55 protein-coding genes (1 of these 55 cut by a window edge) are annotated in these 57,193 nt (G+C 65.6%); 24 read left to right on the top strand and 31 right to left on the bottom strand.

Features of this window, described 5'->3' with window-relative positions; all coding sequences use genetic code 11:
* Positions 1–366 carry the start of a competence/damage-inducible protein A gene (locus tag U1707_RS16150; protein ID WP_332801089.1) on the bottom strand. It extends 393 nt beyond the left edge of the window, so 366 of the gene's 759 nt are visible here — the first part of the coding sequence; it begins with the start codon at positions 364–366; its stop codon lies beyond the left edge, outside the window.
* 51 nt (positions 367–417) lie between these two features.
* Here U1707_RS16150 and map point away from each other — a divergent pair, with 51 nt between their 5' ends.
* The 6 genes from map (at position 418) to bfr (ending at position 6,692) form a co-directional block, all read left to right on the top strand.
* A complete protein-coding gene (gene map / locus U1707_RS16145) occupies positions 418–1,245 on the top strand; it encodes a type I methionyl aminopeptidase (protein ID WP_332801088.1) in 828 nt (275 codons plus the stop codon).
* Positions 1,246–1,397: 152 nt separating this feature from the next.
* Positions 1,398–1,769 carry a BrnA antitoxin family protein gene (locus U1707_RS16140; protein ID WP_332801087.1) on the top strand — a complete coding sequence of 124 codons (372 nt, stop codon included), beginning with the start codon at positions 1,398–1,400 and terminating at the stop codon, positions 1,767–1,769.
* A 79-nt stretch (positions 1,770–1,848) separates the two neighbouring features.
* Positions 1,849–4,077: a phosphoribosylformylglycinamidine synthase subunit PurL gene (purL, locus tag U1707_RS16135; RefSeq protein WP_332801086.1), complete on the top strand. Its 2,229-nt coding sequence runs from the start codon at positions 1,849–1,851 to the stop codon at positions 4,075–4,077.
* Between the two features lie 493 nt (positions 4,078–4,570).
* On the top strand, positions 4,571–5,821 hold the full coding sequence (locus tag U1707_RS16130; RefSeq protein ID WP_332801085.1) for a DUF418 domain-containing protein: 1,251 nt from the start codon (positions 4,571–4,573) through the stop codon (positions 5,819–5,821).
* 81 nt (positions 5,822–5,902) lie between these two features.
* Positions 5,903–6,073: a (2Fe-2S)-binding protein gene (locus U1707_RS16125; protein ID WP_332801084.1), complete on the top strand. Its 171-nt coding sequence runs from the start codon at positions 5,903–5,905 to the stop codon at positions 6,071–6,073.
* Between the two features lie 103 nt (positions 6,074–6,176).
* Entirely contained in the window at positions 6,177–6,692 is a 516-nt protein-coding gene (gene bfr, locus U1707_RS16120) for a bacterioferritin (protein WP_056486959.1), read from the top strand.
* A gap of 112 nt (positions 6,693–6,804) precedes the next feature.
* On the opposite strand, the gene U1707_RS16115 is transcribed toward bfr, so the two are convergent.
* The 8 genes from U1707_RS16115 to secG form a co-directional block, all read right to left on the bottom strand.
* Positions 6,805–7,242, bottom strand: coding sequence for an Hpt domain-containing protein (locus U1707_RS16115; RefSeq protein ID WP_332801083.1), 438 nt, complete (start codon positions 7,240–7,242; stop codon positions 6,805–6,807).
* 83 nt (positions 7,243–7,325) lie between these two features.
* Positions 7,326–7,535 (bottom strand): sulfurtransferase TusA family protein, encoded by a 210-nt coding sequence (locus tag U1707_RS16110; protein WP_332801082.1) that lies wholly within the window; start codon positions 7,533–7,535, stop codon positions 7,326–7,328.
* 11 nt (positions 7,536–7,546) lie between these two features.
* Entirely contained in the window at positions 7,547–8,920 is a 1,374-nt protein-coding gene (gene der / locus U1707_RS16105; RefSeq protein WP_332801081.1) for a ribosome biogenesis GTPase Der, read from the bottom strand.
* 166 nt (positions 8,921–9,086) lie between these two features.
* On the bottom strand, positions 9,087–10,409 hold the full coding sequence (locus U1707_RS16100; RefSeq protein WP_332801080.1) for an outer membrane protein assembly factor BamB family protein: 1,323 nt from the start codon (positions 10,407–10,409) through the stop codon (positions 9,087–9,089).
* On the bottom strand, positions 10,406–11,146 hold the full coding sequence (locus U1707_RS16095; RefSeq protein ID WP_332801079.1) for a tetratricopeptide repeat protein: 741 nt from the start codon (positions 11,144–11,146) through the stop codon (positions 10,406–10,408). The genes U1707_RS16100 and U1707_RS16095 overlap by 4 nt, the downstream gene beginning before the upstream one ends.
* A gap of 72 nt (positions 11,147–11,218) precedes the next feature.
* Positions 11,219–12,079, bottom strand: coding sequence for a 3-methyl-2-oxobutanoate hydroxymethyltransferase (gene panB / locus U1707_RS16090; RefSeq protein WP_332801078.1), 861 nt, complete (start codon positions 12,077–12,079; stop codon positions 11,219–11,221).
* A 267-nt stretch (positions 12,080–12,346) separates the two neighbouring features.
* Complete coding sequence (gene pyrG, locus U1707_RS16085) at positions 12,347–13,981, bottom strand: CTP synthase (protein WP_332801077.1); 1,635 nt, start codon at positions 13,979–13,981, stop codon at positions 12,347–12,349.
* Positions 13,982–14,065: 84 nt separating this feature from the next.
* Positions 14,066–14,461, bottom strand: coding sequence for a preprotein translocase subunit SecG (gene secG, locus U1707_RS16080; protein ID WP_332801076.1), 396 nt, complete (start codon positions 14,459–14,461; stop codon positions 14,066–14,068).
* 234 nt (positions 14,462–14,695) lie between these two features.
* Between secG and U1707_RS16075 the strand changes: the two genes are divergently transcribed.
* The 8 genes from U1707_RS16075 (at position 14,696) to eda (ending at position 22,103) form a co-directional block, all read left to right on the top strand.
* On the top strand, positions 14,696–15,028 hold the full coding sequence (locus tag U1707_RS16075; protein ID WP_332801241.1) for a MarR family transcriptional regulator: 333 nt from the start codon (positions 14,696–14,698) through the stop codon (positions 15,026–15,028).
* Between the two features lie 142 nt (positions 15,029–15,170).
* Complete coding sequence (locus U1707_RS16070; protein WP_332801075.1) at positions 15,171–15,374, top strand: hypothetical protein; 204 nt, start codon at positions 15,171–15,173, stop codon at positions 15,372–15,374.
* A complete protein-coding gene (argC, locus tag U1707_RS16065; protein ID WP_332801074.1) occupies positions 15,371–16,294 on the top strand; it encodes an N-acetyl-gamma-glutamyl-phosphate reductase in 924 nt (307 codons plus the stop codon). Before U1707_RS16070 ends, argC begins: the two co-directional genes overlap by 4 nt.
* A 45-nt stretch (positions 16,295–16,339) precedes the next feature.
* Positions 16,340–17,803 carry a glucose-6-phosphate dehydrogenase gene (zwf, locus tag U1707_RS16060; protein ID WP_332801073.1) on the top strand — a complete coding sequence of 488 codons (1,464 nt, stop codon included), beginning with the start codon at positions 16,340–16,342 and terminating at the stop codon, positions 17,801–17,803.
* Positions 17,804–17,850: 47 nt separating this feature from the next.
* Positions 17,851–18,555, top strand: coding sequence for a 6-phosphogluconolactonase (pgl, locus tag U1707_RS16055; RefSeq protein WP_332801072.1), 705 nt, complete (start codon positions 17,851–17,853; stop codon positions 18,553–18,555).
* Between the two features lie 2 nt (positions 18,556–18,557).
* Positions 18,558–20,372 (top strand): phosphogluconate dehydratase, encoded by a 1,815-nt coding sequence (gene edd, locus U1707_RS16050; protein WP_332801071.1) that lies wholly within the window; start codon positions 18,558–18,560, stop codon positions 20,370–20,372.
* A 157-nt stretch (positions 20,373–20,529) separates the two neighbouring features.
* Positions 20,530–21,498 (top strand): glucokinase, encoded by a 969-nt coding sequence (gene glk, locus U1707_RS16045; protein ID WP_332801070.1) that lies wholly within the window; start codon positions 20,530–20,532, stop codon positions 21,496–21,498.
* Positions 21,495–22,103: a bifunctional 4-hydroxy-2-oxoglutarate aldolase/2-dehydro-3-deoxy-phosphogluconate aldolase gene (eda, locus tag U1707_RS16040; RefSeq protein WP_060526944.1), complete on the top strand. Its 609-nt coding sequence runs from the start codon at positions 21,495–21,497 to the stop codon at positions 22,101–22,103. The genes glk and eda overlap by 4 nt, the downstream gene beginning before the upstream one ends.
* A gap of 205 nt (positions 22,104–22,308) precedes the next feature.
* Here eda and mltG read toward each other — a convergent pair whose 3' ends face one another.
* The 6 genes from mltG to fabD form a co-directional block, all read right to left on the bottom strand.
* Entirely contained in the window at positions 22,309–23,277 is a 969-nt protein-coding gene (mltG, locus tag U1707_RS16035) for an endolytic transglycosylase MltG (RefSeq protein ID WP_332801069.1), read from the bottom strand.
* A gap of 72 nt (positions 23,278–23,349) precedes the next feature.
* Positions 23,350–24,612 carry a beta-ketoacyl-ACP synthase II gene (gene fabF / locus U1707_RS16030; protein ID WP_332801068.1) on the bottom strand — a complete coding sequence of 421 codons (1,263 nt, stop codon included), beginning with the start codon at positions 24,610–24,612 and terminating at the stop codon, positions 23,350–23,352.
* 121 nt (positions 24,613–24,733) lie between these two features.
* Complete coding sequence (locus tag U1707_RS16025; protein WP_031393971.1) at positions 24,734–24,970, bottom strand: acyl carrier protein; 237 nt, start codon at positions 24,968–24,970, stop codon at positions 24,734–24,736.
* A 77-nt stretch (positions 24,971–25,047) separates the two neighbouring features.
* Positions 25,048–25,788 (bottom strand): 3-oxoacyl-[acyl-carrier-protein] reductase, encoded by a 741-nt coding sequence (fabG, locus tag U1707_RS16020; protein WP_332801067.1) that lies wholly within the window; start codon positions 25,786–25,788, stop codon positions 25,048–25,050.
* A gap of 3 nt (positions 25,789–25,791) precedes the next feature.
* Entirely contained in the window at positions 25,792–26,220 is a 429-nt protein-coding gene (locus U1707_RS16015) for a GxxExxY protein (RefSeq protein WP_093399292.1), read from the bottom strand.
* 33 nt (positions 26,221–26,253) lie between these two features.
* Positions 26,254–27,213, bottom strand: coding sequence for an ACP S-malonyltransferase (fabD, locus tag U1707_RS16010; RefSeq protein WP_332801066.1), 960 nt, complete (start codon positions 27,211–27,213; stop codon positions 26,254–26,256).
* A 195-nt stretch (positions 27,214–27,408) separates the two neighbouring features.
* Here fabD and U1707_RS16005 point away from each other — a divergent pair, with 195 nt between their 5' ends.
* From U1707_RS16005 to rplI, 4 genes are all read left to right on the top strand, one after another.
* A complete protein-coding gene (locus U1707_RS16005) occupies positions 27,409–27,771 on the top strand; it encodes an RcnB family protein (protein ID WP_332801065.1) in 363 nt (120 codons plus the stop codon).
* 307 nt (positions 27,772–28,078) lie between these two features.
* Positions 28,079–28,513, top strand: coding sequence for a 30S ribosomal protein S6 (rpsF, locus tag U1707_RS16000; RefSeq protein ID WP_132739164.1), 435 nt, complete (start codon positions 28,079–28,081; stop codon positions 28,511–28,513).
* Between the two features lie 2 nt (positions 28,514–28,515).
* Positions 28,516–28,740: a 30S ribosomal protein S18 gene (rpsR, locus tag U1707_RS15995; RefSeq protein WP_031393978.1), complete on the top strand. Its 225-nt coding sequence runs from the start codon at positions 28,516–28,518 to the stop codon at positions 28,738–28,740.
* 11 nt (positions 28,741–28,751) lie between these two features.
* Positions 28,752–29,348, top strand: a complete 597-nt coding sequence (gene rplI, locus U1707_RS15990) for a 50S ribosomal protein L9 (RefSeq protein ID WP_332801064.1) — start codon at positions 28,752–28,754, stop codon at positions 29,346–29,348.
* Between the two features lie 664 nt (positions 29,349–30,012).
* Here rplI and U1707_RS15985 read toward each other — a convergent pair.
* From U1707_RS15985 to recR, 3 genes are all read right to left on the bottom strand, one after another.
* A complete protein-coding gene (locus tag U1707_RS15985; protein ID WP_332801063.1) occupies positions 30,013–31,464 on the bottom strand; it encodes a DNA recombination protein RmuC in 1,452 nt (483 codons plus the stop codon).
* A gap of 434 nt (positions 31,465–31,898) precedes the next feature.
* Positions 31,899–32,423, bottom strand: a complete 525-nt coding sequence (gene def / locus U1707_RS15980) for a peptide deformylase (protein ID WP_332801062.1) — start codon at positions 32,421–32,423, stop codon at positions 31,899–31,901.
* A gap of 77 nt (positions 32,424–32,500) precedes the next feature.
* A complete protein-coding gene (gene recR / locus U1707_RS15975; RefSeq protein WP_056052820.1) occupies positions 32,501–33,097 on the bottom strand; it encodes a recombination mediator RecR in 597 nt (198 codons plus the stop codon).
* A 52-nt stretch (positions 33,098–33,149) separates the two neighbouring features.
* Between recR and fmt the strand changes: the two genes are divergently transcribed.
* Positions 33,150–34,076, top strand: a complete 927-nt coding sequence (gene fmt, locus U1707_RS15970) for a methionyl-tRNA formyltransferase (RefSeq protein ID WP_332801061.1) — start codon at positions 33,150–33,152, stop codon at positions 34,074–34,076.
* Positions 34,073–34,831 carry a tRNA pseudouridine(38-40) synthase TruA gene (truA, locus tag U1707_RS15965; RefSeq protein ID WP_332801060.1) on the top strand — a complete coding sequence of 253 codons (759 nt, stop codon included), beginning with the start codon at positions 34,073–34,075 and terminating at the stop codon, positions 34,829–34,831. Before fmt ends, truA begins: the two co-directional genes overlap by 4 nt.
* Positions 34,832–34,886: 55 nt before the next feature.
* Here the strand turns inward: truA and U1707_RS15960 are convergent, their stop codons facing one another.
* From U1707_RS15960 to dapA, 11 genes are all read right to left on the bottom strand, one after another.
* Positions 34,887–36,104, bottom strand: a complete 1,218-nt coding sequence (locus U1707_RS15960) for a class I SAM-dependent RNA methyltransferase (protein ID WP_332801059.1) — start codon at positions 36,102–36,104, stop codon at positions 34,887–34,889.
* Positions 36,101–37,579: an NAD(P)H-hydrate dehydratase gene (locus U1707_RS15955; protein ID WP_332801058.1), complete on the bottom strand. Its 1,479-nt coding sequence runs from the start codon at positions 37,577–37,579 to the stop codon at positions 36,101–36,103. The genes U1707_RS15960 and U1707_RS15955 overlap by 4 nt, the downstream gene beginning before the upstream one ends.
* Positions 37,576–37,944 (bottom strand): hypothetical protein, encoded by a 369-nt coding sequence (locus tag U1707_RS15950; protein WP_332801057.1) that lies wholly within the window; start codon positions 37,942–37,944, stop codon positions 37,576–37,578. The genes U1707_RS15955 and U1707_RS15950 overlap by 4 nt, the downstream gene beginning before the upstream one ends.
* A 19-nt stretch (positions 37,945–37,963) precedes the next feature.
* Entirely contained in the window at positions 37,964–39,685 is a 1,722-nt protein-coding gene (ilvD, locus tag U1707_RS15945; RefSeq protein WP_332801056.1) for a dihydroxy-acid dehydratase, read from the bottom strand.
* A 319-nt stretch (positions 39,686–40,004) separates the two neighbouring features.
* Positions 40,005–40,394, bottom strand: coding sequence for a response regulator (locus U1707_RS15940; RefSeq protein WP_443025717.1), 390 nt, complete (start codon positions 40,392–40,394; stop codon positions 40,005–40,007).
* A 26-nt stretch (positions 40,395–40,420) separates the two neighbouring features.
* The gene (locus tag U1707_RS15935) at positions 40,421–42,796 is read right to left on the bottom strand and encodes a hybrid sensor histidine kinase/response regulator (protein WP_332801055.1); all 2,376 of its coding nucleotides are present in this window, start codon (positions 42,794–42,796) and stop codon (positions 40,421–40,423) included.
* 307 nt (positions 42,797–43,103) lie between these two features.
* Positions 43,104–45,149 (bottom strand): M13 family metallopeptidase, encoded by a 2,046-nt coding sequence (locus U1707_RS15930; protein ID WP_332801054.1) that lies wholly within the window; start codon positions 45,147–45,149, stop codon positions 43,104–43,106.
* 128 nt (positions 45,150–45,277) lie between these two features.
* Positions 45,278–47,365 carry a M13 family metallopeptidase gene (locus U1707_RS15925; RefSeq protein ID WP_332801053.1) on the bottom strand — a complete coding sequence of 696 codons (2,088 nt, stop codon included), beginning with the start codon at positions 47,363–47,365 and terminating at the stop codon, positions 45,278–45,280.
* 94 nt (positions 47,366–47,459) lie between these two features.
* The gene (locus U1707_RS15920; RefSeq protein WP_332801239.1) at positions 47,460–47,945 is read right to left on the bottom strand and encodes a DUF2062 domain-containing protein; all 486 of its coding nucleotides are present in this window, start codon (positions 47,943–47,945) and stop codon (positions 47,460–47,462) included.
* 93 nt (positions 47,946–48,038) lie between these two features.
* Entirely contained in the window at positions 48,039–48,521 is a 483-nt protein-coding gene (smpB, locus tag U1707_RS15915) for an SsrA-binding protein SmpB (protein ID WP_131582699.1), read from the bottom strand.
* A gap of 169 nt (positions 48,522–48,690) precedes the next feature.
* A complete protein-coding gene (gene dapA / locus U1707_RS15910) occupies positions 48,691–49,575 on the bottom strand; it encodes a 4-hydroxy-tetrahydrodipicolinate synthase (protein WP_332801052.1) in 885 nt (294 codons plus the stop codon).
* 111 nt (positions 49,576–49,686) lie between these two features.
* On the opposite strand from dapA, the gene U1707_RS15905 reads away from it, so the two are divergent.
* The 4 genes from U1707_RS15905 (at position 49,687) to U1707_RS15890 (ending at position 53,676) form a co-directional block, all read left to right on the top strand.
* Positions 49,687–51,708, top strand: a complete 2,022-nt coding sequence (locus U1707_RS15905; RefSeq protein ID WP_332801051.1) for a lytic transglycosylase domain-containing protein — start codon at positions 49,687–49,689, stop codon at positions 51,706–51,708.
* 205 nt (positions 51,709–51,913) lie between these two features.
* Positions 51,914–52,390, top strand: coding sequence for a transcription elongation factor GreB (greB, locus tag U1707_RS15900; protein WP_332801238.1), 477 nt, complete (start codon positions 51,914–51,916; stop codon positions 52,388–52,390).
* 130 nt (positions 52,391–52,520) lie between these two features.
* A complete protein-coding gene (locus tag U1707_RS15895; RefSeq protein ID WP_332801050.1) occupies positions 52,521–52,901 on the top strand; it encodes a DoxX family protein in 381 nt (126 codons plus the stop codon).
* 10 nt (positions 52,902–52,911) lie between these two features.
* Complete coding sequence (locus U1707_RS15890) at positions 52,912–53,676, top strand: NYN domain-containing protein (protein ID WP_332801049.1); 765 nt, start codon at positions 52,912–52,914, stop codon at positions 53,674–53,676.
* Positions 53,677–53,802: 126 nt separating this feature from the next.
* On the opposite strand, the gene U1707_RS15885 is transcribed toward U1707_RS15890, so the two are convergent.
* Together U1707_RS15885 and U1707_RS15880 are read right to left on the bottom strand one after the other, a co-directional pair.
* Positions 53,803–55,200: an MATE family efflux transporter gene (locus U1707_RS15885; RefSeq protein ID WP_332801237.1), complete on the bottom strand. Its 1,398-nt coding sequence runs from the start codon at positions 55,198–55,200 to the stop codon at positions 53,803–53,805.
* A gap of 592 nt (positions 55,201–55,792) precedes the next feature.
* Positions 55,793–57,193, bottom strand: a 1,401-nt coding sequence (locus U1707_RS15880) for a class I tRNA ligase family protein (protein ID WP_443025716.1), incomplete at its 5' end; no start/stop codon positions are given.

Below are 57,193 nucleotides of genomic sequence, written 5' to 3'. Positions count from 1 at the left end.
CATCCTTGCGCGCGCTTCGGTGAGCCCGCCACGCGTCGCGTAATACGCCTCCAGCACCGCCATCGCGCGCGGATGGTGCTCGACCGCGACGCCCAGCGCCTCGGCGATCGCGTCCACCGTGATGTCGTCATGAGTCGGCCCGATCCCGCCGGTCGTGAACAGGTAATCGTTGCGGGCACGGAGGATGTTGACCGCCTCGACGATCGCCTCGGTCTTGTCGGCGACCACACGCACTTCCGCCAGGCGGATGCCCTGCACGTTGAGCCAGGCCGCGATCTGCGCGACGTTCTTGTCCTGCGTGCGGCCCGACAGGATCTCGTCGCCGATGATCGTCAGCGCGGCCGTCCAGATGCGTTCCTCTACCATGCCCCTCGCATAGCCTCGCAAAAGCGCGCCCGCCACGCTATATCGCGGGTCATGACCGAATATGTAACCGTCACATCGGACCAGCCCGACGCGCGCACCGGCGCCATCAAGCTCCACGGCCCCGCCGCGTTCGAAGGTATGATGAAGGCGGGCCGCCTCGCGGCCGAAACGCTCGACATGATCGTGCCGCACATGGTGCCCGGCGTCACCACCGCCGAGATCGACCGCCTCATTTACGACTTCATCGTCGCCGGCGGCGGCGTCCCCGCGACGCTCGGTTATCGCGGCTACACGCACAGCGTCTGCATCTCGATCAACCATGTCGTCTGCCACGGCATCCCGAGCGAGAAGACGCTGAAATCGGGTGACATCGTCAACGTCGACGTCACGCCCTTGCTCGACGGCTGGCACGGCGACACGAGCCGGATGTACCTGATCGGCGACGTGCCGATCAAGGCGCGCCGCCTCGTCGAAGTCACCTACGAATGCTTGATGATCGGCATCGAGCAGGCGAAACCCGGCAACCGCATGGGCGACGTCGCCAACGCGATCCAGCGCCACGCGGAAAAGCACCGCTACGGCGTGGTCCGCGATTTCTGCGGCCACGGCGTCGGCCGCCTGTTCCACGATGCCCCCGAAGTCGTCCATGTTGGCAAGCCCGGCACCGGTCCCGAGCTTCGCCCCGGCATGATCTTCACGATCGAGCCGATGATCAACATCGGCCGTCCCGACGTGAAGCTGCTCGACGACGGCTGGACGGCCGTGACGCGTGACCGCTCGCTGTCCGCGCAGTTCGAGCATTCGATCGGGATTACGGAGACTGGGTGCGACATCTTCACGCTGAGCCCCAAGGGGTACACGCAGCAGCCGTACGTTTGATACGGCTATCGGTAGGGTGTCGCGAACGGCGCCTCGCCTTGCCAACAGTCGGTTACTTTACACTTTTCCCTCTCGCGTCATCCTGACGAAAGTCAGGATTCAGAGCCACAAAGCGCCGCACTCGGTTACCCTGGATCCTGACTTTCGTCAGGATGACGGGATTTGAGAATGCCGACGCAGTCCGTCGCAACGGACGACGCCCTCGTTTGAATCAACCTACGCCGCGCCCATGCGAAGGAGTTGCGCCGACATGGCTGGTGATACCCGCAAGATCGCGTTCGAAGACGACAATCCCGAGTGGACCGAAGCCGACGTCGCGCAGGTACGCCCGATCGCCGACTTCCCCGAACTCGCAGCAGCCTTCCCGAACGGCAGCAGGCCGCGCGGTCGGCCGAAAGGCTCTGTCACGTCCGGCAAGTCGCCCGTTCCTGCACCTCGACAACGACGTGCTAGAGCGGTTCAGGACAAGCGGACCGGGCTGGCAGTCGCGGATCAACGTGACGTTGCGCGCCGCCAGGATATAGCGCGGTAATTCGCTCCGAGTGCGTTTTGCCGTAGTTCGCCTACGTGACGAACGCGTCCCACCCCGCTAAAGCCCGCCCCATGACCGAGATCACACCGCAGATCGTCGCCGACCACGGCCTGTCCCCCGAAGAATATGAGCGCGTCCTGCGCGCCATCGGCCGCGAGCCGAACATGGTCGAGCTCGGCATCTTCTCGGTCATGTGGTCCGAGCATTGCAGCTACAAATCCAGCAAGATCCACCTGATGAAGCTCCCCACCAAGGGCCCCCGCGTCATCTGCGGCCCGGGCGAGAACGCCGGCGTCGTCGATATCGGCGACAACCAGGCGGCGATCTTCAAGATGGAGAGCCACAACCACCCGTCCTATATCGAGCCCTATCAGGGCGCGGCGACCGGCGTTGGCGGCATCCTGCGCGACGTCTTCACGATGGGCGCGCGGCCGATCGCCAACCTCAACGCGCTCCGCTTTGGCCGCCCCGATCATCCCAAGATGCGCCACCTGATCTCGGGCGTCGTCCACGGCATCGGCGGCTACGGCAATTGCGTCGGCGTGCCGACCGTCGGCGGCGAAGTGAACTTCCACTCGGCGTATGACGGCAACATCCTGGTCAACGCGATGACCGTCGGGATCGCCGACCAGGACAAGATCTTCTACTCGGCCGCCAGCGGCATCGGCAATCCGATCGTCTATGTCGGCAGCAAGACCGGCCGCGACGGCATCCACGGCGCGACGATGGCCTCCGCCGATTTCGGCGAGGATTCGGACGCCAAGCGCCCGACCGTCCAGGTCGGCGATCCCTTCACCGAGAAGCTGCTGATCGAAGCCTGCCTCGAGTTGATGGCAACAGACGTCATCGTCGCGATCCAGGACATGGGCGCCGCGGGCCTCACGTCTTCGGCCGTGGAAATGGCGTCGAAGGGCGGCGTCGGCATCGAGCTGACGATGGACGACGTGCCGCAGCGCGAGACCGGCATGACGCCGTACGAGATGATGCTCTCGGAATCGCAGGAGCGCATGCTGATGGTCCTGAAGCCCGGCCGCGAAGCCGAGGCCGAGGCGATCTTCAAGAAGTGGGAACTCGATTTCGCGGTCATCGGCCGCGTCACCGACACCGGCCGGATGGTGCTGACGTTCAAGGGCGAGACCGTCTGCGACATCCCGCTCGGTCCCCTCGCCGACGAAGCACCGCTCTACGATCGCCCGCACGTCCCGACGCCGAAGCCCGCGCCGCTCGCCAACGCGCCGCACAGCAGCGACATCGCCGCCGACCTGCTGACGCTGATGGGCTCGCCCGACATCGCCTCGCGCCGCTGGATCTGGGAGCAGTACGACCACATGGTCGGCGCGGACACGGTGCAGCGCCCCGGTGGCGACGCCGCAGTCGTCCGCGTCCACGGCACGCAGAAGGCGCTGGCGATGACCACCGACTGCACGCCGCGTTACTGTTTCGCCGACCCGGTCGAGGGCGGCAAGCAGGCGGTCGCCGAAGCCTGGCGCAACCTGACCGCGGTCGGCGCGCTGCCGCTGGCGGTCACCAACTGCCTCAACTTCGCCAATCCGCAGCGCCCCGAGATCATGGGCCAGATCGTCGGCTGCCTCGAAGGCATGAGCGACGCGTGCATCGCGCTCGACTTCCCGATCGTGTCGGGCAACGTGTCGCTCTACAATGAATCGAAGGCAACGGGCGGCGGTTCCGCGATCCTGCCGACGCCGGCGATCGGCGCGATCGGTTTGCTGGCCGACTGGCAGAAGAATGCGACGATCGCGTTCAAAGGCTCGGGCGACATCATCCTCGCGGTCGGCACGCGCGGTGGTCATCTCGGCCAGTCGCTTTGGCTGCGCGAATGCCACGGCCGCGAACAGCTCGACGCCGGCCCGCCGCCGCCGGTCGATCTCGCTGCCGAGCGCCGCGTCGGCGACCTGATCCGCGAAGCGATCGCGCTGGGCCAGCTGACCGCGGTCCACGACGTGTCCGACGGCGGCATCGCGGTGACGCTGGCCGAGATGGCGCTGGCCGGCGGCATCGGCGCGATGATCGACCGGAAGCAGCCATTCGACTGCGCGCGCTCGTTCTTCGCGGAGGACCAGGGCGTCTACATCGTGACGGTCGACGACCATTCGCTACTCGACTTCCTTGGCGCAGCGCATGCGGCGGACGTCGAAGCCGAACCCCTGGGTCGCACCGGCGGCAAGCGCCTGATCTTCGAACGCCCCGACCGCGACGACGTCATCTCGCTCGATACGCTGCGGACGGCGCACGAGGGCTTCTTCCCGAAGCTGATGGGGGTCGACGCCGCACTGGCTTGATGCGCGGTGACGGCGGGCAATTGAGTGCCCCCCGGCCCCTACATAGAGCAACCGCCCCGGCGAAGGCCGGGGCCCAACCGGGATAGCGACGGTGACGAAGCGCTGCCCTTCGCCATAACCGTTCCCAATTTGGGCCCCGGCCTCCGCCGGGGTGGTCGGTCTTTGGGGCGAGGAAAACAGCTTAAACCAGAGCATGTTCCCCCGCGAAGGCCGGGACTCAGTCTGTCCTCCCACCTACCCGGGAGGACAAGAAGGCGAGAGCGTCGCCGCTCACATTCCAACCTACCGACGCCGCCGCCGGATGCGCCGCTGGAGGACATTGTGCGGGCGTGATCCCCCAGCCCACGCTGTCCTACACGCCCCGCTTATGCGAGCAGTCTCGAATGGTCACGGCCCTCCCGATATACGGTTCAGCACCGTCGAACACGGCGACACGCATCGACCGCGAAAACGCTTCCCAGCGTCTGCACTTTCTGTACTTCACTTTTTCCGCATGACCCCCGCGCCCTTCAGAATCGCCACCCTCGACCTGATCCGGGGCGTCGCCGTGATGGGTATCCTCGCTGCCAACATCGCCGCGTTCGGCTTCCCCGAATTCGCCTATATGACGCCAGCTTCGATGGGCGCGCCGAGTACGCCCGACCTGTTCGCCTGGACGGCGACCTTCATCGTCATCGACGGCAAGATGCGCGGGCTGTTCTCGTTCCTGTTCGGCGCCTCGATGCTTCTCGTGATCGACCGTGCCGAGGCGAGTGGCGACGACCCGGCGACCGTACACCTGCGACGCATGGCCTGGCTGTTCGTGTTCGGCGTCGCGCACCTGTACCTGCTCTGGTGGGGTGACATCCTCGCGCATTATGCATTGGTCGGTGCGATCGCGTACATGTTCGTGCGGTTGCCGGTGGGCTGGCTGATCGGCGTCGGCTTGGCTTGCATCGCGCTCCAGACCGTCGAGCTCGCCACGCTGAGCACGTACCTATTCGACCTCCATGCATCCGCCCACCTGCCAGGAGCGGCGACACGGGCGATCACAAACTGGCAGATGTTGGCGGATCAGTTCGGCCAACCCTCCCCCGCCGCTGTCGCGCGCGAATTGGCCGTCGGGCGTGGTGGATGGACCCATCTGGTCGCCTGGCGCTGGACGCACGCGGTCGGTCCGATCACGTTCCTGACGGTGGGCGGCCCGGAAACGCTCGGCTTCATGCTGTTCGGCATGGCCGGGCTGCGATCGGGGTTCCTGACCGGCGAATGGGCACGGCGCCGCTACACCGTGATTGCCGTCGCAGGGATCACCATCGGCTGGCTCGCTTATGCGGGGATCGCCATGTTCGACATCGCCCACGGGTTCGACGCACGCTATGTCGCGCTGTCGTGGTTGGCGCTCGCCACGCCGCTCCGGCCACTGACGATCATGGGCTATGCGGCTGCGATCATCCTCCTCGCCCACCCCGGCGGCTGGCTGACCACCCGCATCGCGGCAGCGGGCCAGATCGCGTTCTCCAACTATATCGGCACGACGCTGATTTGCACGACGGTCTTCTACGGATACGGCGTCGGACTGTACGGCGATCTCTCGCGCGCACAGCTCTATCTGGTCGTGGGCCCGATCTGGCTGGCGATGCTTGCCTGGTCGAAGCCGTGGCTCGATCGTTTCCGCTACGGTCCGCTCGAGTGGCTATGGCGCAGCCTGTCGCGGTTCGCGTGGCAGCCGATGCGCGGCTCGGCGTTTGCACCGGACCAATGACGCTATTTGCGAATAAGACGCAAAAGGGCTTGCGAGTGGTTCTCATTATCCGTATCCCATGCGCACAGCTAGGGAGTTCCCATGGTCGTCTGCGTTTGCAATGCCATACGAGAATCCGACGTCCGCAACTGCGCGCGCGGCGGTTGCACCACACCTTGCCAGGCTTTCCGGTCGATGGGGCGTCAGCCCAAATGCGGCCAGTGCGCATCGATAGCGCGAGCGATTATCGACGAGGAACGCGCCGCTGCATAAGCGTCGCAACAGCTGATAAACCTCGGAAAACCGCCATTTTTGGGGGTTGTGCTGATCTGCGTCAGCCCGCTACATGCTCCTCAGAGGTGACGGAGATATGGCCATGCGCGGCGACCCCCAAGTAATCGAATTCCTGAACGAGGCGCTCAAGAACGAGCTGACCGCGGTCAATCAATACTGGCTCCATTACCGGATGCTCGAGCATTGGGGCGTCTACAAGCTCGCCCAGTACGAGCGGATGGAGTCCATCGACGAGATGAAGCACGCCGACTGGCTGTCGGAGCGCATCCTGTTCCTCGATGGCCTGCCCAATTTCCAGCTGCTCGGCCGCCTCCGCATCGGCGAGACCGTCGAGGAAGTTTTGAAGTCGGATCTGGCGCTCGAAGTCGAGGCCACCGTCCAACTCAAGGGTGCGATCTCGTATTGCGAAGAGGTCAAGGACTATATCAGCCGCGACCTGTTCGCCCGTATCCTCGCCAGCGAGGAAGAGCATGTCGACACGCTCGAGCGCCAGTTCGAGATGATCGCGCGGATGGGCATCCACAACTACATCCAGCTCAACTCCATCTCCGAGCACGACTCGCCAAAGGCTGGCGCGGCACCGTATCTGAAGGGGTAAACTCCTCCCACCGCTCCTCTGAAGTTTAGGGGAGCGGCTTTGGGCCTCTTCTCCCTCCCAGTCGGGAAGGGACCGGAGCCAGCGATGTCGAGGACGGAATTAGGCGATGGCGTTAGCCTTCGCCGAACCCGGTAGGAATAGCGCGACGACCAAAGCCGCCCGCGGCGGGCTTCCGCGCCACGATCGGGTTCGCCCCGCGCTCCAGCAGGTTCAGCGTCTCGACGAACAGCGGCCGCAACCGGACGATATGCTCGAGGGCTTCGTCCGGTGTGTCCTGCATCTCCACGCACTCACGGGCGATAACCTCGATCGCTTCGGCCAGATCCGCCAACGGCTCGGCGCCGAACTGCCGCGCTTCGCCTTTCAGCGTATGTGCCGGAATGACCATCGCCGCCGCGTTCAGCGAGCGCATCGCCGCTTCGATCGCCGCGACCGACTTCACGCCGTCTTCGCGAAAATAGCCGAGGATGCGGACAAATCCCGCACCCAACTCACTGCGCGCCTGCGAAAACGTTGGCCAGTTGATCAAGGTGCTTCCTTCGAACGACACTGTCGCCTTCTCCCGTTGAGCAATAGCGCCATGAAGGTCAGGCCCGTATCTTATCGCACTCAGGTAAATACAATGTTGTCGTACTAGCGACAAGTTATGACATGCGACCGATAAGATCCGTCGGAAATGATTTCTATCGTTGCGTCGGCCGCCACGGCCACGGCCGCCAGTTCGGTCGGCGCTTGCGGATCGTCGGTGAGGATCTCGACGCTTCGTGCTCCGTCGCGGAGCGCGCGTGCCAGCCTCACCGCCGGCCAAGGACAGCGCATGCCCCGGGCGTCGATGCGAACCACGAAGGTCGGTTTTACTTACCGTTGTCGTCGTACGGATTTTTCGGTGCGCGGAACATCAGGCGCACCGGCACCGCCCCGAAACCGAGATCCTTGCGCATCGAGTTGACCAAATACCGTTCATAGCTTGCCGGCAATTGATCAACGCGCGTACCGAAGATGACGAAGCTCGGCGGCCGCGTCTTGACCTGCGTGACGTAGCGCATCTTAATACGCTTGCCGCCCGGTGCTGGGGGTGGCGTCGCCTCGATCGCCCGTTCGAACCAGCGGTTGAGCTCGCCGGTCCCGACTCGCTTCGACCAGGCATCACGGGTGTCGAAACACGCCTGGAGCAACTGGTCGATGCCCTTGCCGGTGGCGCCGGACACGGTCATCACGGTAACACCCTTGACCTGGCTCAGGCCGTCTTCGAGCGCGCGCTTGACGCCGTTGAACAGCGACGACGCGCTCTCGGCAATGTCCCATTTGTTCAGCGCGATGACGAGCGCACGGCCCTCCTGCAGCACCTTGTCGGCGATGCGGAGATCCTGCGCCTCAAGCCCGAGCGTCGCGTCGAGCAGCAGGACAACGACCTCGGCGAAGTCAACCGCGTGAAGCGCGTCCTCGACCGACATCTTCTCCAGCTTGTCCTGTACCTTGGCACGCTTGCGCATGCCGGCGGTGTCGATCAGGCGCACCTTGCGCGCTTCGCCCCCGGTCGGGTGCCAGTCGTAATCGACACTGATCGAGTCGCGTGTAATGCCGGCTTCAGGCCCGGTAATCATGCGATCTTCGCCAAGGATGCGGTTCACCAGCGTCGACTTGCCTGCATTCGGACGGCCGACGATCGCAAGCTTGAGCGGTCCCTCATATTCGTTGTCGGGTTGTTCCTCGGGGACGTCGTCCTTGCCTTCCAGCAGCGGGAGCAAGCCTTCGAACAGATCGCCCATGCCTTCGCCATGCTCGGCCGACAGCTGGACCGGATCGCCAAACCCAAGTGCGAGCGATTCGAGGATGCCGTCTTCACCAGCGCGGCCCTCGGCCTTGTTGGCGACGAGGATGACGGGGACGTCAGCGGTGCGCAGCCAGCGGGCGATCTCCTCGTCTAGCGGCACGATTCCGGCGCGGGCGTCGAACAGGAACAGGGCGACATCGGCTTGCTCGACGGCAGCTTCGGTCTGCTGACGCATCCGGCCGGGCAACGTCTGCGCGTCGTGATCTTCGTAGCCAGCGGTGTCGATGATGCGGAATTCAAGACCAATCAGCGACGCGTCGCCTTCACGGCGATCACGCGTAACGCCGGGCCGATCATCGACCAGCGCGAGCTTCTTGCCGACGAGGCGGTTGAACAGGGTCGACTTGCCGACATTTGGGCGGCCGACGATTGCGACCACGGGGAGTTTGGACATGGCGTGCCCTTAGCGCGTGTGAGGGCAAACGTCACCTAATCCCTATCCATCCAGGGAGGGGGCCAACGCGACTGCAAAAGGAAGCGGACGTCACCGAGGAAACCGCCTCACCCTCACCCTTCCCACAGCTTCGGTATGCCCCCCTCCCCGATAGAGCGGGGCAAGATTACCTATATGCGGTAATCTTGCCCTTCTGGTCGAGCGTGTAGAGCGTCGAATTCGCGACGATCGGGGGTAGCGAGAACGGCGTCTTGGTCTCGATCGTCGAACTGACGCTGCCGTCACTTGGCGAAACGAAGTTGATCTCGCCACGCGAGTTGGTCAACACGAGGCGATTGCCCGCGAGGATCGGACCGAACCACGTGATCGCATTGCTGCGCTTCTTTTCGTTCTGGAACCGCGGCAATTGAGAGATCCAGCGTGCCTTGCCGTTCGATCGCGACAGGCAGACGAGCTTGGCGTCATCGGTCACCACGAACAACCATTCGCCGGCGATCCATGGCGTCGAGATACCGGCAAAATTCTGCTCCCACAGCCGCTGGCCAGTCGCGAGTTCCAACGCGACCATTCGACCACCCTGCCCGACCGCATAGACGCGACCGCCGTCGATCACCGGCGCCGCGTCGATATCCGACAAGCTCGACACCGACGTCGTGATGGACGTACGCGATAGTGCGTCCTGCCAAAGGATACGGCCGTTCTCGTAGCGATAGGCGCTAAGTTCGCCACTGGAGAAGCCCGCCACGACCGTGCCCTGGCTGACCGCAGGAGCCGCAACGCCGAACACACCCTGCGTTTCAAGCGTCCCGGACTGGACCCACTGGACCTTGCCGTCGGTCTGGTTGAGCGAGAACACCTGGTTATCCTGCGTGAGGACATAGACCGCGCCATTGGCGACCGTCGGCGACCCCCGCAACGGTGCGCCAGGCTTGGCTCGCCACAAGATCTTGCCATCCGCCGCGCTCATCGCGACGACATCGCCCACGCCATCAGTGGCGTAGAGCTTGCCGTCGTCATAGCTGACGCCGCCGCCGAAGCGCGCTGCACGGTTGATCTTGCCCTCGGTGATCCCCGCGCTCCACAGCGCCGCCCCGGTATCCGCCTTGAACGCGTGGATAGTCGCCGTCACGTCGGACACGAACAGCATGCCGTCGGCGACGACGGGAGGAGCACCCAGCCGCTGGCGGTTCGAGCCACCGTCGATCGACCCCTGCCATGCGCGCTTGGGCTGCTCGCCAAGTGCGAGTTGGCCCATCGACTTGGCGGGATTGCCGCCGGGCTGCGCCCATGCGTCGTTGACCGCAGGCGCAGGCAGCAGAACCTGGACGTCGGCGATCGTCTTGTCGGTTTCGACCTCGTTCTCGGACACGAGGATGGATACACGGTTACCTACCGTCGGCGTCTTCTTGCCGCCGCCTTTGAAGATACCGCAACCGCTCAAGGCTACCAGCGCGGCGACGGCGACCGTCACCCGATATGTCTTCATCATTGCGCCTTGATATCCTCGTTTGATGCAGCCGTTTTGGTCGTTCCGGCACGCGCGTCGGTATTTGCAACAGCGTCGACACCCAGTACGCCGGCCATCTGAACCGCGCGTTGACGGATCGTCTCGGGCACAGTCGTATCGCGAGCGATCTGGCCGAACAGGGTGCCCGCCTGCTGCCGCTGATTCATGCGGAGATAGGCCACAGCGACCATCTCCCCCGCGCTGCCCAGCCATGCGCCACCCGGCACCGCCAACGGCCGCAACCGCTCGACCACGACCTGTGGTTTCAGCGTATCGAACTCGGCCGAGGTCTGGCGAACCAGTGCGAGATCGCGAAAGGGCTTTGCCAGCGACGTATCCGCAGCAATGGTGCCGAGCTTGGCAGCCGCACCTTTCAGGTCGTCCTTCTGAAGGAGTACGTCGGCCTGCGTGAACTGCGCCAACGCACGGTATCCGTCGCGATCGGACTTGGCGAGTTCTGTCAAGGGTTTGGCGGCAGCGGCTGCGTTGTTCGCACCTAGCGCGTCATAGGCCACCTGAAGCTGCTCACCCTCGACACCTGCGGCTTCGCCGTTGTGATGCTGCCAGTACAAGAAGCCGGCGAGCGCGGCGAGCGCCGCAACGACGCCGACCGCGACCCACAGGCCCCAGGTCGTCCAGAACCCGGCAAGCTTGTCGCGACGCAGTTCTTCGTCGACTTCGCGCAGGAATGCTTGATCGGTTTTCGGCGGGAGGGCCAAGGACAACTCCGAATTAAGTGAGGGTGTGGGCGACGCGAACCTTAGCCGCGCCGCGACCGAAACGGAAGCGGATCAATCCTTGGGCGCGTAGACCTGCTCAGGCCCGGGGAAAATGCGGGCTCGAACGTCATCGGCATAGGCCTGCACAGCCGACGAAATCATGTCGGCACCATCGGCGAACCGCTTCACGAACTTGGCGGTGCGATCGAACATCCCAAGCATGTCTTCGGCGACGAGCACCTGCCCGTCGCACTGCGCGGATGCGCCAATGCCGATCGTCGGACACGCGACGCTCCTGGTGATCTCGATCGCGATCGGCTCGACAACGCCTTCTATCACTAGCGCAAAGGCGCCCGCCTCGGCGATGCTTTGGGCGTCGGCGACGATCTTGGCGGCCTCCTCGGCCGTGCGACCGCGAGCGCCATAGCCGCCGAGCACGTTGACCGCCTGCGGGGTCAGCCCGACATGGCCCATTACCGGGATGCCGCGCTCTGTAAGGAACTTGACGGTGGGCGCCATCGCGGTACCGCCCTCAAGCTTCACGGCCGCCGCTCCGGTCTGTTTCAGCAAATACGCTGCGCTCTCGAACGCTTTTTCGGGCGATGTCTCGTAGCTGCCAAACGGCATGTCGATCACCACGACTGCATGATAACTGCCCCGAACGACTGCCGCGCCATGTGCGGCCATCATCTCGAGCGTTACCGGAACAGTCGACGGCAGTCCGTAGATCACCTGCCCCAGGCTGTCGCCAACCAGCAGCATGTCGCAATGCGGATCGAGCAACTGCGCGTTCCGTACGGTGTAGGCGGTCAGCATCACCAGCGGTGTTGCGCCCTTCTGACGACGGATCACCGGCACGGTAAGGCGCTTGATCGGCGCAGGCGTCGGATTAGCGCGACTCGTCGAAGTGTCGAGCGTGTAGGTCGTGGACATGCTTTGCGTTCTAGCGAGCTTCGATCGGATCGCCCAGCCGCTGAAATGCACATTAAAATCAGGGGAGTCCGACTCTGGACGGCAAACAGCCTGCCTGCCCGAGGGTCCGGACCGGGAAGAGCGGGAGCTTCCGACTGCAACTCTTCCCGGCGTCGCATCAGCGTGTTGCGATACGACGTATTAACCTGCGCTGAGCGCCCACACCCGATCGCCCGCTTAGCAATGCGTGCCAAGGTCACACCTTCGCTACGGCGCGCGACGCGACGGTCAGACCAGACGGCTCTGCTTGACGGCGGCTTCGATAAAGCTTGCGAACAGGGGGTGCGGGTCGAAGGGCTTCGACTTCAGTTCGGGGTGGAACTGGACGCCGACAAACCAGGGATGGTCGGGACGTTCGACGATCTCTGGCAGCGTGCCATCCGGCGACATGCCGGAGAAGACGAGGCCGCCCTGTTCAAGCGCTTCCTTGTACCCGGTATTGACCTCGTAGCGGTGACGGTGGCGCTCCGAAATGTCGGTGCTGCCATAGATCGACGCGACGACGCTGTTGCCGTCGAGCTTCGCGTCATACGCGCCGAGACGCATCGTGCCCCCCATATCGCCCTCGGCCGCACGCGTTTCGAGCCCCTCGCGGCCCATCCATTCGGTGATCATGCCGACCACTGGTTCGTCGGTCGGGCCGAACTCGGTCGACGACGCAGTGGGGACGCCGCCGAGACCGCGGGCGCCCTCGACGCAGGCCATCTGCATGCCGAAGCAGATGCCGAAATACGGGATCTTCCGCTCGCGGGCGAACTTGACCGATGCGATCTTGCCCTCCGCACCGCGCTCACCGAATGCGCCGGGGACGAGGATCGCGTCGCAGGGCTCGAGCTGTCCGGCGATGTCGCTTTCGGCGTTCTCGAACAGTTCGGCGTCGATCCAACGGACGTTGACCTTCACGCGATTCGCGATGCCGCCGTGGACCAAGGCCTCGTTGAGCGACTTGTACGCATCCTGAAGGCCGACATATTTACCGACCACACCAATCGTGACCTCGCCCTGCGGGTTGGTCAGCCGGTCCATAATCTCGGTCCAGCGTGATAAATCAGGCGCTTCGGCGGGTTCGATCCCGAACGCGCGGAGCACTTCGATGTCGAGCCCTTCGCCGTGATACTGGAGCGGCACCGCGTAGATGCTCTTGGCATCGAGTGCGGGAATGACGGCGCTGGCCGGCACGTTGCAGAACAGCGCGATCTTGGCGCGTTCCGACGGCGGCAGCGGATGTTCGCAGCGGCAGACGAGTACGTCCGGCTGCACGCCTAGCGCGGCGAGTTCGCGGACCGAATGCTGGGTCGGCTTTGTCTTCAGCTCACCGGCGGCAGCGATGTACGGCACCAGCGTGACGTGGATGCTGATCGCGTTGCCGCGACCTTCCTCGTTCTTGAGTTGGCGAATCGCCTCGATGAACGGGAGCGATTCGATATCGCCGACGGTGCCGCCGATCTCGCAAAGGATGAAGTCGATACCATCGGTCTCGGCGCGCGCGAACGCCTTGATCGCGTCGGTGACGTGCGGGATGACCTGCACGGTGGCGCCAAGATAGTCGCCACGACGTTCGCGGGTGATGATCTGCTGGTAGATGCGGCCGGACGTGACATTGTCCGACTGGCGCGAGGGAACGCCGGTGAAGCGCTCGTAATGGCCGAGGTCCAGATCGGTCTCCGCGCCGTCGTCGGTGACGTAGACCTCGCCGTGCTGATACGGCGACATCGTGCCGGGATCGACGTTAAGATACGGATCGAACTTCCGAATCCTGACGGTGTACCCGCGTGCCTGGAGGAGAGCGGCAAGCGATGCCGCCATGAGACCTTTACCGAGCGACGAAACCACGCCCCCGGTGATGAAAATGTACCGAGCCATGGGAAGAGTCTCGTAGCGTGTGTTGGGGACGAACGACAAGCGCCCGCGGATCACGCGGGGCGCATTTATCGGCGAATGGAGTGTTTAGCGGGCGAGCGGGACCGCACTGTTGTCGGCGGGAACCGTCGTACCTGCTGGGACGCCGGCGTTTTCTGCGCCACCGGCGAACGGCGCTGCATCGCCCTTGGGCTGCGCGGTCGGAACCGCGGTTGCCGCCGCCGGGGTGCGGGCAAGCGACGTATCGATCGTCGTGGTCCGGTGATTCGCCGCAAGGACCGCGAGCAGGATCGAGAACAGCACGAACATCGTCGCCAAAACGCCGGTCGCGCGGGTCAGGAAATCGGCCGCGCCACGTGCTGACATCAGGCCCGAGGGACTGCCGCCCATGCCCAGACCGCCACCTTCCGAGCGCTGCATGAGGATCACCGTGACGAGGGCGGCCGCGATGATCGCGTGGATGACGAGCAGAAAGGCGAACATTGCGCGGAAAACCCCGGAACTTTTGCGAAGGCGCGCACATAGGCGACGTCGCGGTTTCGATCAACCGCAACACGGGCTCCGCATATCGCAAGGCAATCGCATAAGGACGGAAACATGGCGTCCGGGCAGCGTTATGAACCCGTAATGACGCTCATGACTGGGTATCGTGCATATAAATTCAGATGGCGGATCAACGCTGTGGCATCAATGGCAGCCAATACCTTATCGACTTGGATGACCGCTCTGGTGGATTATGTCCGCTCGGGCGAGCCCGATCTGACCAATCGTCAGATGGCATTGCTCTTGCTCGTTTACCTCAAACCGGGGCCGCATACGGTGCGCGGCCTTGCTCGTGCCCTGAACGTATCGAAGCCCGTCGTCACGCGCGCCTTGAACAGATTGGGTGCCCTCGGCTATCTGCGCCGGCAACGCGACGACAGCGACAAGCGCAACATCTTCGTCGCGCGCACGACCGAAGGGGCAGATTTTCTTGAAGAGTTCGGGCAATTCATCGGCGACGGCGACGTTCCCGCCGGCTCAAACGGCCGTACCCCCGCTCACGCTTGAGCCTTTTGGCGACCAGGCCCGTACGAGCTTTTCGCTAACGGGCCGCTCGGTCGACCTTGATCCGCGCACGCACGCGGTTCGCCGCGATATCGCCGACATTCGCCTCGCCAAATACGTATTCGCTCCACACTACGCCGTGCCGATGATACGGCCCGTCGCGCGCACAGCTTTATTGCGCAGCGGACGAGACGAGGCGAGCGATACGATGGTCGACCTTAAGCCCGGCGACAGTTTCGAAGTGCTGGAAATTGCCGGCGTTTCCGCATGGGGCGTTGCGCGCCCGAGCGGGCTAGTCGGGTATGTCGAAGCAGCGGCGCTTGATCTCTCCGTGACGGACGCAGCATGACCACGGTCTTCATCGATGGCGCAGTCGGCACCACTGGCCTGGAGATCCGCGAGCGGCTTGCCGGGCGGACCGACGTCACGCTGGCGTTTCTCTCCGAGGATCGTCGCAAGGACCCGGCAGCACGGCGCGAGGCGCTCAACGATGCCGATTTCGTCATCCTCTGCCTACCGGACGATGCGTCGCGCGAAGCCGTCACGCTGATCGACAATGCGCGCACCCGCGTCATCGACGCATCGAGTGCACACCGGGTCGCTGCGGGCTGGACCTACGGCTTCCCCGAGTTGCCGGGCCAGACGGAGAAAGTCGCGACCGCGATGCGTGTGTCGAACCCAGGCTGCTACCCCACTGGCTTCCTCGCGCTCGTCGCGCCTCTAGTCGCTGCCGGTATCGTCCCCGCCGACCTTCCACTGAGCGTCAACGCGACCTCTGGTTACTCGGGCGGTGGCAAGGCAATGATCGCGGCGTTCGAGAATGGCGAGCCCGCGACGGCCTTCCGCGCCTACGCGCTAGGCCTCGCGCACAAGCATATTGCCGAGATGACGCAGCATGCGAGCCTCAAGCATGCGCCGATCTTCGCGCCTGCCGTCGCAAACACCTATCGCGGCATGGTCGTCGAAGTGCCGTTGCACCTCCACGCCCTGCCCGGCCGCCCGACGCTCGCGGCGATCGAAGACGAGTTGCGCACCGCGTTCGATGGCTCGAAGCTCGTCTCGGTTGCCCCCGGCGATATCGGATCGGTCGATATCGAGGAGAATGCACGGACTGATCGGCTGACGCTGAGGGTCTGCGGCAACGACGAGGTCGGCCATGCACGGCTGGTCGCGACGCTCGACAATCTGGGCAAGGGCGCCGGCGGCGCTGCGGTCCAGAACCTCAACATCATGGCCGGGGTCGATCCCATGGCCGGCCTCGTTTTCTAGGACCGGCGTTTTCCGCCGGGTCCATCGCCAAATCCAGGAGCTTACATGCACCGTAATCCCGTAGCCAAGCTGCTCCTGTTCGGCGCGACCGGCGATCTCGCGCAGCGCATGCTGCTGCCGTCGCTCTATGGCCTGCACGCCGACGGGTTGCTGCCCGAGGAACTGACGATCACCGGTGCCGCGCGTCACGAGTATGACGACAAGGATTACCGCAAGTTCGCCAAGAAGGCGCTCGACGAGTTCCTGCCCGAGGATCGCAAGGACGAAAGCGCGATTGGGACATTCCTAGACCGGATCTTCTACCAGCCGACCGACCTGTCCGATCCGGCGAGCTTCCAGCCGCTGGCGGACAAGATCGGCGATATCTCGGGTGGTTTGGCGATCTATCTCTCGACCGCGCCATCGTTGTTCGAAGCGGCGATCGAGGGGCTGCACAAGGTCGGGCTGGCCGGCGAGACGGTTCGTGTAGGGCTCGAAAAGCCGCTCGGTTACGATCTGGAGACGAGCCGCGAGATCAACGATTCGGTGGCGAAGGCCTTCCCGGAAGACCGGACCTACCGGATCGATCATTACCTCGGCAAGGAAACCGTCCAGAACATCCTCGCGCTGCGCTTCGGCAACTCGTTCTTCGAGCCGGTGTGGAACGCGCAGGGGATCGACAACGTCCAGATCACGATCTCCGAAACCGTCGGGCTCGAAGAGCGCGCGGGCTATTACGAGACCGCAGGTGCGCTCCGTGACATGGTCGCCAACCACATGCTGCAGCTTCTCGCGCTGATCGCGATGGAGCCGCCCGCGCGCTTCGAAGGCACCGACGTTCGCGACGAGAAGTCGAAGGTGTTCCGCTCGCTGCGGATGATCAAGCCCGAGGAAGTGCCGAACGTCACGGTTACCGGCCAATATGCCGAGGGCGCGGTGAAGGGGAAGTTCGTCAAGAGCTACTCCGACGAACTGGGCCAACCGTCGACGACCGAGACCTTCGTCGCGATCAAGGCGCATGTCGATAACTGGCGCTGGCAGGGCGTGCCGTTCTACCTGCGCACCGGCAAGCGCATGGCGACCCGCCGCAGCGAGATCGCGATCCAGTTCAAGGCGGTTCCGCACTCTATGTTCGCCGGGCGTGGCGGGTTGCTCCAGCCCAACATGCTGATCATCCGCCTGCAGCCGGAGGAATATATCCAGCTGCTGGTCATGGCGAAGGAGCCGGGGCTCGACCGCGAAGGCGTTCGCCTGCGTGAAGTGCCGCTGAACCTCAGCATGGATGCCGAATTCGCCGGCTCGCGTCGTCGGATCGCGTACGAGCGCCTGTTGCTCGATCTGATCGAGGGCGACCAGACCCTGTTTGTACGACGTGACGAGGTCGAGGCGCAATGGACCTGGATCGACGCGATCCGCGAGGGCTGGAAGGCCAACGCGATGAAGCCCAAGAGCTATGCCTCGGGTAGCTGGGGTCCATCTGCCGCGATCGCGCTGACCGAGCGCGACGGCGTGACCTGGCAGGACGACTGAGTTTTCGGGAGGGAGCACCCTCCCCAAGGTTTTCAAGGAAAGATCGAATGACCGAAATCGAATGGTGGGAATATGACGACGCGGGCGAGCTCGCCAACGCGGTCGCTGGCGATATCCAGTTCGTCATCGAGAGCGCACTCGACGCGCGCGGCTCGGCGGTGATCGCGCTGGCGGGCGGCAAGACGCCGTTCGCCGCGTATGAGAAGCTCGCCCAGGCGAAGCTCGATTGGAAGAAGGTCACGATCATCCCCGGCGACGAGCGGATCGTGAAGCTTGGCGATCCATTGTCGAACGTCACCGCGCTGGCGAAGATCTTCCTCCCCAAGGGCGCGCGCGTGAAGCCGATCGTTCCCGAGGCGATGTCGGACTACAAGGCCGCCGGCCGTTCGGCGGATGCGCTGATGCAGGACCTGCACTGGCCGCTCGACTTCTGCCTGCTCGGCATGGGCGGCGACGGGCATACCGCGTCGATCTTCCCCGGCCCGGATTACGACGAGGCATTAAGCGGTCCGAAGGAACGCCGTGCGCTCGGCGTGATGCCCGATCCGCTGCCGCCCGAAGCCCCGCTGGCACGCGTGACGTTGTCGGCTGCCGCGATCGCATCGTCGAAGGCGCTGATGATCATGATTACCGGCGACGCGAAGAAGAAGGTGCTGGAGCAGGCAATCGAACAGGGGCCGTCCTCGGCATACCCGATCGGCCGCGTGCTGGCCGAGGTCGAGCTGCCGGTCGACGTGCACTGGGCACCGTGACGATGCTCAACGCCGTCGTCTCCGCGGTCACCGACCGGATCATCGAACGCTCGCGCGACAGCCGCGCCGCCTATCTCGCGCTGATCGAGCGCGAGGCGGCGGCGCAGGTCCGGCGTCCGGGCCTGGGCTGCGCGAACCTCGCGCACGCCTATGCCGGGACCGAGGAGGACCGCGACGCGATGAAGGCCGATGCCGGCATGAACATCGGCATCGTCACCGCCTATAACGACATGCTCTCCGCGCACGCCGTCTACTACCGCTACCCCGAACTGATGAAGGTATGGGCGCGCGAAGTCGGCGCAACCGCGCAGGTTGCGGGCGGCGTGCCGGCGATGTGCGACGGTGTGACGCAGGGCTATCCGGGGATGGAGCTGTCGCTGTTCAGCCGCGACACGATCGCGTTGAGCACCGCGATTGCGCTGTCCCACGGGACGTTCGAGGGCGCGGCGCTGCTCGGCATCTGCGACAAGATCGTCCCCGGGCTGCTGCTGGGTGCGCTCCGTTTCGGGCATCTGCCGATGGTACTGATCCCCGGCGGGCCGATGCCGACCGGCTTGCCCAACAAGGCGAAGGCCGCGGTTCGCGAGAAATTCGCGGAAGGGCTGGTCGGCCGCGACGAACTGCTCGAGGCCGAGATCGGCGCGTATCATTCGAAGGGCACGTGCACCTTCTACGGTACGGCGAACACCAATCAGATGATGATGGAGGTCATGGGCCTCCACATGCCGGGCGCGGCGTTCGTCAATCCGGGCACCAAGCTGCGCCAGGAACTGACGCGTGCGGCGGTCCACCGGCTGGCGAAGATCGGCGCACGCGGCGACGATTACCGACCGCTCGGCCACTGCGTCGACGAGAAGGCGATCGTGAATGCCGCGGTCGGCCTGCTCGCGACCGGCGGCTCGACCAACCACCTGCTCCATGTCCCGGCGATCGCGCGTGCGGCCGGGATCATCATCGACTGGGAGGATTTCGACCGCCTCTCCTGCGCGGTACCGCTGATCGCGCGCGTCTATCCCAATGGCTCGGCGGACGTGAACGCGTTCGAGGCGGCGGGCGGCATGCCCTATGTGATCCGCGAACTGCTCGGCGAAGGCCTGTTGCACGGCGATATCATGACGATCGGCGGCGACGACCTGTCGGCATACGCGAAGACTGCGGTCGTCGAGGGCGACACGCTCGCCTGGCGCGATACGCCCGACAGTGGCGACGAGACGATCCTGCGCCCTGCCACCGCGCCGTTCTCTCCCGATGGCGGGATGCGGATACTCGCGGGCAACATCGGCCGTGCGTGCATCAAGGTGTCCGCAGTCGAGCGCGAGCGCTGGATCGTCGAGGCGCCCGCGATGGTGTTCGACGACCAGCTCGACGTGATCGAGGCGTTCAAGCGCGGCGAGCTGGAGAAGGACGTCGTCGTCGTCGTCCGCTTCCAGGGGCCGCGCGCGAACGGGATGCCGGAGCTGCACAAGCTGACGCCGCCGCTCGGGGTGTTGCAGAACCGCGGGTTCAAGGTGGCGCTGGTCACCGACGGCCGCATGTCCGGCGCGAGCGGGAAAGTGCCGTGCGCGATCCATTGCTCGCCGGAAGCGCTGCTCGATGGCGCGATCGGCTTGATCCGCGATGGCGACATGATCCGCGTGGATGCGGTCAACGGCACGCTGGAGGCGCTGGTCGATGCGGACGTATGGGCCACGCGCCAGATGGAGGCGACACCGCCGCCGGTGAGCGGCATGGGCCGCGAGCTGTTCGGGATGTTCCGCGGGCTGGCCGACGAAGCCGAGAAGGGTGCGTCAGCAATGCTGGCTGGGGCTGGGCTTTAAAACGCATCTCACACGCCACCGTCGTCTTGGCCACACCCCCGTCATCCCGGCGAAAGCCGGGACCTCGCTCGACAGGGACGGACTATACGGCTTGAGATCCCAGCTTTCGCTGGGATGGCGGGGGTGGCGGTAATGATAAAATCGGACGGAGGATGACATGGAAATCGTAGCGGCAGATATCGGCGGGACGCACGCCCGCTTCGCGATCGCTGAGGTCGAGAACGGCCGCGTCGTGTCACTCGGCGAACCTGCGACGTTGAAGACCGCCGACCACGCGTCGCTGCAGACCGCGTACCAGGCGTTCGAGGCCGGGCTCGGTCGCCCCCTCCCCCGCGCGCTGGGGATCGCGGTCGCGTCGCCGGTCGCCAACGACGTGATCCGCCTCACCAACAACCCGTGGATCATCCGCAAGTCGCTGATCACCGAACGGCTGAAGGCGGACCAGTGGGTGGTCGTCAACGATTTCGGCGCAGTCGGCCATGCCGTCGCGCAGGTGCCGAGCAGCGACTTCATCCACCTCTGCGGCCCCGATACGCCGCTTCCTTCCGAAGGCATCACGACGATATGCGGCCCCGGTACCGGGCTCGGCGTCGCACAGCTTCTTCGCCGGAAGACCGGCTATCAGGTTCTCGAAACCGAGGGCGGGCACATGGACTTCGCCCCGCTCGACGGGATCGAGGACGCGTTGCTCAAGCGCCTGCGCAAGACGTTCACGCGTGTCTCGGCCGAGCGTGTCGTCGCCGGCCCCGGCATCGTCGCGATCTACGAAACGCTCGCCGCGCTGGAGGGCCGCGCGGTGCCGAGCCATGACGACAAGACGATCTGGACCGAGGCCATCGACGGCACCGATTCGATCGCGCTCGCCGCCCTCGACCGGTTCTGCCTCGCACTCGGCGCGGTCGCGGGCGATCTCGCGCTTGCACAGGGCGCCAAGGCGGTCGTGATCGCGGGGGGACTCGGCTTCCGTATCAAGGACCGCTTAATTCGCTCGGGCTTCGACCAGCGCTTCGTCTCCAAGGGTCGCTTCCAGGGCATGATGGCGGCGATGCCCGTCAAGCTCATCACCCATCCCCAGCCCGGCCTGTTCGGCGCCGCGGCGGCCTTCGCACAGGAACATACCCAATGACCGTCACAATCGCAGATATCATGCAGACCAGCGCCGTCATCCCGGTGCTGGTCATCGAGGACGCGGCGCTCGCCCGTCCGCTTGCCGAGGCGCTCGTCGCGGGCGGCCTGCGCGTGCTTGAAGTGACGCTGCGCACTGGCGCGGCACTCGAAGCCATCGCCGAGATGAAGAAAGTGCCGGGCGCGATCGTCGGGGCGGGCACCGTGGTGAACACGCAGCAGTTTGCGCAGGTCCGCGATGCGGGCGCAGAGTTCATCGTCTCGCCGGGGCTGACCGAACGCCTTGCCACACCGATCATCGAGAGCGGCATTCCGTTCCTGCCGGGGATCGCCAATGCGGCGGACATCATGACCGGGCTCGACCTCGGCCTGACGCACTTCAAGTTCTTCCCGGCCGAGGCGAATGGCGGGTTGAAGGCGCTCAAGGCATTGGCTGCGCCGTTCTATCAATGCAGCTTCTGCCCGACCGGCGGGATCACCGAGGCGAGTGCGCCCGAATGGCTGGCATTCAAACCGGTGCTCTGTGTTGGCGGGAGCTGGGTGACCGGCGGGACGATGGCCGAGATCGAGATCAAGGCGCGCGCGGCTAACGCGCTGCGGGGGTGACGCGGAGCGGACGGCCCACAGGTTAGGCGGCCCGTTCCACCTACGCCGTCATGCCGGGCTTGTTCCGGCATCCACGGTGCCGCAAGATCGATAGACTTGGTTGTGCGGAACCGTGGACCCCGGAATTAGTCCGGGGTGACGGAATCGTTTTGGCGACCTCGGGCCGAGATACGCTGAACCTTAGTTCAGCCTACCCCTCTCGCGATTACATCTCGCCGCGGGCTTTGCGGATCGCGTACCATTTCTTCACGTTGGCGTTGTGTTCGGCCAGCGTGTTCGCGAACACGTGGCCACCGGTGCCGTCCGCTACGAAATACAGCGCCTTGGTCTGGGCCGGATCGAGCACCGCGTCGATCGAGGCGCGGCCCGGATTGGCGATCGGTCCGATCGGCAGGCCGGCTTCGGCATAGGTGTTGTAGCCGTTCTTCGCGTGCAGTTCCGAGCGCAGGATGCGGCGGCCTAGCGGACGGCCCTTGGTAATCGGGTAGATCACGGTCGGATCGGCCTGAAGCGGCATGCCGTTGCGCAGGCGATTGCCGTAGACCGCGGCGACGGTGCGGCGTTCGGAGGGTTTGCCGGTTTCCTTCTCGACGATCGAGGCGAGGATGATCGCCTGTTCGGGGGTCGTCACCGCGATGCCCGGCTTGCGCGCGGCCCAGGCGATGGCGAGGTAGGTCTTCATCGCCGCCTGCATCCGTGCGACGACCGAGGCGCGGGTGTCGCCGGCCTGGAAGGCATAGCTGTCGGGGAGGATCGAGCCTTCAGCCGGGACGGGCACGGTGCCGGTCAGGCCGTCCGCCTTCGCCAGCGCGTCGTGGACGAGGACCGAGGGATAGCCTTCGGGGACGACGACAAGGCGTTGGACGACCTTGCCACCCTGCATCAGCTTGAGGATGTCGGACTGGCTGGTATGCGGCGCAATGCGGTATTCGCCGGCCTTGATCGGATCGCCCGAGCCAAACACGCGGGCGTACAGGCGGAAGCGCCGCGCCGAGGGTATGGCGCCGGCCTTTTCGAGTTCGGTGGCAGCGCCGGCCAGCGTGCTGCCTTCGCCGATCTGCACGGTCAGCGTGCGAGGAGCTGGGCCAGCGCCGCCCCAGCCTTGAACGACCAGGAACAGCGCCACGACTGCTACGAGGCCTAAGACGAGTCCGAAACAGCCGACCTTGCGCATTGGTACTCCTTGGATCCCCGCGAAGGCGGGGACCCAGTCTGGGCCCCCGCCTTCGCGGGGGAACAAGTTTTTTTATTGAACCTTGGTCATCACTAGCGACGCATTCGTGCCGCCGAAGCCGAACGAATTGTTCAGCACCGCGCGGACTTCGCGCTTCTTGGCCACATGCGGCACGAGGTCGACCCCCACGCAGCTCTCGCTCGGATTGTCGAGGTTCAGCGTCGGCGGGACGATCTGGTCGCGCAACGCGAGGATGCAGAAGATGCTCTCGACCGCGCCGGCACCGCCGAGCAGATGGCCGATCGCGGACTTGGTCGACGACATCGACAGACCCGAGATCGCATCGCCGAACAGGCGGCGGACCGCGCCCAACTCAAGCTCGTCGCCGAGCGGCGTCGAGGTGCCGTGTGCGTTGATGTAATCGATGTCCTCGAGCTTGAGGCCCGACTTCTTGATCGCCATCTGCATCGATCGGAACGCGCCGTCGCCTTCGGGATGCGGCGCGGTCACGTGATACGCGTCGCCCGACAAACCGTAGCCGATGACCTCGGCATACATCTTCGCGCCGCGTGCCTTGGCGTGCTCATATTCTTCGAGCACCAGCACGCCAGCGCCCTCGCCCATCACGAAGCCGTCGCGGTCCTTGTCGTAAGGGCGCGAGGCCTTTTCGGGCGAATCGTTGAAATTGGTCGACAGCGCGCGCGCCTGTGCGAACCCGGCGATGCCGAGCGGGCAGATCGTGCCCTCCGCGCCGCCTGCGAGCATCACGTCGGCATCGTCCATCGCGATCATCCGCGCTGCATCGCCAATGGCGTGCGCGCCGGTCGAGCAGGCGGTGACGACTGCGTGATTCGGACCGCGCAGGCCATATTTGATCGAGACCTGACCCGAGATCAGGTTGATCAGCCGTCCGTGGACGAAGTGCGGCGAGACTTTGCGCGGGCCCTTGGTGTGCAGTACGATCGATTCGCTTTCGATGCCCGGCAGGCCGCCGATACCCGAGCCGATCGACACACCCGCACGCCAGCTCTCCTCGACGGTCATGTCAAGCAGGCCTGCGTCTTCAAGCGCCTGGCCGGCGGCATCGATGCCGAAGATGATGAACGGATCGACCTGGCGCTGGACCTTGTGATCCACCCGCTTGCCCGGATCAAAACCGTATTCGTGGGTCGCCGGTTTCACCTCGCAAGCGATCCGACAGACATATTCGGACGCGTCGAAATGCGTAATCGGGCCCGCGCCCGACTTGCCGGCGAGGATATTCGCCCAGGCCGTTTCAACATCCGCCCCCAGGGGGGTGACCAGGCCTAGCCCGGTTACGACGACACGCCGCATGGCTTCAAACTCCGTCTGCTCTCAAAACGAAACGGCTCCCCGCCCTCTTTGCCCAAGGACGGGGAGCCGCTCAAATCACACCCATCGGGGCAGGTCCAAAGTTTTGAACCCTAGACCCTGATCAGGCCTTGTGCTCGTCGATATAGGTGATCGCATCCTTGACGGTCGCAATCTTCTCGGCGGCGTCATCGGGGATCTCGACACCGAATTCCTCTTCGAATGCCATGACGAGTTCGACGATGTCGAGGCTGTCGGCACCCAGGTCGTCGATGAAGCTCGCGTCCTCGGTCACCTTGTCGGCTTCGACGCCGAGATGCTCGACAACGATTTTCTTCACGCGGTCAGCGGTCTCGCTCATGGTAGTTCCCTCTTCAAATCTGGGGGTTTTCGGTATTTCCTGAACGCACCTAGAACGCGGCAGTTCAGCGCGCAAGTTCAGATCATCGCCATCCCGCCGTTCACGTGCACGGTTTGTCCCGTGACGTAGCCGGCTTCACGGCTCGCGAGGTACACGATCGCCGCACCGATGTCTGCGCCTTCGCCGAGACGGCCGGCGGGAATTTTCGCGGTGAGCGCGGTCTTCTGCGCGTCGGGCAGAGCGTCGGTCATCGGCGAGGTGATGAAACCGGGCGCGACGCAGTTGACGGTGATGCCGCGGCTGGCGAGTTCCTGCGCCATCGATTTCGACATGCCGATCAGGCCGGCCTTCGACGCGGCGTAGTTCGCCTGGCCGGGGTTGCCGGTGACGCCGACGATCGAGGTGACCGAGATCATCCGGCCGAACCTTGCCTTCATCATCGGCTTGGCGGCGGCGCGCATGAGGCGGAACGCGGCTTCGAGATTGACGCGGATGACGCTGTCCCACTCGTCGTCCTTCATCCGCATCGCGAGATTGTCGCGGGTGACGCCGGCGTTGTTGACGAGGATATCGAGCTTGCCGCCGAGCGCCTCGACGGCCTGGGGAACGAGCGCATCGACGGCTGCTGCGTCGGACAGGTTGCAGGGAAGCGCGACGTGGTCGCCGCCGAGGCTCGCGCGGAAGGCTTGGAGCTTGTCGGCGTTGGAGCCGGACACGGCGAGGCGCGCGCCTTGGGCGGCCAGGGCTTTGGCGATCTCGGACCCGATCCCGCCGGATGCACCGGTGACGAGGGCGGTCATGCCTGTGAGGTCGAACATTGGTCAGTCTCCAAGAAGGTTGTTCACGCGGAGACGCGGAGCCGCGGAGGGGCGGTGGTCGTTTACGATCCGTCGCACTCCTTCTTTCAGCGTTGCGCCACCGAAGTTGATCAGCAGCCCCACGGGCTGGTGAGTTAGCCGTAGGTAGGTCAGGAGTTGTTTGCCGTGCGCGGCGTTCAGTTGCTCTACCGATTTGATTTCGACCAGGAGACGTTCGTCGACGAGTAGGTCGATTCTGAAGGCCGCTTCGAAGCGCATGCCGTCAAACTCGATGTCTACCGGTCGCTGCCTCGCCACGTGGTAACCCAGACTGGCGAGCTTACCCGCCAAGACCAGTTCGTAGACGCTTTCGAGGAGACCCGGACCCAGCTCGCGGTGGATGCGAAGTGAGAGATCGAGCACATCGCCGCTGATCTGATCGATTTCTCTCAAATCTTCTCTCCGCGGCTCCGCGTCTCCGCGTGATCACATCTTCTTCACGAATTCCTCGATGTCGTCCATCGTGATGACGCTCATCGTTTCGACGTCGGGGGTGATGCGTTTCACCATCGGGCTGAGCACCTTGCCGCCGAATTCGACGAAGTTCTCGACGCCCGCGGCGTGCATCGCGAGTACCGATTCGCGCCAGCGGACCATGCCGGTGACCTGCTGCACGAGAAGATGACGGATCGCGCCCGGATCGGCGACGGCGACCGCGTCGACATTGGCGAAGACGGGGACCAAAGGCGCGCGGAGGTCGGCGTCGAGGAGCGCGGCTTCCATCGCTTCGGCGGCGGGTTGCATCAGCGGGCAGTGGAACGGGGCGGAGACGGGGAGCAGCACCGCGCGCTTGGCACCGAGGTCTTTGGCCAGCGCGATCGCTTTTTCGATGGCGAGCCGGTGGCCGGAGATGACGACCTGCGACGGATCATTGTCATTGGCGACGGTGCAGATCAGTTCGGGGCCACCTTCCGCGAGGATCGCGTCGACCGCCGCGCCGGCGATGACCTGCGCCTTTTCGAGGTCGGTGCCGAGCAGCGCGGCCATTGCGCCCCCACCCACCGGCACCGCCGCCTGCATCGCGCGGCCGCGCAGTTTCAGGAGGCGTGCGGTGGTCGACAGGTCGAGCGCACCGGCGGCGCACAAGGCGGTATATTCGCCTAGGCTGTGGCCGGCGACATAGTCGGCCTTGTCGACGAGGCGGATGCCGCCCTCCTTCTCGGCGACGCGCAAGGTCGCGATCGCGTTCGCCATGATCGCGGGCTGCGCGTTCTCGGTGAGGAGCAAATCGTCCGCCGGCCCCTCGCTCATCAGGCGGAACAGATGCTGGCCGAGCGCCTCGTCGACTTCGGCGAAGACCTCGCGGGCGGTGGCACTGGCATCGGCGAGCGCCTTGCCCATGCCGACCGATTGGCTCCCCTGGCCGGGGAAGATGAACGCGCGCATGATCTCTCCTCTGTGTTGGCGGCGGCCTATAAAGGTGCGCGTCGAGTTGCAACTCCGCGAACCTGAACGGCGCGCGCGGCTTTGCGACAATTGGCGACCATTTCGGGGGGCTTGCGACAAGCGCCTGCGACATTCCACCCCCAGATTATGAAGGACGCCGTAGCAAAGGCGCCGTGTTTCAAACGGGAGATTATCATGAAGAAGTTCATCCTCAGCGCGCTTGCCGCCACCCTCGTCGCCAGCCCACTGCTCGCCGCAGCGCCTGCCGAAGCGCAGCAGCGCCGCGAAGTGACCACCGTGCGCCACAACGATAACAACGGCCGCACCGTCGTCACCAAGCGCACTGTCGTCCGCACGCCGCAGTATCGCAACTGGCGCGCTGGCCAGCGCTTCGATCGTCGCCAGGCGCAGAACTACCGGGTCATCACGACGTACCGCAACTATCGCCTCGCCGCCCCGCCACGTGGCAGTCAGTGGGTCCGCTCGGGCAACGACGCTCTGCTGATCAACGGCCGCGGCAACGTGGTGCAGGTTCGTGGCGGCGCTTTTCGCCGGTAATCGATTAGGTCTAAGTCTAGGGGCGTCGTAAGGCGTCCCCTCACCCCTCGCCCGTCATCCTGACGAAAGTTAGGATCCAGGGTTACGTGCGGCGGCATTTCTGGCTCTGGATCCTGACTTTCGTCAGGATGACAGGACTAGTCGAACGAAGCACACCAACCTTGCCTTTGCCGGATAATCGGGTAAGGCCCTCTGCAACCGGGGTGAGAGATTCGCGTCTCTCGCCCCTGTTTGCATTCTAGACGACAGCCGGAGGGGTGCACGCATGGGGCGTGTATCAGCGATCGGCCAAGACGAAGGACAAGACATGGCTCTTTACGAGCATGTGTTCCTTGCGCGCCAGGATCTGGCACAAGCGCAGGTGGACGCACTGGCGGAAATCGCCACCAAGATCGTGAACGACAACGAAGGTCGGGTCGTAAAGACCGAGAACTGGGGCCTGCGTTCGCTGGCGTACAAGATCGCTAAGAACCGCAAGGCGCACTATGTCATGCTCGAGATCGATGCCCCGGGCAGCGTGATCGCAGAGCTGGAGCGCCAGACCCAGATCAACGAAGACATCATCCGTTACATGACGGTCAAGGTCGACACCCTCGAAGAGGGCCCGACCGTGATGATGCGCAAGCAGGATCGTGACCGCGAGCGTCGTGGCGACCGTGAGGGTGGCCGTGGCGACCGTCCCGATCGTGGCGATCGCCCCGATCGTGGCCCGCGCCGCGACCGTGAAGAGGGAGCAGAATAACCATGGCACGTCCATTCTTCCGCCGCCGCAAGAGCTGCCCGTTCTCCGCTAAAGACGCTCCCCGGATAGACTATAAGGACGTCCGGTTGCTGCAGGGCTTCGTGTCCGAGCGTGGCAAGATCGTCCCTTCGCGCATCACGTCTGTTGCAGCGAAGAAGCAGCGCGAACTGGCCCAGGCCATCAAGCGTGCGCGTCATCTGGGCTTGCTGCCCTACATCGTTAAGTAAGGAGCGCCCACATGGACGTCATTCTGCTTGAGCGCGTCGAAAAGCTTGGTGCTATCGGCGACGTGGTGAAGGTCAAGGACGGTTACGCGCGTAACTTCCTGCTTCCCAACAAGAAGGCACTTCGTTCGAACGACGCGAACCGCAAGGTGTTCGAGTCGAACCGTGCGAAGATCGAATCGGACAATGCATCGCGTCGCAGCGATGCCGAGACCGAAGCGAAGACCTTCAACGACGCGACCGTGACCCTGATCCGTCAGGCGTCGAACACCGGTCAGCTCTACGGCTCGGTCGCGGTTCGTGATCTGGTCGATGCGCTGGTGGCCGACGGTCACAAGGTCGGCAAGTCGGCCATCGTGCTCGACAAGCCGATCAAGGCGATCGGTGTCTACACCGTCAAGGTTGCACTCCACCCCGAGGTGTCGGTGTCCGTCAAGGTCAACGTCGCCCGCTCGCCTGAAGAGGCCGAGATGCAGGCTTCGGGCGTCGACGTGATGTCGTCGATGTTCGAGCGCGACGAGGCTGGCTTCGTCGAGGATTACGATCCGAACGCAGAGCCCGGCGCGACCGCCGAAGCGCCTCGCGACCAGGAGGAAGAAGCGCAGGGTTGATCACTTCGCTTCCCTTCGCAGGCCGATACAGAAAGGCCCGCCCGGAGTGATCCGGGCGGGCCTTTTCTTTTGTGTCTGCGCGACGGGCGTCAGGGGCAGGTTACGCAGGCGCCGATCATGACGGCGAAGGGGACGAGAGCGCAGAGGATTGGGAGGATGTGCTTCATGACCGGAGGACTCTTTGGGGAGGTGTTGCCGGGTCAATGCGCGGAGTTGGGAAAGGTTTCCCGGAGGTGAACGGATTTTGTACCGATCGGTTTTCGGTCCGGCCCCGACATTTCCTTCCCCCCGCTCCGTCACCCCGGATCTGTTCCGGGGCCCCAGTTCCGCAATCTCTCCGGCCGTTGAGCTCGCGGAACGGTGAATGCCGGGGCGAGCCCGGCATGACGGAGTGGCATGGTTGATTGCCCCCACCCCTAGCCGTTCCCCCGCGAAGGCGGGGGTCCAGGGTAACGAAACGCAGCACTGCTTGATCCTGGGCTCCCGCCTTCGCGGGAGAACGAGGAAGAGACCACCATCTGAAGCGAGCCAGCCCCCCTTCCGTCATCCTGACGAAAGTCAGGACCCAGGGTACCAGACGTTACGGGTGTGGCTCTGGGTCCTGACTTTCGTCAGGATGACGGCGGTTTTCGAGTTGGGCTAAAATGCCGAACTATTCTAAAACTCAGCTTTCGACGTTCTCTGGCTTCTCGATCAGCGCAGGTCCCTCGCCTAGCGCCAGCGCGTCGACCGAGGACACGTCTTCGAGATCCCGTGCGCCCGTCTCGATGTTCAGATCGCGGAACTTGCGACCCGTTACCATCAGGCGGCCGTTGAACGAGTTGGTGAAGCCGTTGAAGTTCTTCACCGCGCTGTTGAGACCGACGCCGACCTTCCGCAGGTCGTCGGCGACCTTGGCGAGGCGGTCGTGCATTTCCTTGCCGAGTTCGCCAATCTTCCGCGCCTCGTTGGCAAGCTTTTCCTGGCGCCAGACCGCCGCCACGGTGCGGGCGATCGCGATCAGGTTGGTCGGCGTGGCGAGCAGCACGCGCTTTTCGAAGGCGAAGTCCCAGAGGGTCGGGTCATGTTCCAGCGCCGCCGAGAGGAAGTGTTCGCCGGGGACGAACATGATGACGTAGTCGGGCGTGTCGGCGAACTGGCTCCAATAGGCCTTGTTGCCGAGGCCGTTGACGTGGGCGCGCATCGAGGCGGCGTGGGCGGCGAGTCCGATCAGGCGTTCCGCGTCGTCGACCGCGCCAAATGCGTCCTGGTACGCGTTGAGCGAGACCTTTGCGTCGATCACGAGTGCTCGGCCGCCGGGGACGCGGATGATCGCGTCGGGGCGGAGGCGGGCGCCGTCGTCGCCTACCGCGACCGAGACTTCGGTCTGGAAGTCGGTGTGTTCGCTCAGGCCGCAGGTTTCGAGGACGTTCTTCAGTTGCTGCTCGCCCCAGCGGCCGCGAGACTTGGGGGCGTTGCGGAGAGAGTTGACGAGCTTGGCGGCTTCGGTCGAGACCTTTTCCTGGCCGAGGCGCATCTGTTCGATCTGGCCCTTGAGGTCGCCGAACGCGTCGCGGCGCTCGGCCTCGACCTTGGCGACGCCTTCCTCGTAGCGTTGCAGGCGGTCGCTGACGGGTTGCAGCATCGACTTGAGGTTCAGGCCGGCGGACTCCTCCGACTGGCGGAAGCGGGCGTCGGCGCGTTCGAGGAAGGTCTTCTGCGCGTCGCTCAGCAGCTTGTTGGCGACGTCGCCGAACTGCGCGGCCATGACGTCCTTCGCTTCGCGGAGTTCGAGCAGGCGGGCTTCGAACGCTTCGCCTTGTGCCTTGAGTGTGGCGATTTCGGTGCGGGCGGCGTCGCGGTCGGTGCGGATCGTGGCGAGGTCGAGGCGGAGGCGATCGGTGTCTGTGGCGCGCTCGGCGTTCTGTGCGCGGAGCGTGGCGAGGTCCTGCATCGCGGCGTTGCGCTCGCGTTCGACGGCGTCGCGAGCGGTGCGGATGAGGTCGGCGTCGGCTACCTTGGTTTGGGCGACGGCGAGTTCGCTGGCTAGGGTTGCCGCGCGGCGCGAGGCCAGGAGCCAGCCGAGGAGGATGCCGGCGGCTAGGGCGAGGATCGCGATGATGGCGAACTCAGCCATTTTGCGCCGCCGAAACTGGAGTGAAGTTCACAAAGTTCACACGCTGGCGCGGGTTTCTCGCTGCGCGGTGAGCGGGCGATGGCGCGGGGATTTGGGCGGAGGTTGGAGACGTCATGGGTGGAACATACGTCGAACGGTTGATGGAGGACAGTCTGAATATTCTGTTCTCCCGCGGAGGCGGGAGTCCAGGGTCACGAGCAGTGCCGTTTGCGGTCCTGGCCCCCGCCTTCGCGGGGGAACTAGAGAAGGGGCTTTGATATCTTTGCAAAATAGCACCACCCCGGCGAAGGCCGGGGTCCAATTGGAAAGGTTGCCGTAATGGGGTGCTGCGCTCAATCAGCACCGTCCCCCAATTGGGCCCCGGCCTTCGCCGGGGTGGTTGCGTGTGGGGTGAACGAGGAACCAAATCGGCCCCAACACCGCACCACGCCCCGTCACCCCAGCTTGCGGGCCTTGGCCAGTTTCTTGAGCACCATGTCGCGCTTCAGACGGCTGATGTGGTCGATGAACAGCACGCCGTCGAGATGGTCGATCTCGTGCTGCATGCAGGTCGACAGCAAGCCGTCGAAATCCTCTTCATGCGCCGCGCCCGTCTCGTCGAGCCACTTCACGCGGCAGCGCGCCGGCCGTGCGACCTCGGCATATTGCTCGGGGATCGACAGGCAGCCTTCGTTATACGTCGACACTTCGTCGCTGACCGACAGAATCTCGGCGTTGATATATGCCTTGGGGTTCTTGATCGGCTTGTCCTCCTCGTCCTTCTCCTCCTGGAGATCGATCACGAGGACGCGCTTCTGGACGCCGACCTGGGTCGCGGCGAGGCCGATGCCGTTGAAGTCGTACATCGTCTCGATCATGTCGGCGACGAGGGTGCGGATGGAATCGTCGACCGTTTCTACCGGCTCGGCCACAAGGCGCAGGCGGGGATCGGGGACTTCGAGAACGGTCATGACGGTCATCACCGTCCGCTAAGGTACGCGTGGGCCTGCCGTCAAGAGAACGGGCATCGAGAGAATGGTCGTCGAGAGAAGGCGCATCAAGCCATTGGCCGCCTTGCCCTTAATGCCTGCGCCAGCGTCCCTTCGTCGAGATAGTCGAGTTCGCCGCCGACCGGCAGGCCGTGGGCCAGCTGCGTGACGCGGACGGGGAAGCGTTCGATGCGCTCGGCGATGTAGTGCGCGGTGGTCTGGCCTTCGAGCGTGGCGTTCATCGCGAGCACGACTTCATCGATGCCGCCGGCTTCGATGCGGCGGACGAGGCTGTCGATGCTGAGATCCTCGGGGCGGATTCCTTCGAGTGCGGACAGGCGGCCGCCGAGGACGTGGAAGCGGCCGGGGAACAGCCGCGAGCGGTCGAGCGCCCAGAGATCGGCGACCTCCTCGACGACGCAGAGCGAACGCTGGTCGCGGCGCGGGTCGGCGCAGATCGCGCACGGGTTGGTCGTATCGACGTTGCCGCAGGTCGAACAATTCTCCAGCCGCTCGTCGACCGCGGTCAGCGCCTCGCGCAGCGGCCCCAGTGCCGCGTCGCGCTTCTTGAGCAGATGCAGCACGGCGCGGCGTGCGGACCGGGGGCCGAGGCCGGGGAGCCGGGCCAGCGCCTGCGTCAGCGCCTCGATCTCGGGGGATGCCATATGGAACAGATAGGGGGTTGCGCGGCTCCCCGCCAGCGTGTTCGAGAGGGCCATGCGGATCATCTTCATGGGAACGCCGGACTTCGCTGTGCCGGTGCTGGAGGCCCTCGTCGCGGCGGGGCATGACGTGGCGGCGGCGTATTGCCAGCCGGCCAGGCCGGGCGGGCGGCGCGGGCGTGAGTTGGTGCCTTCGCCGGTGCAGGTCCGGGCGGAGGCGCTCGGGATCGAGGTGCGGACGCCTGTGTCGTTCAAGGCGTCTTTGCCGGAGGGGCTGGAGGCTCGCGAGGCGTTTGCGGCCTTGAACGCGGACGTCGCGGTGGTTGCGGCGTATGGCCTGATCCTGCCGCGCGCGGTGCTGGAGGCGCCGCGGTTCGGGTGCCTGAACGTGCATGGATCGCTGTTGCCGCGGTGGCGCGGGGCGGCGCCGGTGCAGCGGGCTATCCTTGCGGGCGATGCCGAGACGGGCGTCGGGATCATGCAGATGGAGGCCGGTCTGGATACCGGGCCGGTTCGGCTCGAGGGGCGGACTGGCGTCGCGAACAAGACGGCGGGGGTCCTCACGGCCGAGCTCTCCGCGATGGGCGCGCGGTTGATGGTCGAGGTGCTGGGCAATCTGGACGCTTACCCTGCCCGGTCGCAGCCTGAGGACGGCATTACTTACGCTGCCAAGATCGAGAAGGCCGAAGCGCGGATCGATTTCGAGCGGTCGGCGGTCGAGGTCGAGCGGCTGGTGCGCGCGATGAATCCTGCGCCGGGGGCTTGGTTCGAGGTCGCTGGCGAGCGGGTGAAGGTGCTGGCGGCCGAGGTGTTGCCGTTCAGTTTCCTGGGGTGCGAGGGCCTGACAGTGAACGACGAACTGACGATCGGATGCGGCGACGGGGCGATCCGGCCGACCTTGGTTCAGCGGGCAGGACGCGGCGTGACGTCGACGGAGGAATTGATGCGCGGGTTTGCGATCCGCTCGGGGACGCAGCTTTGACGCGGTTCGCGTTGACGGTGGAGTTCGACGGGCGGCCGTTCATGGGCTGGCAGCGGCAGAAGCACGGGCCGAGCGTACAGGCGGCGCTGGAAGCCGCGGTGTTGAAGATGACCGGCGAGACCGCGGCGGTGCAGGCGGCGGGGCGGACCGATGCCGGCGTGCACGGGATGGCGATGCGCGCGCATGTCGATATCGCCAAGCCGCTCGCGGCGTTTCGGTTGATGGAGGGACTGAATGCGCTGGTGAAGCCGGCACCGGTGTCTGTGCTGGCGTGCGAAGTGGTCGACGACGATTGGCATGCGCGGTTTTCGTGTGTCGGGCGGTCGTACGAGTACCGGATCGTCAACCGGCGCGCGCCGTTGACGTTCGAGGCGGGGCTGGCTTGGCAGGTGCCGCAGCCGCTTGATGCCGGGGCGATGGCGGAGGCAGCGGGGGCGCTCGTTGGGCGGCACGATTTTACGACGTTTCGGTCGGCGCATTGCCAGGCGGATAGTCCGGTGCGGACTCTCGACCGGCTCGAGGTGGTGCGCAAGGGGGAGCGGCTGTTCGTCTATGCGGCGGCGCGGTCGTTCCTGCATCATCAGGTGCGGTCGATGGTCGGGTGTCTGGCGCTGGTGGGTATGGGGCGTTGGGCGGTTGGCGATGTTGCGGCCGCGCTGGAAGCGAAGGATCGGGCGATGCTGGGGCTGAATGCGCCGCCCGATGGGTTGTTCTTCGTGAGTGCGGTTTATCCACCCCCGTCATCCCGGACTTGATCCGGGATCCAGAGTTACAAGGCGCGGCATGGGTGGCTCTGGATCCTGACTTTCGTCAGGATGACGGTTGAGGAGCGTTGCGGACGAACTTCGCGGCGAGCTCGACGTGCGTCGACCAGCGGAACTGGCCGACCGGTTGGACCCAGTCGATCCGCCAGCCCGCGTCGCACAGCTCCTTGGCATCCCGCGCGAAGCTTGCCGGGTTGCATGAGACATAAGCGATCACCGGCGTCTTGCACTCCGCCAGCGCCGTCGCCTGTTCGCGTGCGCCGGAGCGTGGCGGATCGATCACCACCGCATCGAAGCGGTCGAGTTCGGCCACCGTCAGCGGGCGGCGGTAGAGATCGCGGTGCTCCGGATAGACCGGACGCTGCGTCCGATGTGCGGCGGCCTTGAGAGAGCCCAGCGCGTCGCGTGCGCCTTCGGCCGCGTAAACCTTCGCCGGGATTGCCAGCGTGAAGGTGCCGAGCCCGGCGAACAGGTCTGCGACGGTCGCGGGCTTGCCGATCGCCTCGAGGACGGCGGCAGTGAGTGCGGCTTCGCCATCGGGGGTGGCCTGGAGGAACGACGCGGGCGGGAGCGGCACGGGGACGCCGCCGAGCGTGATCGTGACCGCGTCGGGCTCCCAGCGCGTCTCGGGTCCGAGGCCGTCGTCGAAGGCTACGCGCGCTATGCCGTGATCTTCGCAGAACTTTGTGAGCGCTTCGGCGGCGGGGAGGCCCTCGGGCGCGAACCCGGTGATCAGGATGTCCGCGCCCTGGTCGGCGAGAGTCAGGTGGATGTCGGCACGACGACGGAAGTTGAGACGCTTGAGCAGCTGGCGGAGCGGCTGGACGAGCGCGAACAGGCGCGGATCGAGGATCCAGCATTCCTTGATGTCGACGATCGTGTGCGCCTTCTCCGCGGTGAAGCCGAGCGTGATCTTGCCGCCCTTGCCCTCGGCGTGGAGCGTCGCGCGGCGGCGGCTTCTCTCCGGGGAGATGTGGGGGGGGCGGATCGGGGCGGACAGGTTCTGGCCATCGAGTGCGGAGGCGATGCGGTCGGTAACGAACTCGGCATAGGCCTGGTCGTCGAGATGCTGCAGCTGGCAGCCGCCGCAGGTCGGGAAATGCACGCAAGGCGGCGTCTGGTGGTGTGGGCCGGGGATCACGGTGCCGTCGGCGGCGAGCGTGTCGCCGGGCGCCGAGAAGGCGGCGTGGCGTCCGTCGGCGGTCATGCCGTCGCCGCGGGCTGCGACGCGGATGATGGTGTCGATGTTCGGTTCAGAAGTCATAAGGCCGCTCTGGCCGACCGGAGCGCATCCGCCAAGTCGTCGGCGATGAACGCGGGCCCCAATCGGCGGGCGGCGTCACTGTGGAGCCACACTCCGGCGGCGGCGGCTTCGAGCGGTTCGAGCCTCGCGGAGAGCATCGCGCCGATCGCGCCGGCGAGGACGTCGCCGGTGCCGGCGGTGGAGAGCCAGTCGCTCGCCCCTTGCGCGATGCGGACGCGACCGTCGGGGGCCGCGATGACGGTGTCGGCGCCTTTGAAGACAACGATAGCGTTGGCGCGGGTGGCAGCGTCTCGGGTTCGCGTGATCTTGTCGGTCTCGGCCTTGCCGAAGAGCGCGTCGAACTCGCCGGCGCGCGGGGTGAGGATGACGGGAACGTCCAGCACCTTGATGCGATCCGTGTCGAGCAGGCGGAGCGCGTCGCCGTCGATGATCAGCGGGTGGCCCGAGGTTAGCGCGGCTTCGAGACGGGCCTTGGCGGTGTCATCGCGGCCGAGGCCCGGGCCGATGACGAGTGCGCCGATCCGGTCGTTGGCGAGCGCGTGCCCTGAAAACGGCGTGCGTACGAGCGCGTGCGGCGGGCCTTGGCTGTCGCCGAGCAGGGTCACGTAGCCGGCACCGGCGCGCATCGCTGCGTAGGCTGCGAGATCGGCGGCGCCGGACATCGTGCCGGCGATGATCGCGACCATGCCTCGGGTGTATTTATGTGCGTCCGGGCCGGGGGTCGGAAGGATTGGGGCTTGGAGGACTTCGGCTCGGCTGGTGGTGGGAACGCCGATGTCGAGGAGACGAATCTGGCCGCAGTAGCGGGCGGCGGGTTGCAGGAGATGGACGGGTTTTACTGCGCCGAGAGCGAGGGTGAGGTCGAAGACGGGGGGTGTGCTGAGGGCCTGCCCGGAGTCGGTGGCGAGCCCGCTGGGGAGGTCGACCGCGATGCTGAGTTGGGCTGCGTTCGCTAGTGCATGAAGACACTCAACCACAGACCGTTCCCCCGCGGACGCGGGGGCCCAGGATAGGCCGCTAGGTGAGCCCTTGGGACTTAGCTGGGCCCCCGCATCCGCGGGGGAACTGCTTGAATGGGGAGCGGTGTCGAGCGGGCGCGCTAGGCCGGTGCCGAACAGCGCGTCTACGAGGATCGGCGCGGGTTTCGCTTTGGCCAGCGTTTCGATAGCGCCACCCCACCCTGCCCTCGCCCACTTCGCCGCACCCGTCTTGGGTTCCGACAGCGCCGCGACGCGGACCGCCACACCCATCTCCGCCAGCACGCGCGCCGCGACGTAGCCGTCGCCACCGTTGTTGCCGGGTCCGCAGAGGATCAGGACTGCGTTGCTACCGGCTAAACGATGGACGGCGTGGGCGATCGCGGTGCCAGCGCGCGTCATCAGCGTTTCGACCGAGACGCCGGTAGCGATCACCGCGTCTTCGGCCGCGCGCATGCCTGAGGCGGTCAGGATGGACTGGCCTTCGATTTCGATCATGACGGCTTGGACGCACCCTTGACGGTGGCCGGGAGGCGGTAGCGGTTGCCGCCGAGTGCGACCTCGATGCCGTCCGCGCCGGTGACCGTGACGTTGGCGACTTCGGCACCGTCGGCGGCGATCACCCCGCGACCGTCCTGCGTGACGAGCAGCCGGCGGAACGCACCGTCCGGGTGGCGGATCGTCAGGATCAGGCCGTCCTTACCCTGTGCCTGCTCGATCGTGCAGGTCGGGGCGAACGCCGCATCGCCTCGTGCGCAGGGGATCCGGGCATCGCCTGCGGTTTCGCTGCGTTGCTGCGCCTCGACCTGTTCGCTGCTCGGCTGCCCTCGCCCACACGCTGAAAGCGGGAGCGAGAGAAGCACGGCAAGATACGCTATTCGCTTAGATATCCGCGTAGACATGGGTTTCGGCTGCCGCTCCAGGATGCGTGACCGCACCCTTGTAGGCGGGGCCGACGGTCTTCGCATAGCGCCACAATGCGCCCGAGCCGTAATCGTTGGCGCGGGGCACCCACGCGGCGCGGCGGGCGGTCATCACATCCTCGGGAACGTCGAGGTCGATCGTGCCGGCCTCGGCGTCGATGTGGATGATGTCGCCATTCTCGACCAGCGCGATCGGGCCGCCGTCCGCCGCTTCGGGACCGACATGGCCGATGCAGAAGCCGCGGGTGCCGCCCGAGAAGCGGCCGTCGGTGATCAGCGCAACGCTCTCGCCCATGCCGAGGCCGTAAAGCGCGGCCGTGGTCGACAGCATCTCGCGCATGCCGGGGCCACCTTTTGGCCCCTCGTAGCGGATGACGATGACTTCGCCTTCGTTGATCTCGCGGTTTTCGACCGCGGCGAAGGTGTCCTCCTCGCAATCGAACACGCGTGCCGGACCGGAGAACTGGAGGCGGTGCATGCCGGCGACCTTCACGATCGCGCCGTTGGGTGCGAGACTGCCGCGCAGGCCAACGACGCCGCCGGTTGGAGTCAGCGGGGTCTTGATGTCGTAGATGACCTTCTGATCGGGGTTCCACGTCACCTGGTCGATGTTCTCGCCGAGCGACTTTCCGGTCACCGTCAGGCAATCGCCATTGAGGAACCCGCCGGCGAGCATCGTCTTCATCAGCATGTAGACGCCGCCGGCTTCGTACATGTCCTTGGCGACGTACTTACCGCCGGGCTTGAGGTCCGCGATGTACGGGGTGGTCTTGAAGATTTCGGCGACGTCGAAAAGGTCGAATTCGATCCCGGCTTCGGACGCCATTGCAGGGAGATGCAGCGCGGCGTTGGTCGAGCCGCCGGTCGCGGCGACGACGCGGGCGGCGTTGATGAACGCCTCGCGCGTGCAGATGTCGCGCGGACGGATGTTGTCGGCGAGGCAGTCCATGACCTGTGCGCCCGCCGCCACGGCGATCTGTTCGCGCGTGGTGTAAGGTGCGGGCACCATGTTGCTGTTCGGGATCGACAAACCGATCGCTTCCGCGACGCAGGCCATCGTGTTGGCGGTATACTGGCCGCCGCACGCGCCGTGGCCGGGACAGGCGACCTTCTCGATCGCGTGGACTTCGGACAGCGGGCACGCGCCGGCGGCGTATTTGCCGACGATCTCGAACACGTCAACGACGGTGACGTCGCGCTCCTGATAGCGGCCGGGCAGGATCGAGCCGCCATAGACGAACACCGACGGGATATTGAGGCGGAGCATCGCCATCATCATGCCGGGCAGCGACTTGTCGCAGCCTGCGAACCCCACCAGCGCGTCGTAGCAATGGCCGCGGACCGAGAGTTCGACCGAGTCGGCTATGACTTCGCGGCTCACCAGCGAAGCCTTCATGCCCTGATGGCCCATCGCGATGCCGTCGGTGACGGTGATCGTGTTGAACCGGCGCGGCATGCCGCCCCCCTGGATGACGCCGGCCTGCGCGGCATCGGCCTGCGCGTCGAGCGTGGTGTTGCACGGCGCGGAGTTGTTGCCGGCGGAGGCGAGCGCGACGAACGGCTTGGCGATATCCTCCTCGGGAATCCCCATCGCGTAATAATAGCTGCGGTGCGGGGCGCGTTCGGGGCCAACGGAGACGTGACGGCTCGGCAGGCGCGATTTGTCGAATGTGCGGGTCATGGCGAACGCCTATGTCGCGGGAGGGGGTATTTACGCAAGAGAGTTGCGTTGATTTTTGAGTTGAGGCTCTCCGTCATCCTCGCGAAGGCGGGGAGCCGGATACTCTACGGTTCGCTACCATCGCCAACGCCAGCCGGTATGGGTTCCCGCCTTCGCGGGAATGACGAAAGGCGAATGGAATTGCGCCCCTCCTTGGCAGGGGGGGGGGGGTCGGCCTATTGGCTGACGCTCCGATCACCGAGCGGCCGACCCACCCCCGGCCCCTCCCTTCCAGGGAGGGGAGCAGAAGTGGGAGCGTCCGGCGCTCTGTAAACGGATGTCAGAGGCCTTCGAGGGCCTTTGCGACGCCGTCCATCGTGAAGGGTTTCTGCAAGCGTGGGCGATCGCGGAATTCGGGGGCTACGCCATCATCGCCGCCGCCGGTGGCGAAGACGAAGGGCACGCCCTTGGCCGCCAGCGCCTCGGCCACTGCGGTGCTCTTCTCGCCGCCCCGTAGGTTCACGTCGAGGATGGCACCGTCGACGCCGCCCTCTTCGATCCGCTTCAATGCGTCGGCCACGGTGTCGACCGAGCCCGCGACTCCCTTGTCCAGCACCTCGAGGAAGTCCTCGAGCATCATGGCGATCAACGGTTCGTCCTCGACGATGAGGATCTGCTGGGTAACGGTCATGCAATGCGCATAGTCGGGATCGTTACGACTTGCCAACATCTTGTTCAATTCATTGTAAGTTCGTTTCACCGCGTGGCGAGCACGTCCCGCGCCGCCTCGGCGAGTTCCTGTACGGAAAAGGGTTTGGGCAGGAACGAGACGTTGTCGAGATCGATCGACTTGCGCAGATGTTCCTCCGCATATCCCGACATGAAGAGGATCGGCAGATCGGGATATTTATCACGCACGTGCCGCACCATCGTCGGGCCGTCCATCTGCGGCATGACGACGTCGCTGATCAGCAGATCGGGGCGGCCATGCTGTTCGAGCACCTCCAACGCGACCTCGCCATTCTCCGCCGTCAACACGGTATAGCCCTGGCGCGTCAGCGCGCGTTCGGCGACGGCGCGGACCATATCCTCGTCCTCGACCAGCAGGATGGTGCCAGTGCCCCAGAGATCGACCGGTTTCGCCGCGGGCTTCACGACCGCTGGACGGGTCGAGGCGGGGGCCGAATGGACCGGCAGGTACATCGTGAACGTGGCGCCCTGCCCCAGCTTGCTGTCGGCGAAGATGTAGCCGCCGGATTGCTTGACGATCCCGTAGACCGTGGAGAGACCCAGCCCGGTGCCCTTGCCGAATTCCTTGGTGGTGAAGAACGGTTCGAAGATCTTGGGCAACACGTCGGGGGGGATACCGGTGCCGGTGTCCTGGACGATCAGCGCGGTGTAGTCGGCGACGGGCAGAATATCGGAGGCCATCGCACGGACTTCGGACGCCGGCACCGAGCGCGTGGTGATCGTCAGCACGCCGCCGCCGCGCGCGTTGGCCGAGACGATCGCGTCGCGCGCGTTGACCGCCAGGTTGACGACGACCTGTTCGAGTTGCCCCGGATCGGCGCGGACGGGACCAAGATTGCGGCCGTGGGTCATGTCCAGACGGACATTCTCGCCCATGAGCCGCTTGAGGAGGTTCGACACTTCGGAGACGACGTCGGGAAGCTGAAGGATCTGCGGGCGGAGCGTCTGCTGGCGTGAAAATGCGAGCAGCTGGCGCGTCAGGCTGGCGGCGCGGTTCGAATTGGTGCGGACCTGCTGGATGTCGTCGTAATCGCTGTCGCCGGGCGAGTGGCGCATCAGCATCAGGTCGCAGTGACCGATGATCGCGGTCAGGATGTTATTGAAATCATGCGCGACGCCGCCTGCGAGCTGGCCGACCGCCTGCATCTTGGTCGCCTGCGCGACCTCCCGTTTGAGGCGGCTTTCTTCGCTATTGTCCTTGAGGCTGAGCAACACTGCCGCATCGCCGAGCCCGCGCGCGCCGGCGATCGTCAGGGCGACCGGTTCGTCAGGGTGATCCTTCAGACGGACCGCCATATCGGTCGAGTGAGTCGCGCCGCTCGCGAACCTGCGGATCGCATCGGCCACCGCGGCCTTGTCTTCGCGCACGACCAGATCGCCCGGATAAAGCGGCGGGGCGACCGGATTGACGCCGGCCGCGCGCAGGAACGCGTCGTTCATCTGAAGAAAACGGCCGTCGCGGTCGACCAGCGCCATCCCGAACGGCATCAGGCTGACGAGGCTGCGGACATGGGCCGACGCGCTCGCGCCTATCGGCGGGGCGGCCTCCTCGTCGTCCAGCAGCGCGACGAGGACGGGCGCGTCGTCGCCTTCGAGAAAGGGCACCTGGAGGACGCGGAGTGGCGTGCCCTCAAGCCCCTCGCGTTCGAAGCGGACGAAGCCGCGGCTGTCGGTAATAAGAAAGCTGGCGAAGTCGCGGCCCTCGATCGAATCAAAGTCGTTGCCGCTGGCGCGCGCGCGCAGCACACGGTTGGCGGTCCGGACGCGACCGTCGGTGGACAGCAGCGCCGCCATGATGCCGCTGCTGCCGAGCCGGTCGCCGGTCGGGCCGGGCAGCAGCGCCGCCAGCGTCTCGGCAAGGTCGTGATCCTGTGCGGTGACGAAGCGCCAGACGAGCATGTCCGCCTCGTCGCCGGCGCGCGCGATGTGCGCGGCCAGGCGAATCCCGCGGGCATTGAGGCGCTCGACGTGCGCGGTCCCGTCACGCCAGGCGGCCCGGCCGGCATCGGCGAGCGCCGCCATGCCGACTTCGTCGAGCGGCAGGCCCGGCGGCGTGGGAAAGCCTGCGAACAGCGCGTCATACGCGTCGTTGGCGCAGACGAGGCGCCCGGCGCGGTCGGTGATCGCGAGCGCGTCGGTGCCAGCCTCGGCAACGGTGCGCGTGAGGTCCCAGTCGACCGGGCGCGGGGCATCCTTGGCGACCGGATTGAGGACGCGCCAGGTGATGAGCGCGCCGCCGACGACGACGGCTGCCGCGAGGAAGCCGGCGGCGGCGATCCAGCTGCCGATCAGCAGCAACACGATCGCCGCGGCAGCAACGCCCGAGGCGATGGCGACGAGCGCGGCGTTGCGTGCGGGGGGTGTTAAAGCGAACGATGCCATTGGTTAGGGTCATCCGCTCAAGCGGGGCCGGGCGTCAAGCGGGATGCGCGATCGGAAGGACTGTTACTGTTCGCCCGGCACGCATTCGAAGCACGACCCCGATGTTGCCTCCACCCCGGCGGAGGCTGGGGCCCAGTTGGAACGGTGGATGTAACAAAGCGCGATCCTTCGTCAGTATCGCCCACCAACTAGATCCCATCCTTCGCCGGGGAGGTGGCTGTGGGTTGAGTCGGTATCGCGATCCAGCCCGCCTTCGCATTCTGCTTTCCATTGGTCCGTTCCCCCGCCTCCGCGGGGCGACCGATCCTTACCAAATGCGGACGCGCTGCTCCGGGGTCAGGTACAGCTTCTGCCCAGACGTTGGCTTGTAGGCCGCGTACCATGGGTCGAGGTTGCGGACGACCCACGCGCGCTGCTGCGACGGCGAGTGAGGGTCGGTCAGCAGGCGGTTGCGAAGGTTGGCTTCGCGGTAGTTGCGGCGCCAGACCTGCGCCCAGCCGAGATAGAAGCGCTGGTCGCCGGTGAAGCCGTCGAGTACGGGCGCCGCCTTGCCGCCGAGCGCGGTGTGGTAGGCGTCGTAGGCGACCGTCAGACCGGCAAGATCGGCGATGTTCTCGCCCATCGTCAGCTGGCCCTTCACATGCATGCCGGGGAGCGGTTCGTAGGCGTCGTACTGCGCGCCCAGCTTGCCGGTGAGCGCGTTGAAGCCAGCGATGTCCTTTGGCGTCCACCAGTCGGTCAGCTGGCCCTTCGCGTCATACTTCGAGCCCTGATCGTCGAAATGATGGCTCAGTTCGTGGCCGATCACCGCGCCGATGCCGCCGTAATTGACCGCGTCGTCGGCCTTCGGATCGAAGAACGGCGGTTGCAGGATTGCGGCGGGGAAAACGATCTCGACCATGCCGAAATTGGCATAGGCGTTCACCGTCATCGGCGTCATGCCCCATTCCCAACGCTGGAGCGGCTTGCCGAGCTTGGCGACATTGTCCTGGTGCTGCCATTCGTTCGCGCGCCATTCGTTGCCGAACGCGTCGCCGCTGGTGATCGTCAGCCCGGAGAAATCCTTCCACTGGCTCGGATAGCCGATCTTCGGCGTAAACGCGGCAAGCTTGGCGTGCGCCTTGACCTTCGTTTCGGGCGCCATCCATTCGAGCTTGTCGATCCGGCGACCCATCGCGGCGAGCACGTTCTTGACGAGCTTGTCGGCTGCGGCCTTCGTCTCGGGCGGGAAATACTGCGCGACGTAGAGCTTGCTGACCTCGTCATCGAGCGCGCCGCTGGTGAACTGGACGCCGCGCTTCCAGCGGGCTTCCTGCTCGGGCGTACCGCCGAGGACGGTGCCGAAGAACGCGAACTGCTCGGCGTCGAACGCCTTGGGGAGGACGTCAGCATAGCCGTCGAGCGAGCGCAGGATCAGCTGGTCCTTGAGCACGCCGATCGGCGCGGTCGAGACGAGCTTGGCGATGCCGGTGATCGCCGAGGGCTGCGCGACGATGACGGTCGGGACGGGCGTGCCGATGCCCTTAAAATACGCGGTGAAATCGAAGCCCGGCGCGCGCTTGGCGAGATCGACCACGGTCATCTTGTTGTAGGTCTTAGTGGCGTCGCGGCTGTCGACGCGGGTCCAGCTGACCTTGGCGATCTCGGTCTCGAACGCAAGCAAGGCGGTGGCGCGCACCTCGGCATTGGGTTCGCCGGCGAGGGTGAGCATCTTGACGATGTGCGCGCGGTAGGCGTTGCGTGCCTCGACCAGTTTCGCGTCGGTGCTGAGGTAGTAGTCGCGGTCGGGGAGGCCGAGGCCGGACTGGCCGAGCGAGAGCGCGTATTGCTCAGGCGACTTGTCGTCCTGGCCGACGCCGCCACCGAACGGGCCGCGGATGCCGGCACGGTCTGCTTCGGCGAGGAGTGCGGGGTAGCCCGCGCGGTCGTTCAGCGCGGCAATCTTCTTCAGCCATGGGCGGATCGGCGCGAGACCCTTCGCCTCGATCGTGCCGGTATCGAGATAGGTCGCATAGGCGCGGCCGATCTTCGACTTCGGGTCCTTCGCAGCGGTGTCGAGGATACCGCGGGTACGCGTCTCGGACAGGTCGGAGAGGAGGTTGAATGAGCCGTAGTTCGACTTGTCGGCGGGGATCGGCGTGTTCTTGGACCAGTTGCCGTTCGCGTAAGTGTAGAAGTCGTCGCCGGGCTGGACGGACTTGTCCATGCCCTTCTCGTCGAAGCCGAACGTGCCGAACTGGGCACCGGTCGGGGCGGCCGCTGGCGGGGTCGGCTCAGCCGTTTGCGAGATGGCGGCGGTGACGCCGGTGATGGCGGTTGCGGCGAGCAGGCCGGCGGCGATGAACGACTTCATGATACTCTCCAACTTCGTCATCCTGACGAAAGTCAGGATCCAGAGTTGCAGGCGGGCGCGTGCGTGGCTCTGGATCCTGGGTCGAGCCCAGGATGACGGGGCTCTATGGGACGGCTCGGCCTAGCCGGTTACCAGATACGGACGCGGTTGGCGGGGGCGAGGTAGCTCTTCTCGCCGGGCTTGGCGCCGAACGCGGCGTACCAGGGGTCGAGGTTCCGCACCGTCAGCACGCGCTGGTGGCCCGGCGAATGCGGGTCCGACAGCAGCGTCTGCTGGAGCGCGGCGTCGCGGAACTTGCTGCGCCAAACGCCGGCCCAGCCGTAATAGAAACGCTGGTCGCCGGTCGTGCCGTCGATGACCGGCGCCGGCTTGCCGCCGAGCGACTTGTGGTACGCGTCGTAGGCGACCGTCAGGCCGGCCAAGTCGGCGATGTTCTCGCCGAGCGTCAGGCCGCCCTGGATGTGCTGGCCGGGGAGCGGTTCGTACGCGTCGTACTGCTTCACGAGCGCGTCGGTGAACACCTTGAAGCGGGCGACGTCCTGCGGCGTCCACCAGTCGGTGAGCTTGCCGTTGAGGTCGTATTTGCGGCCCTGATCATCGAAATGGTGGCTGATCTCGTGACCGATGACCGCACCGATTCCACCGTAGTTCACCGCCGGGTCCGCCTTCGGATCGAAGAACGGCGGCTGCAGGATCGCAGCCGGGAAGACGACCTCGTTCATCGTCGGGTTGGCGTAGGCGTTGATCGTCATCGGCGTCATGAACCATTCGCCGCGATCGATCGGCTGGCCGAGCTTCTTCAGGTCGCGATCATAGTCGAACGCGTTGGCGCGCGACACGTTACCGACGAGATCGCCACGCTGGATCTGGAGCGCGGAGTAATCGCGCCACTTGTCCGGATAGCCGATCTTCGGGGTGAAGGCGGCAAGCTTGGCAAGCGCCTTGGTCTTGGTCTCCGGCGCCATCCATTCGAGGTTCTTCAAGCGCTCGCCCATCGCCGCGATGACGTTCTTGACGAGGTCGTCGGCGGCGGCCTTCGATGCGGGCGGAAAATACTTCGCGACGTACTGCTGGCCGATCGCCTCGCCCATCGCGCTCGACACGGTCGAGACGCCGCGCTTCCAGCGGACCTGCTGCTGGGGCGTGCCGGACAGCGTGGTGCCGTAGAACGCGAAGTTGGTCTTGTCGAAATCGCTCGACAGATACGGCGCGTAGGCGCGCAGAACCTTGAGCATCGCATAGTCCTGCAGGACGTTCACGGGCGTGTCGGCGAACACCTTCGCCTCGCCGGTCAGCGCACTCGGCTGCGCGACGAGGTAGAACGGACGGCCGGTGACGCCCATCGCGGTCATGTACTGCGCCCAGGGGAAGCCCGGTGCCTTCGCGGCAAAGTCGGCGGCGGTCCATTTGTTGTAGGTCTTGTCGGCGTCGCGGCTCTCGATCCGGGTCCAGTGCGCGGTGGCGAGACCCTTCTCCATAGCGAACACGGCGGCGGCACGGGCGGCGGCGTTAGGCTCGCCGGCAAGCGTCAGCATCCGCGCGAGATACGCCTGGTACGCGGTGCGGATGGTGGCGAGCTTGGCGTCGTCCTTGAGGTAGTAATCGCGATCCGGAAGGCCGAGCCCGCTCTGGCCAAGGCCGACGACATAGGTGGTGGGATCCTTGTCGTCCTGCGACACGCCGACGCCGACGAGGCCGCCGACGCCCATGCGCTGGAGCTTGGCGATCTCGGTGACGAGTGCGGTCTTGTCCTTGGTCGCCTTCAGCGCGGCGAGCATCGGCTTGACCGGCGCAACGCCCTTCGCGTTGACGGCGGCCTCATCCATGAAGCTGGTGTAGAAATCGCCGACCTTGTCACCGGGCGTCTTCGCAGCGCCATCGAGGATCGTGCGGGTGCGTTCGAGCGACAGGTCCTGCAGGACATGGAACATGCCGTAGGACGAGCGATCGGCGGGGATCGGCGTCGTCTTCACCCAGCCGCCGTTCGCGTAATCGAAGAAGTCGGTGCCCGGCGTCACGCTGGTATCGCGGCCGGCCATGTCGAAGCCGAAATCGCCGATCTGCGGCTTGTTCGCGTCTTTCGGCGCGACCGGCCCCTTTGCCGCCTTGGCCAGCGTCGGCGAAGGGGCTGTCCGGTTCGGAGTGGCCTGCTTGTTCTGCGCGGAAGCCGATGCGGCGGATGCGAGCAGGATCACGGTAACAATCGACTTACGCATCAAGGGACCTCGGGAAAGAGACTTCAGGATGCGGTGTGTTCTACGCCGATAGGACGGTCCGTCAATTCCAGGCGGTGTCAAATGTTACGAAATACTACGCCGCACGATTGCCGTGTCGGTGCCGCCACTTGCGGGCAATCCACAGCCGCCAGCCGAGCGCGCTGAGCGCATAGCCGCCGACCGAACAGACGACCGTAATAACCAGCAGGCCCAGCGCGGTGGCGGGCCCCGCCTGCATCAGCCACGGAACCCATTCGGTGCGCGCGGCGGCGTTGGCGACCGGCTGGCCGGGGACGTGGTCGTCGAGCCTGAGCAGCGACGAGCCGATCCAATAGGCAGCGATCCAGAGCGGCGGCGTGGTCAGCGGGTTGGTGATGAAGGTGGTCAGCACGGCGGTCGGGACGTTGGCGCGGAACGGGAGCGCGAAGACCGCCGCGACCGGCGTTTGCGCGACTGGAATCAGGATGCCTGCGACCATGCCAAGCGCCACGCCGCGGGGGACCGAACGGCGCGTGAACCGCCAGAGTTCGGGCGCAAGCACGCGGTGCGCGACCGGGCGCAACAGCCGGTTCCGCTCCATCGATTCGCGGGTCGGCAGATTGCGATGCGACCACGCCGCGAGGCGCGCGAAAATGCTGCCCGGCGTTTTGGGCCCCGGCGTTCTGGGCACAGCCTATCCGCGATCCCGCATGATCCGGCCCTGTTCGCGCTTCCAGTCCTGTTCCTTCACCGAATCACGCTTGTCGTGGTTCTGCTTGCCCTTGGCGAGCGCCAGTTCGACCTTCGCGCGGCCCTTCGAATTGAAATAGACCATCAGCGGGACCAGCGTCATGCCCTGCCGCGCGACCGCACCGAACATCTTGTTGATCTCACGCTCGTGGAGCAGCAGTTTGCGCGGGCGCTTGGGCTCGTGGTTGAAGCGATTACCGTGGCTGAATTCGGGGATGTTCGAATTCACCAGAATGACGCTCTTGCCCTTCACCTCGGCATAGGCCTCGGCGATCGATCCCTCACCGCCACGTAGTGCCTTCACCTCGGTGCCGGTAAGCGCGATGCCTGCCTCGAACACCTGCTCGATATAATAATCATACCGCGCGCGCCGGTTCTCGGCGACGATCTTGGTCTTCTCGAAAGTCGGGGGTTTGGGACGTGCCATGGGACACGCGATGTAGGAGGTCGGAGCGCTTAGGGGAAGCGGGGGTGGTGCTTACGCTACCGTTTATTCCGCAAGCGCCGTCATCCTGACGAAAGTCAGGATCCAGAGTTTCGAAGCCCCGCACTACTTGGCTCTGGATCCTGACTTTCGTCAGGATGACGGAGCGGGTTTAGGTGAGGCCAGCGTGCTCAAGCGCAGCATCGACCGCCGCGCGCGAGGCGTCACCGGCGGGGGTCATCGGCAGGCGCAGGGTTTCGGGGAAACCCGCGCGCACCTTGGTTATCGCGTATTTCACCGGTCCCGGCGAGGCGTCGGTGAACAGCGCTTCATGCAGGGGATAGAGTTGATCCTGATAGACCAGCGCCTTGACGAAATCGCCCGACTGGCACGCTGCCTGAAACTCCGCGCACAGTTTCGGCGCGACGTTCGCCGTTACCGAGATGCAGCCGGTGCCACCCATCACGTTGAACGCCAGCGCCATGTCGTCGTTACCCGACAACTGGCAGAACTCCGGGCCGCACGCCGCGCGGTGCTGCGAGACGCGGGCGAGGACGCCGCTCGCATCCTTCACCCCGACGAACACGTCCGGAAATGCCGTGACGATTCGCGCCAACGTTGCGGGCTGGATGTCCGTCACCGTCCGCGCGGGGACGTTGTAGAGAATGATCGGCAGCGGGGTAGCCGCCGCCAGTGCCTCGAAATGGCGGAAGATGCCCTCCTGCCCCGGCCGGTTGTAATAGGGCGGGACCATCAGCGCGGCATCGGCGCCGGCCTCTTTCGCGGCGCGCAGATTGGCCGAGGCGACACGCGTATCGTTCGAGCCTGCGCCGGCGATGACCGGCACGCGCCCCTTCGCCTGATCGACGCAGACGCGGACCACATGGAAATGTTCGTCGTACGACAAGGTCGCGGCCTCGCCAGTAGTGCCGCATGCGACGAGACCCGACGACCCTTCCACGATCTGCCATTCGATGAAGTCGCGATAGGCGGGTTCGTCGAAACTGCCATCGGCGGCGAACGGCGTGACGAGCGCGGGAATCGATCCTGAAAACATGCGGTAGCCTGCGTCCATACTAGAAGAGAAGTCTGGCCTGTTGCGCCAAATACCGGGCGAAATCCGGATTTCGTTCAGGACAGATACGGGTTCGATGCGTATGCTGTCCACATGGTAGCATCGATGTTGAAAACGAGCCTTCTTCTTGCAGTGGTCGCACAGACCGCTGTGTCCTCGGGCGCCATCGGGGATGGAGGTCAGCAGACGCTGGATCGTTACAGTACGCAGCTTGCCAATATGGGCCCCAATGCGCAGCCGATGGCGCCTCCGACGATGAGCGACGGCGCGATCGCCTCGACCATCGCGCAATGGCGGGCGTTGCAGCAGACCGACGCGCTGCCGTTCGACAGCTATGCGGGTTTCCTGATGGCGCATCCGGGCTGGCCGAACGAGGCGGCGAACCGACGGGCGGCCGAGCGCAAGGCGGCGACGGGTTCGCCCAATAGCGTGGTTGCGTTCTTCCGCCGTTATCCGCCGCAATCCGCTTCGGGCGGCGTCGCGTATGCACGGGCTCTGCAGGCGACCGGCGCGCGGGACCAGGCCTATGCGGCGGTGCGGACGGCGTGGCGGAGCAGCGGACTGACGCCGACCGACGAGGTGATGGTGACGTCGGGCTTTCCAGGTGCGCTGACGCCCGACGACCAGGACGCGCGGATGGATGCACTGTTGTGGGCCGGCCAGACCGGCACGGCGCAGCGGCAACTGGCGTGGACGAGTGCGGCACGGCGCCCGGTATTCGCGGCACGGCTCGCGTTCCGGACGAATGCGCCGAACGCGTCGGACATCTCGGCGTCGACGCAGACCCTGTATGCGAACGATGCGGGCTATGTCGCGGACCGGGCGCAGTGGTTGCGCAATTCGGGGGCGAGCCCGTCGGCGCGGTCGTGGCTGGCGCGGCCTCGGTCGCTGGTGACGCGGCCTGGCAATGCGGCCGAATGGTACGAGGTTCTCGTCACCAACGCGAACGGCGCGGCGAACGACGGACAATACCAGACCGCCTACGACATCGCGCGGCAGATCGACGACGCGTATCCGTATGGCGCGGATATCTCGACGAAATCCTATGCCGAGCGCGACGAATATACCAACCTCGCCTGGCTTGGCGGACAAGTGGCGATGAAGCGGCTTGGACGGCCGGCGGATGCGATGACGCTGTTCGACCGATATGCGCGGGGCTCGCGCTCGCCTCAGGTTCGGTCGAAGGGCTATTACTGGGCGGGCCGCGCTGCGGAAGCGGCCGGGTTGGCACCGCAGGCGGCGGCGTTCTACGGCCAGGCCGCCGGCTACCGCGATCAATATTACGGACAGCTGGCGAACGAGCGCACCGGCCGCGCGCTGGTCGCCCCGCCGTCGGTGGCGTCGATCATCGTAAATCCGTCGGTACGCGCCGCGTTCGACCAGCGCGAAGTAGTGCGCGCGGTCAAGTTCCTCGGCCAGATCGGCGACTGGCAGGACCAGACCGCGTTCGTCCGCCAGATCGCGGCGGACGCGACGACCGACACCGATCACCTGCTCGCCGCGCAATTGTCGAAGACCATCAACCGGCCCGATCTCGGCGTGATGGTTGGGCGGAGTGCGCTGGCGAACGGGCTCAGCGATTATTCCGCGGTCGGTTTCCCGATGGTGTCCGTGCCGGCGGGGTATGAGGACAACTGGACGATCATCCATGCGATCTCGCGGCAGGAGAGCCAGTTCGACCGTGCCGCGATCAGTCACGCCGGCGCGCGCGGGCTGATGCAGCTGATGCCGGCGACGGCGCGCGAGCAATCGGGGAAGATCGGGCTCGCCTATAACCAGGCGGCGCTGACGACCGATCCGAACATGTCGATCATGCTGGGATCGAGCTATTTCCAGCGGGTATATGCCAACTACGGCAGTTATCCGCTGGCGGTGGCGGCGTATAATGCGGGCGGCGGCAACGTGAACAAATGGCTCCGCGCGAACGGCGATCCGCGGACGGGTGCGGTCGACGTGGTCGATTGGGTCGAGGCGATCCCGTACCAGGAGACGCGCAACTATGTGCAGCGCGTGCTCGAGAATGCGGTGGTGTACGACCTCATGAACCCGGCGCGTGCGAAGAGCCGCGGGCCGGCGCGGTTGTCGTGGTATCTGGGGAAGAACCGGCCGGGCTGAGATTGTTCTCCCGCGAAGGCGGGAGTCCAGACTGGGCTCCCGCCTTTGCGGGAGAACAAGGTAAGGGAATCACAGGGGCCACCCCCATCCCTACGCTCCCCGTCACCCCGGACTTGTTCCGGGGTCCACCCCACCGCATACTCAAACGCCCCGTAGCGTGCGGAATGGTGGATGCCGGAACGAGCCCGGCATGACGGAATTTGAGATGGACCGCCCGAACTACATCACCCCCGTCGGCTACGCCGTACTACGCACCGAATACGAGCAGCTCCTGTCGACCGAGCGCCCGGCCTTGGTCGAAGTCATCTCGTGGGCAGCGGGCAATGGCGACCGGTCCGAGAACGGCGATTACATCTATGGTCGCAAGCGCCTGCGCGAGATCGACCGCCGGCTTGGCTGGCTGTCGAAGCGAATGAAAGCGGCGAAGGTCGTCGACCCGGCGGCGCAGGAAGACCGCTCGCGCGTGTGGTTCGGTGCCTGCGTGACGGTCGTGGACGAGGACGATGTCGAGTGCGTGCTGACGCTGGTCGGCGACGACGAGACCGATGCGAGCAACGGTCGGATCGGCTGGAACTCGCCGTTCGCGCGCGCCTTGCGCGGCGCAGCGGTCGGCGACGTACGGCGGGTAGACCTGCCCGCCGGCGAGCGCGAATACGAGGTGATCGCGATCGCCTATCCCTGACGTTGCGATCCTCCCCCGCAAGGGGGAGGATTGGTAGTTCGCGGTGAACGATCCGTTTCGATTTACATAAATTGACCCCGCCCCGCCTCCGTGAGACATTTCGCGCTCGCAACGAAGCCGAGGACTCCCCATGCCGATACCCGCCACCTGGTCCGCCCGTCTGCTTAGCGTCATGCGCATCGTCGTCGCGCTCGTGTTCTTCAGCCACGGCATCTCGAAGTTCTTCGGCCTGCCGCCCTTTCCGATGCCGATGAACCCGCTGCTGACGGTCGCCGGCGTGCTCGAAGTGGTCGGCGGCGGGATGCTGATCGTCGGGCTGTTCACGCGGCCGGTGGCGTTCGTGCTGTCGGGCATGTCGGCGGTCGCGTATTTTCTCGCGCATTTCCCGAAGGGCCCCTTCCCGATCGCCAATGGCGGCGAGCCGGCGGTGCTGTACTGCTTCGTCTTCCTGTATCTCGCCGCGGCCGGTGGTGGCGCGTGGAGCGTGGACGCGGGGCGCGGGCGCGGCTAATCCTGCGTCCATGATCGATACCACAACGCGCAATGTCGCCCTCCTGATCGACGCGGACAATGCGTCCGCTGCGACCCTCGACCCGGTGCTGACCGTCCTCGCCGAGCTCGGCACGGTCAACGTCCGGCGGGTGTACGGCAATTGGTCGAAGCCCGCGCTGAAGGCGTGGAGCGACATGTCGATCAAGCACGGCATCGAGCCGCAGCAGCAGTTCGACCTGACCAAGGGTAAGAACGCGACCGACATGAAGATGACGATCGACGCGATGGACCTGCTGTTCCGCGGGCGCATCGACGGCTTCGGGATCATGTCGTCGGACAGCGATTTCATGCCGCTGGCGACACGCATCCGTCAGGACGGCATCCCGGTATACGGCTTCGGCACGAGTCGTACGCCGGAAGGGTTTCGCCAAGCCTGCACGCGGTTCATCGACGTCGGGGCGCTGAACGAAACGTCGCAGCCGATGCCAGCGCCGGTGCCTGCTCCGGTGGCTGGCGAGAAGCCCGCCGCGCCTGCGCCGGTCGCTCGGCCGAAGACCGCGCAGCCGATCGACGAGCAGGTTATAAAGCTGCTGATCGACGCCTACAACGCCGTGAAGCGCGACGAGAAGGGCTATGCCAGCGTCGCCGAACTGGGCCAGCTGGCGGGCAACCGGTCGAGCTTCGATGCGCGCAACTACGGGTTCAACCGGCTGTCGGACCTGATCGAGACGATCCCGAACTTCCAGCATGAACGCCGCGAAGGTGGACGTTCGTTCGTGAAGCGACTGCGCTAAACCTTTCCCCCTCCCTGGAAGGGAGGGGTAGGGGGTGGGTCGGCTTCCGTATCATCGAACGACGGCGGCAAAAGCTGGCCAACCCACCCCCAGCCCCTCCCTTTCAGGGAGGGGAGCGCTTTCGTCTCACCTCGTAGGCTGCAACCGCCCGCCCGGCTCGCTCATCCCGTGCGCCTGCTCCTCGCTATCATCCGGCACCGCCAGCGCGCCCTTCCGCCAGTTGCCGTAGCGATAATACCAGACCGCGATCGCCAGCGTCGTCAGCGATCCTAGCGGGAAACTCCACCACAACGCATCCGCGCCGAGCCACGGCCGCGCCAGCACCGCAAAGCCGATCCGCACCGGATACAGCGCGACGATCAGCGCGATCAGCGGCGCGATCACCGCGCCGTTCGCGCGGACGGTCGAGAACAGCACCATCGTCGCGCCGAACAGGACGAAGTTCCAGCTGGCGATCAGTTGGATATGCCGCGCGATCGGCAGCGCGGGGCTGTCGCTGCCGATGAACAGCGTCATCACCGGGCGATCGAACAGGATCACCACGCCGACCATCGCGCCGGTCAGCGCGACGTTGAACAGCAGGCCATATTTGGTGATGTCGCCGACCCGGTCCCAGCGCCCGGCGCCGATGTTCTGCGCCGCCATCGAACTGACCGCAGCGCCGATCGCCAACGCGGGCATCTGGATATAGGTCCACAGCTGCTGCGACACGGCATAGGCCGCCGCGGTATCGACGCCGAGCCGGTTGACCAGCCCGACCATCGCGAGCCCGGCGGTCGACATGACGAGCATCTGCGCACCCATCGGCAGGCCTTTTCGCACGATTGTGCCGGTCAGCGCGCGCTCGGGGATGAGGTAGCCGAGTTCGTTGCCGCGCAGTCTCAACGGCAGGTCGCGCTTGTAGATATACGCGATCAGCCCGAGCAGCGAGACATGGCTGGCGATCAGCGTCGCCATCGCCGAGCCGGCAATGCCCATCTGCGGGAATGGTCCGATGCCGGCGATCAGCAACGGGTTGAGCCCGCTGTCGAGGATCGCGCTGAGGAGCATGAACCAGAGCGGCGTCATCGAATCGCCGGTGCCCCGCAGCCCCATCATCAGCAACACCATCATCATCGATGCGGGCAACCCGAGAAAGATCACGCGCAGATAGGCGAGTGCGAGCGGCATCGCATCGCCGGGGGTCGCGAGCAGGTGCAGGATCTCCGGCGCGAATACCCAGCCAAGCGCGGCGATCAGAATCGCACCACCGAGGACCAGCCCGAACGCGGACCCGAACGCCCGCCGCGCGCCGTCGAGATCGTGGCGGCCGAAACTCTGACCGATCAGGATCGTCGCGGCCATGCCGAACCCGAACACCGCACCGAAGGCGAGGAACATGATGATGTTCGCGTTCGAGGTGGCGGCAAGCGCCCCCTCGCCGAGATAGCGCCCGACCCAGATCGCGTTGATCGAGCCGTTCAACGATTGGAGGATGTTGGAGCCGAGCGTCGGGAGCGCGAAGGCGAGCAGGGTGCGGCCGATGTGACCGGTGGTTAGGTCGCGTTGGCCAGGCTTGCCGCGGGGGTGAGTTTCCGTCTTGCGACCGGAAGGCTCGTGATCGTCGGCGCGTGTCTCGACGTCGGATGGCAGATCGCTCAAACAGTCTCTCCGTTAGGCCGAACTCGGTCCGGCATCCACCGGCGAACGGGCACGCACCCTGTCATGTCGAGTGCCTAGCCGCGGAGTGAACTCCGCAACAAGCCGGTAGGTCCCCTGCCCCGGATAACTATGCCGCCCCGGCGAAGGCCGGGGTCCAATTGGGAAGGTCGTAGTAATGGAGCGCTGTCGCAGTTCGCCACGTCACCCAATTGGACCCCGGCCTTCGCCGGGGGGGGAGCGGGGGCAACGGCGGTGCAGATTTGAGGGTCGAAGGCTCGCTCGCCTATGCCCCCCGGTTCGCCATCCCGGCGGAACCTGGGGTGACGGACTTTCGTAGGCGCGACGAAGTCTTCAAGCACACATTCCTCTCCCGCTTGCGGGAGGGGTCAGGGGAGGGCGCGACGTACGTACTGGCGTCCGGCCGCTTGAGGCACGCCCCTCCCCCGACCCCTCCCGCGAGCGGGAGGGGAGCAGGTTAGCCCAAGCGTCCGAGTGCCGCCTGCAACCGCGCAGCTTCGGCGGCCTTGTCGGCGTGGTCGGTCTTGGCCTTTTCCACCGCTTCGGGCTTGGCGCGTTCGACGAAGCTGGCGTTGCCGAGACGCCCCGACAGTGCGTCGCGCTCCTTTTCCGCGGCCGCGATCGCCTTGGTCAGGCGGGCGCGTTCGGAATCGAGGTCGATCACGCCTTCGAGGGGGAGAACGAACGTCGCTTCATCGACCACGACTTGCGCCGCGCCGCCGGTGGCCTCGCCCTCGACATGCGTGACGCGGGCCAGACGCGCGAGCGCAGGCGCCTGGCGTTCGAGCCGCGCCAACGTCGCTGCATTCGCATCGCGAACATGCAGCGGAAGGCGTGCGCCTGGCGGGACGTTCAACTCATTCCGCGCGGTGCGGATTTCCTGAACCAGCCGGATCAGCCAGTCGACTTCCCTGCTCGCCTCGGGATCCATCGAGCGCGCGTCGGCCATCGGCCACTGCGCGACGATCAGGTCGTGCGCGCGCGGATGGGCGGGGTCGGCCATCGCATGCCAGAGTTCTTCGGTTATGAACGGCATGAACGGGTGGAGCAGGACCAGGATCTGGTCGAGCACCCAGCCCGCGACCGCCTTCGATTCGTCGTCGATCTGGCCGCGAACGTCGTCGACCATCTGCGGCTTGATGAGTTCGAGATACCAGTCGCAGAACCGGCTCCACGCGAACTGGTAGATCGCGTTGGCGGCGCCGTCGAAGCGATAATCGGCGAGCGCGAGGTCGACCTGTTGGACGGTCGCGATCGTCTCGGCGATGATCCACTTGTTGACCGCGAGGTCGGCGCGCGGCGCCTCCAGCGTGGTGCTGGCGACGATGCCATTGGCCTGTGCGAAGCGCGCGGCGTTCCACAGCTTGGTGGCGAAGTTGCGATAGCCCTCGACGCGCTTCTCATCCATCTTGATGTCGCGGCCCTGGCTCTCCATCGCCGCCATGAAGAAGCGCAGCGCGTCGGCGCCGTAGGTGTCGATCAGCCCAAGCGGGTTGACGACGTTGCCCTTCGACTTGGACATCTTCGCGCCGTCCGCCGCACGGACGAGGCCGTGGAGGTAGAGCGTGCGGAACGGCACGTCCTTCATGAAGTGCAGCCCCTGCATCATCATCCGCGCGTTCCAGAAGAACAGGATGTCGAAGCCGGAAATCAGCACGTCGTTGGGGTAGCGACCTTCTAACTGCTTCTGCTCCCTCTCCCCTGCGGGGAGAGGGTCGGGGTGAGGGGTCGTACCGGGCGCTGCGCTGCTTGGCGGGCCCCCCCCCCGCCCCCCCCCCCCCCCGGGGGGGGGCAACGCCCCCACCCCCCGCCCCCCCACCCGGGGGCGAGGCCCCCCCGCCGAGGGGAACCACCGGTC

Source organism: Sphingomonas sandaracina, from assembly GCF_036663695.1.
Taxonomy (GTDB): domain Bacteria; phylum Pseudomonadota; class Alphaproteobacteria; order Sphingomonadales; family Sphingomonadaceae; genus Sphingomonas.
The sequence above is the reverse complement of the archived record's forward strand: the minus strand, read 5'-3'. Positions and strand labels throughout refer to the sequence as shown.

Bases quoted from the DNA above. Each gene is read 5' to 3' on its own strand.
- ilvD (WP_332801056.1), bottom strand. From the start codon at position 39,685: ATGACCCGCACATTCGACAAATCGCGCCTGCCGAGCCGTCACGTCTCC.
- U1707_RS16130 (WP_332801085.1), top strand. From the start codon at position 4,571: ATGACCCCCGCGCCCTTCAGAATCGCCACCCTCGACCTGATCCGGGGC.
- fmt (WP_332801061.1), top strand. From the start codon at position 33,150: ATGCGGATCATCTTCATGGGAACGCCGGACTTCGCTGTGCCGGTGCTG.
- def (WP_332801062.1), bottom strand. From the start codon at position 32,423: ATGACCGTCATGACCGTTCTCGAAGTCCCCGATCCCCGCCTGCGCCTT.
- zwf (WP_332801073.1), top strand. From the start codon at position 16,340: ATGCACCGTAATCCCGTAGCCAAGCTGCTCCTGTTCGGCGCGACCGGC.
- mltG (WP_332801069.1), bottom strand. From the start codon at position 23,277: ATGCGCAAGGTCGGCTGTTTCGGACTCGTCTTAGGCCTCGTAGCAGTC.
- U1707_RS15935 (WP_332801055.1), bottom strand. From the start codon at position 42,796: ATGGCATCGTTCGCTTTAACACCCCCCGCACGCAACGCCGCGCTCGTC.
- recR (WP_056052820.1), bottom strand. From the start codon at position 33,097: ATGGCATCCCCCGAGATCGAGGCGCTGACGCAGGCGCTGGCCCGGCTC.
- U1707_RS16140 (WP_332801087.1), top strand. From the start codon at position 1,398: ATGACGGGATTTGAGAATGCCGACGCAGTCCGTCGCAACGGACGACGC.
- U1707_RS16070 (WP_332801075.1), top strand. From the start codon at position 15,171: ATGATACGGCCCGTCGCGCGCACAGCTTTATTGCGCAGCGGACGAGAC.
- U1707_RS15940 (WP_443025717.1), bottom strand. From the start codon at position 40,394: ATGTTGGCAAGTCGTAACGATCCCGACTATGCGCATTGCATGACCGTT.
- fabD (WP_332801066.1), bottom strand. From the start codon at position 27,213: ATGCGCGCGTTCATCTTCCCCGGCCAGGGGAGCCAATCGGTCGGCATG.
- U1707_RS15985 (WP_332801063.1), bottom strand. From the start codon at position 31,464: ATGGCTGAGTTCGCCATCATCGCGATCCTCGCCCTAGCCGCCGGCATC.
- fabF (WP_332801068.1), bottom strand. From the start codon at position 24,612: ATGCGGCGTGTCGTCGTAACCGGGCTAGGCCTGGTCACCCCCCTGGGG.
- edd (WP_332801071.1), top strand. From the start codon at position 18,558: ATGCTCAACGCCGTCGTCTCCGCGGTCACCGACCGGATCATCGAACGC.
- U1707_RS16125 (WP_332801084.1), top strand. From the start codon at position 5,903: ATGGTCGTCTGCGTTTGCAATGCCATACGAGAATCCGACGTCCGCAAC.
- U1707_RS15930 (WP_332801054.1), bottom strand. From the start codon at position 45,149: ATGAAGTCGTTCATCGCCGCCGGCCTGCTCGCCGCAACCGCCATCACC.
- U1707_RS16100 (WP_332801080.1), bottom strand. From the start codon at position 10,409: ATGATGAAGACATATCGGGTGACGGTCGCCGTCGCCGCGCTGGTAGCC.
- U1707_RS16005 (WP_332801065.1), top strand. From the start codon at position 27,409: ATGAAGAAGTTCATCCTCAGCGCGCTTGCCGCCACCCTCGTCGCCAGC.
- rpsF (WP_132739164.1), top strand. From the start codon at position 28,079: ATGGCTCTTTACGAGCATGTGTTCCTTGCGCGCCAGGATCTGGCACAA.
- glk (WP_332801070.1), top strand. From the start codon at position 20,530: ATGGAAATCGTAGCGGCAGATATCGGCGGGACGCACGCCCGCTTCGCG.
- rplI (WP_332801064.1), top strand. From the start codon at position 28,752: ATGGACGTCATTCTGCTTGAGCGCGTCGAAAAGCTTGGTGCTATCGGC.
- U1707_RS16075 (WP_332801241.1), top strand. From the start codon at position 14,696: ATGACCGCTCTGGTGGATTATGTCCGCTCGGGCGAGCCCGATCTGACC.
- panB (WP_332801078.1), bottom strand. From the start codon at position 12,079: ATGTCCACGACCTACACGCTCGACACTTCGACGAGTCGCGCTAATCCG.
- der (WP_332801081.1), bottom strand. From the start codon at position 8,920: ATGTCCAAACTCCCCGTGGTCGCAATCGTCGGCCGCCCAAATGTCGGC.
- U1707_RS15960 (WP_332801059.1), bottom strand. From the start codon at position 36,104: ATGACTTCTGAACCGAACATCGACACCATCATCCGCGTCGCAGCCCGC.
- fabG (WP_332801067.1), bottom strand. From the start codon at position 25,788: ATGTTCGACCTCACAGGCATGACCGCCCTCGTCACCGGTGCATCCGGC.
- rpsR (WP_031393978.1), top strand. From the start codon at position 28,516: ATGGCACGTCCATTCTTCCGCCGCCGCAAGAGCTGCCCGTTCTCCGCT.
- U1707_RS15905 (WP_332801051.1), top strand. From the start codon at position 49,687: ATGGTAGCATCGATGTTGAAAACGAGCCTTCTTCTTGCAGTGGTCGCA.
- pgl (WP_332801072.1), top strand. From the start codon at position 17,851: ATGACCGAAATCGAATGGTGGGAATATGACGACGCGGGCGAGCTCGCC.
- U1707_RS16025 (WP_031393971.1), bottom strand. From the start codon at position 24,970: ATGAGCGAGACCGCTGACCGCGTGAAGAAAATCGTTGTCGAGCATCTC.
- purL (WP_332801086.1), top strand. From the start codon at position 1,849: ATGACCGAGATCACACCGCAGATCGTCGCCGACCACGGCCTGTCCCCC.
- U1707_RS15890 (WP_332801049.1), top strand. From the start codon at position 52,912: ATGATCGATACCACAACGCGCAATGTCGCCCTCCTGATCGACGCGGAC.
- U1707_RS15895 (WP_332801050.1), top strand. From the start codon at position 52,521: ATGCCGATACCCGCCACCTGGTCCGCCCGTCTGCTTAGCGTCATGCGC.
- bfr (WP_056486959.1), top strand. From the start codon at position 6,177: ATGCGCGGCGACCCCCAAGTAATCGAATTCCTGAACGAGGCGCTCAAG.
- smpB (WP_131582699.1), bottom strand. From the start codon at position 48,521: ATGGCACGTCCCAAACCCCCGACTTTCGAGAAGACCAAGATCGTCGCC.
- greB (WP_332801238.1), top strand. From the start codon at position 51,914: ATGGACCGCCCGAACTACATCACCCCCGTCGGCTACGCCGTACTACGC.
- dapA (WP_332801052.1), bottom strand. From the start codon at position 49,575: ATGTTTTCAGGATCGATTCCCGCGCTCGTCACGCCGTTCGCCGCCGAT.
- U1707_RS15925 (WP_332801053.1), bottom strand. From the start codon at position 47,365: ATGCGTAAGTCGATTGTTACCGTGATCCTGCTCGCATCCGCCGCATCG.
- secG (WP_332801076.1), bottom strand. From the start codon at position 14,461: ATGTTCGCCTTTCTGCTCGTCATCCACGCGATCATCGCGGCCGCCCTC.
- pyrG (WP_332801077.1), bottom strand. From the start codon at position 13,981: ATGGCTCGGTACATTTTCATCACCGGGGGCGTGGTTTCGTCGCTCGGT.
- eda (WP_060526944.1), top strand. From the start codon at position 21,495: ATGACCGTCACAATCGCAGATATCATGCAGACCAGCGCCGTCATCCCG.
- argC (WP_332801074.1), top strand. From the start codon at position 15,371: ATGACCACGGTCTTCATCGATGGCGCAGTCGGCACCACTGGCCTGGAG.
- U1707_RS15920 (WP_332801239.1), bottom strand. From the start codon at position 47,945: ATGGAGCGGAACCGGCTGTTGCGCCCGGTCGCGCACCGCGTGCTTGCG.
- map (WP_332801088.1), top strand. From the start codon at position 418: ATGACCGAATATGTAACCGTCACATCGGACCAGCCCGACGCGCGCACC.
- U1707_RS15955 (WP_332801058.1), bottom strand. From the start codon at position 37,579: ATGATCGAAATCGAAGGCCAGTCCATCCTGACCGCCTCAGGCATGCGC.